52 protein-coding genes and 1 rRNA gene are annotated in these 54,084 nt (G+C 72.5%); 34 read left to right on the top strand and 19 right to left on the bottom strand.

All coding sequences use genetic code 11. The features are described 5' to 3' along the window. From rrf to EUA98_RS13065, 14 genes are all read left to right on the top strand, one after another. A 5S ribosomal RNA gene (rrf, locus tag EUA98_RS20650) occupies nt 1–70 on the top strand; the annotation flags it as partial. 1,594 nt (nt 71–1,664) lie between these two features. Next, nucleotides 1,665–2,693, top strand: coding sequence for a hypothetical protein (locus tag EUA98_RS20280; RefSeq protein ID WP_242511482.1), 1,029 nt, complete (start codon nt 1,665–1,667; stop codon nt 2,691–2,693). Beyond that, nucleotides 2,690–3,718 carry an HAD-IIA family hydrolase gene (locus EUA98_RS13115; RefSeq protein ID WP_130103134.1) on the top strand — a complete coding sequence of 343 codons (1,029 nt, stop codon included), beginning with the start codon at nt 2,690–2,692 and terminating at the stop codon, nt 3,716–3,718. Before EUA98_RS20280 ends, EUA98_RS13115 begins: the two co-directional genes overlap by 4 nt. Before the next feature lie 75 nt (nt 3,719–3,793). Then, entirely contained in the window at nt 3,794–3,961 is a 168-nt protein-coding gene (locus EUA98_RS19785) for a hypothetical protein (protein ID WP_165372831.1), read from the top strand. A 3-nt stretch (nt 3,962–3,964) separates the two neighbouring features. Then, on the top strand, nt 3,965–4,846 hold the full coding sequence (locus tag EUA98_RS13110) for a TlyA family RNA methyltransferase (RefSeq protein WP_130103133.1): 882 nt from the start codon (nt 3,965–3,967) through the stop codon (nt 4,844–4,846). Beyond that, nucleotides 4,843–5,730: an NAD kinase gene (locus tag EUA98_RS13105; RefSeq protein WP_130103132.1), complete on the top strand. Its 888-nt coding sequence runs from the start codon at nt 4,843–4,845 to the stop codon at nt 5,728–5,730. The genes EUA98_RS13110 and EUA98_RS13105 overlap by 4 nt, the downstream gene beginning before the upstream one ends. Nucleotides 5,731–5,733: 3 nt before the next feature. Next, complete coding sequence (recN, locus tag EUA98_RS13100) at nt 5,734–7,449, top strand: DNA repair protein RecN (RefSeq protein WP_130103131.1); 1,716 nt, start codon at nt 5,734–5,736, stop codon at nt 7,447–7,449. Nucleotides 7,450–7,455: 6 nt separating this feature from the next. Beyond that, nucleotides 7,456–8,640 carry a putative cytokinetic ring protein SteA gene (gene steA / locus EUA98_RS13095; protein WP_130103130.1) on the top strand — a complete coding sequence of 395 codons (1,185 nt, stop codon included), beginning with the start codon at nt 7,456–7,458 and terminating at the stop codon, nt 8,638–8,640. A gap of 52 nt (nt 8,641–8,692) precedes the next feature. Beyond that, complete coding sequence (locus EUA98_RS13090; protein ID WP_130103129.1) at nt 8,693–9,712, top strand: copper transporter; 1,020 nt, start codon at nt 8,693–8,695, stop codon at nt 9,710–9,712. Then, entirely contained in the window at nt 9,709–10,605 is an 897-nt protein-coding gene (locus tag EUA98_RS13085) for a hypothetical protein (RefSeq protein ID WP_130103128.1), read from the top strand. The genes EUA98_RS13090 and EUA98_RS13085 overlap by 4 nt, the downstream gene beginning before the upstream one ends. After that, entirely contained in the window at nt 10,602–12,305 is a 1,704-nt protein-coding gene (murJ, locus tag EUA98_RS13080) for a murein biosynthesis integral membrane protein MurJ (protein WP_130103127.1), read from the top strand. The genes EUA98_RS13085 and murJ overlap by 4 nt, the downstream gene beginning before the upstream one ends. Beyond that, a complete protein-coding gene (locus EUA98_RS13075; RefSeq protein ID WP_207219084.1) occupies nt 12,298–13,467 on the top strand; it encodes a glycosyltransferase family 4 protein in 1,170 nt (389 codons plus the stop codon). Before murJ ends, EUA98_RS13075 begins: the two co-directional genes overlap by 8 nt. A gap of 86 nt (nt 13,468–13,553) precedes the next feature. Next, the gene (gene pyrG / locus EUA98_RS13070; protein WP_305038286.1) at nt 13,554–15,266 is read left to right on the top strand and encodes a CTP synthase; all 1,713 of its coding nucleotides are present in this window, start codon (nt 13,554–13,556) and stop codon (nt 15,264–15,266) included. A gap of 4 nt (nt 15,267–15,270) precedes the next feature. After that, on the top strand, nt 15,271–15,915 hold the full coding sequence (locus EUA98_RS13065) for an NUDIX domain-containing protein (RefSeq protein WP_130103126.1): 645 nt from the start codon (nt 15,271–15,273) through the stop codon (nt 15,913–15,915). Nucleotides 15,916–15,965: 50 nt separating this feature from the next. Here EUA98_RS13065 and EUA98_RS13060 read toward each other — a convergent pair whose 3' ends face one another. The 6 genes from EUA98_RS13060 to EUA98_RS13035 are packed head-to-tail and all read right to left on the bottom strand — an operon-like array spanning nt 15,966 to nt 21,219. Beyond that, a complete protein-coding gene (locus tag EUA98_RS13060) occupies nt 15,966–16,784 on the bottom strand; it encodes an ABC transporter permease (RefSeq protein ID WP_165372830.1) in 819 nt (272 codons plus the stop codon). After that, the gene (locus tag EUA98_RS13055; protein ID WP_130103125.1) at nt 16,781–17,770 is read right to left on the bottom strand and encodes an ATP-binding cassette domain-containing protein; all 990 of its coding nucleotides are present in this window, start codon (nt 17,768–17,770) and stop codon (nt 16,781–16,783) included. The genes EUA98_RS13060 and EUA98_RS13055 overlap by 4 nt, the downstream gene beginning before the upstream one ends. Nucleotides 17,771–17,780: 10 nt before the next feature. After that, the gene (locus tag EUA98_RS13050; protein WP_242511481.1) at nt 17,781–18,449 is read right to left on the bottom strand and encodes a GNAT family N-acetyltransferase; all 669 of its coding nucleotides are present in this window, start codon (nt 18,447–18,449) and stop codon (nt 17,781–17,783) included. 35 nt (nt 18,450–18,484) lie between these two features. Then, the gene (locus EUA98_RS13045; protein ID WP_350339502.1) at nt 18,485–19,456 is read right to left on the bottom strand and encodes a COX15/CtaA family protein; all 972 of its coding nucleotides are present in this window, start codon (nt 19,454–19,456) and stop codon (nt 18,485–18,487) included. 57 nt (nt 19,457–19,513) lie between these two features. After that, a complete protein-coding gene (locus EUA98_RS13040) occupies nt 19,514–20,278 on the bottom strand; it encodes an ABC transporter permease (protein WP_130103123.1) in 765 nt (254 codons plus the stop codon). Beyond that, nucleotides 20,275–21,219: an ABC transporter ATP-binding protein gene (locus EUA98_RS13035; RefSeq protein ID WP_130103122.1), complete on the bottom strand. Its 945-nt coding sequence runs from the start codon at nt 21,217–21,219 to the stop codon at nt 20,275–20,277. The genes EUA98_RS13040 and EUA98_RS13035 overlap by 4 nt, the downstream gene beginning before the upstream one ends. Nucleotides 21,220–21,439: 220 nt before the next feature. Between EUA98_RS13035 and EUA98_RS13030 the strand changes: the two genes are divergently transcribed. The 8 genes from EUA98_RS13030 to EUA98_RS12995 are packed head-to-tail and all read left to right on the top strand — an operon-like array spanning nt 21,440 to nt 28,201. Further along, nucleotides 21,440–22,210 (top strand): helix-turn-helix transcriptional regulator, encoded by a 771-nt coding sequence (locus EUA98_RS13030; RefSeq protein WP_130103121.1) that lies wholly within the window; start codon nt 21,440–21,442, stop codon nt 22,208–22,210. After that, nucleotides 22,207–23,652 carry a Fe-S cluster assembly protein SufB gene (gene sufB / locus EUA98_RS13025; protein WP_130103120.1) on the top strand — a complete coding sequence of 482 codons (1,446 nt, stop codon included), beginning with the start codon at nt 22,207–22,209 and terminating at the stop codon, nt 23,650–23,652. Before EUA98_RS13030 ends, sufB begins: the two co-directional genes overlap by 4 nt. Further along, nucleotides 23,652–24,920, top strand: a complete 1,269-nt coding sequence (gene sufD, locus EUA98_RS13020; RefSeq protein ID WP_130103119.1) for a Fe-S cluster assembly protein SufD — start codon at nt 23,652–23,654, stop codon at nt 24,918–24,920. Before sufB ends, sufD begins: the two co-directional genes overlap by 1 nt. Then, nucleotides 24,917–25,267: a non-heme iron oxygenase ferredoxin subunit gene (locus EUA98_RS13015; RefSeq protein ID WP_130103118.1), complete on the top strand. Its 351-nt coding sequence runs from the start codon at nt 24,917–24,919 to the stop codon at nt 25,265–25,267. The genes sufD and EUA98_RS13015 overlap by 4 nt, the downstream gene beginning before the upstream one ends. Next, nucleotides 25,268–26,032, top strand: a complete 765-nt coding sequence (gene sufC / locus EUA98_RS13010) for a Fe-S cluster assembly ATPase SufC (RefSeq protein ID WP_130103117.1) — start codon at nt 25,268–25,270, stop codon at nt 26,030–26,032. It abuts the gene before it with no gap. Between the two features lie 14 nt (nt 26,033–26,046). Next, nucleotides 26,047–27,360 (top strand): SufS family cysteine desulfurase, encoded by a 1,314-nt coding sequence (locus EUA98_RS13005; RefSeq protein ID WP_130103116.1) that lies wholly within the window; start codon nt 26,047–26,049, stop codon nt 27,358–27,360. Continuing rightward, nucleotides 27,357–27,866 (top strand): Fe-S cluster assembly sulfur transfer protein SufU, encoded by a 510-nt coding sequence (sufU, locus tag EUA98_RS13000; RefSeq protein ID WP_130103115.1) that lies wholly within the window; start codon nt 27,357–27,359, stop codon nt 27,864–27,866. Before EUA98_RS13005 ends, sufU begins: the two co-directional genes overlap by 4 nt. Beyond that, nucleotides 27,863–28,201 carry a metal-sulfur cluster assembly factor gene (locus tag EUA98_RS12995; protein WP_130103114.1) on the top strand — a complete coding sequence of 113 codons (339 nt, stop codon included), beginning with the start codon at nt 27,863–27,865 and terminating at the stop codon, nt 28,199–28,201. Before sufU ends, EUA98_RS12995 begins: the two co-directional genes overlap by 4 nt. Nucleotides 28,202–28,243: 42 nt before the next feature. Here the strand turns inward: EUA98_RS12995 and ypfJ are convergent, their stop codons facing one another. From ypfJ to EUA98_RS12975, 4 genes are read right to left on the bottom strand one after another with little or no spacing between them, the layout of a single operon-like run. Continuing rightward, complete coding sequence (gene ypfJ, locus EUA98_RS12990; RefSeq protein ID WP_130103113.1) at nt 28,244–29,122, bottom strand: KPN_02809 family neutral zinc metallopeptidase; 879 nt, start codon at nt 29,120–29,122, stop codon at nt 28,244–28,246. Nucleotides 29,123–29,131: 9 nt separating this feature from the next. Continuing rightward, nucleotides 29,132–29,761, bottom strand: a complete 630-nt coding sequence (locus EUA98_RS12985) for an energy-coupling factor transporter transmembrane component T family protein (protein ID WP_130103112.1) — start codon at nt 29,759–29,761, stop codon at nt 29,132–29,134. A 47-nt stretch (nt 29,762–29,808) separates the two neighbouring features. Continuing rightward, complete coding sequence (locus tag EUA98_RS12980) at nt 29,809–30,507, bottom strand: energy-coupling factor ABC transporter ATP-binding protein (RefSeq protein ID WP_130103111.1); 699 nt, start codon at nt 30,505–30,507, stop codon at nt 29,809–29,811. A 6-nt stretch (nt 30,508–30,513) separates the two neighbouring features. After that, complete coding sequence (locus EUA98_RS12975; RefSeq protein ID WP_130103110.1) at nt 30,514–31,170, bottom strand: biotin transporter BioY; 657 nt, start codon at nt 31,168–31,170, stop codon at nt 30,514–30,516. A 117-nt stretch (nt 31,171–31,287) separates the two neighbouring features. Here EUA98_RS12975 and EUA98_RS12970 point away from each other — a divergent pair, with 117 nt between their 5' ends. Then, nucleotides 31,288–32,886 (top strand): ABC-F family ATP-binding cassette domain-containing protein, encoded by a 1,599-nt coding sequence (locus EUA98_RS12970; RefSeq protein ID WP_130103109.1) that lies wholly within the window; start codon nt 31,288–31,290, stop codon nt 32,884–32,886. On the opposite strand, the gene EUA98_RS12965 is transcribed toward EUA98_RS12970, so the two are convergent. Genes EUA98_RS12965 through EUA98_RS12955 form a run of 3 tightly spaced genes read right to left on the bottom strand, consistent with a single transcriptional unit; the run spans nt 32,887 to nt 34,407 of the window. Then, a complete protein-coding gene (locus EUA98_RS12965) occupies nt 32,887–33,765 on the bottom strand; it encodes an SURF1 family cytochrome oxidase biogenesis protein (RefSeq protein WP_130103108.1) in 879 nt (292 codons plus the stop codon). Then, complete coding sequence (locus EUA98_RS12960; protein WP_350339501.1) at nt 33,762–34,079, bottom strand: hypothetical protein; 318 nt, start codon at nt 34,077–34,079, stop codon at nt 33,762–33,764. Before EUA98_RS12960 ends, EUA98_RS12965 begins: the two co-directional genes overlap by 4 nt. Further along, entirely contained in the window at nt 34,072–34,407 is a 336-nt protein-coding gene (locus tag EUA98_RS12955) for a DUF3099 domain-containing protein (protein WP_242511478.1), read from the bottom strand. The genes EUA98_RS12960 and EUA98_RS12955 overlap by 8 nt, the downstream gene beginning before the upstream one ends. 238 nt (nt 34,408–34,645) lie before the next feature. Here EUA98_RS12955 and fabG point away from each other — a divergent pair, with 238 nt between their 5' ends. The 3 genes from fabG (at nt 34,646) to EUA98_RS12940 (ending at nt 36,734) form a co-directional block, all read left to right on the top strand. After that, the gene (fabG, locus tag EUA98_RS12950; protein WP_130103107.1) at nt 34,646–35,356 is read left to right on the top strand and encodes a 3-oxoacyl-ACP reductase FabG; all 711 of its coding nucleotides are present in this window, start codon (nt 34,646–34,648) and stop codon (nt 35,354–35,356) included. Between the two features lie 73 nt (nt 35,357–35,429). Continuing rightward, nucleotides 35,430–36,197, top strand: coding sequence for an enoyl-ACP reductase FabI (gene fabI / locus EUA98_RS12945; protein ID WP_130103106.1), 768 nt, complete (start codon nt 35,430–35,432; stop codon nt 36,195–36,197). Nucleotides 36,198–36,203: 6 nt separating this feature from the next. Beyond that, nucleotides 36,204–36,734 (top strand): SixA phosphatase family protein, encoded by a 531-nt coding sequence (locus tag EUA98_RS12940; protein ID WP_130103105.1) that lies wholly within the window; start codon nt 36,204–36,206, stop codon nt 36,732–36,734. Nucleotides 36,735–36,775: 41 nt separating this feature from the next. Here EUA98_RS12940 and serB read toward each other — a convergent pair whose 3' ends face one another. After that, nucleotides 36,776–37,450, bottom strand: coding sequence for a phosphoserine phosphatase SerB (serB, locus tag EUA98_RS12935; protein ID WP_130103104.1), 675 nt, complete (start codon nt 37,448–37,450; stop codon nt 36,776–36,778). A gap of 62 nt (nt 37,451–37,512) precedes the next feature. Continuing rightward, a complete protein-coding gene (locus EUA98_RS12930; protein ID WP_130103103.1) occupies nt 37,513–38,754 on the bottom strand; it encodes a glucose-1-phosphate adenylyltransferase in 1,242 nt (413 codons plus the stop codon). Nucleotides 38,755–38,837: 83 nt separating this feature from the next. Between EUA98_RS12930 and glgA the strand changes: the two genes are divergently transcribed. Continuing rightward, entirely contained in the window at nt 38,838–40,055 is a 1,218-nt protein-coding gene (gene glgA / locus EUA98_RS12925) for a glycogen synthase (RefSeq protein WP_130103102.1), read from the top strand. 43 nt (nt 40,056–40,098) lie between these two features. Here the strand turns inward: glgA and EUA98_RS12920 are convergent, their stop codons facing one another. Then, complete coding sequence (locus EUA98_RS12920) at nt 40,099–40,893, bottom strand: Rv1486c family protein (RefSeq protein WP_165372829.1); 795 nt, start codon at nt 40,891–40,893, stop codon at nt 40,099–40,101. Between the two features lie 41 nt (nt 40,894–40,934). Here EUA98_RS12920 and EUA98_RS12915 point away from each other — a divergent pair, with 41 nt between their 5' ends. From EUA98_RS12915 to EUA98_RS12885, 7 genes are all read left to right on the top strand, one after another. Then, nucleotides 40,935–41,720, top strand: a complete 786-nt coding sequence (locus tag EUA98_RS12915) for an ABC transporter ATP-binding protein (RefSeq protein WP_130103101.1) — start codon at nt 40,935–40,937, stop codon at nt 41,718–41,720. 96 nt (nt 41,721–41,816) lie between these two features. Next, nucleotides 41,817–42,308 (top strand): NfeD family protein, encoded by a 492-nt coding sequence (locus EUA98_RS12910; protein ID WP_130103100.1) that lies wholly within the window; start codon nt 41,817–41,819, stop codon nt 42,306–42,308. After that, nucleotides 42,305–43,411, top strand: coding sequence for an SPFH domain-containing protein (locus EUA98_RS12905; protein ID WP_130103099.1), 1,107 nt, complete (start codon nt 42,305–42,307; stop codon nt 43,409–43,411). Before EUA98_RS12910 ends, EUA98_RS12905 begins: the two co-directional genes overlap by 4 nt. A 132-nt stretch (nt 43,412–43,543) precedes the next feature. Beyond that, entirely contained in the window at nt 43,544–45,295 is a 1,752-nt protein-coding gene (locus EUA98_RS12900; RefSeq protein WP_165372828.1) for an ABC transporter ATP-binding protein, read from the top strand. A gap of 107 nt (nt 45,296–45,402) precedes the next feature. Further along, on the top strand, nt 45,403–47,295 hold the full coding sequence (locus EUA98_RS12895; protein WP_130103136.1) for an ABC transporter ATP-binding protein: 1,893 nt from the start codon (nt 45,403–45,405) through the stop codon (nt 47,293–47,295). An 82-nt stretch (nt 47,296–47,377) separates the two neighbouring features. Next, a complete protein-coding gene (locus tag EUA98_RS12890; RefSeq protein ID WP_242511477.1) occupies nt 47,378–48,196 on the top strand; it encodes a TrmH family RNA methyltransferase in 819 nt (272 codons plus the stop codon). A 219-nt stretch (nt 48,197–48,415) separates the two neighbouring features. Beyond that, entirely contained in the window at nt 48,416–49,876 is a 1,461-nt protein-coding gene (locus EUA98_RS12885) for a nitronate monooxygenase (protein WP_242511475.1), read from the top strand. Nucleotides 49,877–49,888: 12 nt separating this feature from the next. Here the strand turns inward: EUA98_RS12885 and EUA98_RS12880 are convergent, their stop codons facing one another. The 3 genes from EUA98_RS12880 to EUA98_RS12870 form a co-directional block, all read right to left on the bottom strand. Continuing rightward, nucleotides 49,889–50,515 carry a TetR/AcrR family transcriptional regulator gene (locus EUA98_RS12880; RefSeq protein WP_130103097.1) on the bottom strand — a complete coding sequence of 209 codons (627 nt, stop codon included), beginning with the start codon at nt 50,513–50,515 and terminating at the stop codon, nt 49,889–49,891. 13 nt (nt 50,516–50,528) lie between these two features. Beyond that, nucleotides 50,529–52,664, bottom strand: coding sequence for a YhgE/Pip domain-containing protein (locus tag EUA98_RS12875; protein WP_130103096.1), 2,136 nt, complete (start codon nt 52,662–52,664; stop codon nt 50,529–50,531). A gap of 118 nt (nt 52,665–52,782) precedes the next feature. After that, on the bottom strand, nt 52,783–53,646 hold the full coding sequence (locus EUA98_RS12870) for a P-loop NTPase family protein (protein WP_165372827.1): 864 nt from the start codon (nt 53,644–53,646) through the stop codon (nt 52,783–52,785). Nucleotides 53,647–54,084: the final 438 nt, after the last annotated feature.

Raw genomic sequence — 54,084 nt, 5'->3', positions numbered from 1 at the left:
GGAAGCTAAGCCCCTCTGCGCCGATGGTACTGCACGGGAGACTGTGTGGGAGAGTAGGTCGCCGCCGGACAACCATTACAGAAGGAGCCACCCCAATGGGGTGGCTCTTTCTATTTCTCTTGTGCTTCATTGCGCGAGATCGTGTGGCCCGCGGGGCGCAGCAGCGCCCGGCCGGGGCCAGTGCTCCTTCGGCGCGACGGATGTGACCGGCGCCAGCAGTGAATGAGATCATGGATCGACGCAGGACGATGAGGGGAAGACACGTGAACAACGACGCCGGCAACGCGAGCGGTTCGAGAGGTTCCGACGAGCGCGGCCGAGGCGGCCCTCGCGGCGGCAGCGCATCGGGCGGAGGCAACCGCTCGTCCAGCGGCGGTGCCGGTCGGGGCGGTGCGTCCGGAGCTTCGCGTGGGGGCGATCGTCCGTACCGTCCCGCTGGTGAGCGGTCCGATCGGCCGTCGAGCGGTGCACGTCCGCCGTTCCGGTCGAGCGACGACCGCCCCGCCAAGTCGAGCCGCTGGGAGAACAAGACCGAGAGCCGCGGGTCCGAGCGTCCTGCGCGTCCGGCCGGCGACCGTCCGTACCGTCCCGCCGGCGAGCGCGGCGAACGTCCGTTCCGCCCCGCGGGCGACCGGCCGAACCGTCCGACGACGGGCTCGCGTCCGCCGTTCCGGTCGAACGACGACCGTCCGGCCCGCTCCCCGCGCTGGGAAGACCGGAGCGACAGCCGCGGATCGGACCGTCCTGCGCGTCCGGCCGGCGACCGTCCGTACCGTCCCGCCGGCGAGCGCACCGAGCGCCCGTTCCGTCCGGCCGGCGAGCGCGGCGAACGTCCGTTCCGCCCCGCGGGCGACCGGCCGAACCGTCCGACGACGGGCTCGCGTCCGCCGTTCCGGTCGAACGACGACCGTCCGGCCCGCTCCCCGCGCTGGGAAGACCGGAGCGACAGCCGCGGATCGGACCGTCCCGCGCGTCCCGCCGGCGACCGTCCGTCCCGTCCCGCCGGCGAGCGCACCGAACGTCCGACCACGGGCTCTCGTCCGCCGTACCGGTCCAACGACGACCGTCCGGCCCGGCCCACCCGCTGGGAGGATCGCACCGAGTCCCGGGGCAGCGATCGTCCGGACACGCGTGGCGGCGACCGCCCGTACCGGCCCTCGAGCGACCGGCCCGACCGGTCCTCCACCGGTGCGCGCCCGCCGTACCGGTCGAACGACGAGCGTCCGACGCGCACGCGCGACGAGCGCGACGAGCGTTTCGGCAGGTCGAGCACCGAGCGTCCGGCGTATCGTCCGCAGACCCCGGACCGGCGTGACCGCAGCGACTACCGCGGTGGTGAGTACCGGGGGAGCGACAACCGAAGTGCGTCCCGTCCGCCGCGCGCCGAGCAGGAACGTCCGGCGAGCGACCGTCCCGCGTACAACGAGCGGCCGGCCACGGATCGTCCGGCCCGTTCCTACGAGGAGCGTCCGGCCCGGTCTTCCGAGCGTCCCGCGACCTCGCGTCCGGCGCGTTCGTACGAGGAGCGCCCGGCGACCGAGCGTCCCGCCCGTTCCTACGACGACCGTCCGGCGCAGGAGCGTCCGGCGCGGTCGTACGACGATCGCCCGGAACGGTCGTCAGACGACCGCCCCTCGAGCGAGCGCCCGGCGACCGAGCGCCCGATGACGCAGCGGCCGCCGACCCAGGACCGTCGCGAGCGCACCCCCTACAGCGGTAGCAGGGACACCCGTGGCGGGGACCGCCCGCAGCGCTCCTCCGCACCCCAGCGCTCCTCCGCACCGCAGCGCCCGGAGCGCCCGGACCGCCCGGCGCGCTTTGGCGAGAGCAACGACCGGCGCGATCGCGGCGAGAGCTCCTCGCGGGGCTACTCCGCCGCACCGGCCCGTGAGCCGAACCCCGACGATCACCGCCTGTCCCGGCCCGAGACCGAGCGGTTCGTGCCGCCGGAGATCCCCGAGGATGTGCAGTACTCGGATCTCGATCGCGCGGTTCGCGCCCGGTTGCGCACGCTGAGCAAGGACAACGCCGAAGGCGTCGGACAGCACCTGATCATGGCTGGGCGCCTGCTCGACACGTTCCCGGAGCTGTCGTACGAGCACGCCCAGGCGGCTGTCCGGCGCGCCGGTCGGGTCGACGTCGTGCGGGAGGCCGCGGGACTCGCGGCCTACCGCACCGGTCGGTATGCCGAGGCGCTGCGCGAGCTGCGCACGGTCCGCCGGCTCAACGGCTCCTCGGAGCACCTGGCGATCATGGCCGACTGCGAGCGGGGCCTCGGACGGCCGGAGCGGGCGATCGCCCTGGCTGCCTCCGACGAGGCAGAGGGCCTCGAGCCCGCCGCTGCCATCGAGCTCGCCATCGTGGTCAGCGGTGCGCGCCTGGACCTCGGTGAGCCCGAGGCGGCGTACGCGGCTCTTGCCGAGAGCGCGATCGCGAAGCTCGGCGGGGCGACCGGTGTCGTGGCCGTCCGGGTCGCGCAGGCTCGTGCAGCCGCCCTCGAGGCACTCGGTCGCTCGGACGAGGCGACGGCATCGCTCGCCGGCTTCTCCGCAGCTGAGCTGGCCGAGGCCGGCGGCGCGGATGACGACGAGGACGAGGACGACGTCGTCGTGTTCGACCTCGAGTCCGAGGACGAGGACGATTCCGTGGACGAGTCGGGCGACTCGGGCGTTCCGACGGACGGCAACGCGTGAGTGGCTTGATCTCGTGTGACGTCCCGCTGGCCGAGCGCTACGACTTGGCCCTCGTCGACCTCGACGGTGTCGCCTACAAGGGACATGAGCCGATCGAGGGTGCGGCCGAGGGGCTCGCCGGTGCCAGGGCCCTCGGCATGCGCCTGGTCTTCGTCACGAACAACGCCTCGCGGGAGCCGGAGTCGGTGGCCGCGCAGCTCACCGGGCTCGGCATCCCCGCCGAGCCGGACGACGTCATGTCGGCGGCGCAGGCTGCCGCCGGGGTCCTCGCGACCCGGCTCGCGCCGGGGGCGAAGGTGCTGGTGATCGGCGGGGCCGGACTGGTCACCGCGGTACGGGCGGCCGGCTTCGTCGTGGTCACCTCGGCGGACGACGAGCCCGCGGCGGTGGCCCAGGGCTTCGCCCCGGAGCTCGGCTGGACGCAGCTCGCCGAGGCGGCCTACGCGATCGAGCGGGGCGCCTGGCACGTGGCGAGCAACCTCGACCTCAGTCTGCCGACCGCCCGGGGTTTCGCTCCGGGCAACGGGTCGCTGGTCGGTGCGGTCCAGGCCGCCACCGGCGTGGTTCCCGACAGTGCAGGCAAGCCGGCTCCCACGATGTACCGGCTGGCCGTGTCCCGGGCGGGCTCCGAGCGACCCCTGGTCGTCGGGGACCGTCTCGACACGGATCTCGCGGGGGCGCGCGCGGCGGACTACCCCGGGCTGCATGTCTTGACCGGGGTGAACTCGGGTCGCGACGCCGTGCTCGCGCACCCGCGCGAGCGCCCGGACTTCCTCGGCGCCGACCTCGGCAGCCTGCTCGTCGCCCACGTGGCGCCGACGCGGTCGGCCGACGGCTGGTGGGCCACCCGCGGCGCGGCGTCGCGGGTCGTCGACGGCCGGCTCGAGCTGCACCGCACGGCGGACGGCGACGGCGAGTGGCTCGACCTGTGCCGGACGGCCTGCGCCGCGGCGTGGGCCTGGGTCGACGAGGGGCACGAGCTGGCCAGCGACTCGGTCCCGGAGTTCACCGTGGACAACGCTTGATCGCCACACCTGCCCGGTAGCGTGGGCGGCTGCACCATCACCGATCCGAGCGCGGATCACGGACGAGGAGCATGCGTGCACGACGACGTCCAGAACGTCACCGGCGAGACGGGTGACGCCGCGGTCGACCAGGCGCTCACGCGACTCGGTGATCTCGGCGACCGTCCGGTGGCCGACCATGTTGCCGCGTTCGAGGCCGTGCACACGGCTCTGCAGGATCGCCTCGCGGACACCGAGGAATAGCGCGTGGTCGAGCGCGTACGGTTGGACAGCGCACTGGTCCGCCAGGGGCTGGCACGCTCACGTCGGCACGCCAGTGAGCTGCTCACCGCGGGCCGGGTGAGCGTCGACGGCGCGCGCACGGTCAAGAGCTCGACCCCGGTCGGGCCCGGGCAGGTCCTCACGGTCGCGGAGCGGCCCGACGCGGGCCCGGACTACGCCTCCCGGGCAGGGCACAAGCTGGCCGGCGCGCTGGACGTGCTCGGCGTCGACGGACCCCGGGTGCACGGGCGGATCTGCCTCGACGCGGGCGCCTCGACGGGCGGGTTCACCGACGTGCTGCTGCGACGAGGGGCGACCCACGTCCTCGCGGTCGACGTCGGGCATGACCAGCTGGTGCCCTGGCTGCGCGCCGACCCGCGGGTCACGGTGCGGGAGGGCGTCAACGTGCGGAACCTGCACGCCGGCGCGTTCGATCCCGCGCCGGAGCTCGTCGTCGGCGACCTCTCCTTCATCTCTCTCACCCTCGTGCTGCCGGCGCTCGTCGCCGCCGCGGCCCCCGGCGCGGACCTGCTGCTGCTCGTCAAGCCGCAGTTCGAGGTCGGTCGGGAGCGGCTCGGCACCGGCGGTGTCGTCCGGTCCCCGCAGCTGCGCGCCGAGTCCGTGCTCGCGGTCGCCCGATCGGCGGGCCCACTCGGCCTGCGCACGCAGGCGGTCGTGGCCAGCGCGTTGCCCGGCCCGAGCGGCAACGTCGAATACTTCGTCTGGTTGGTCGCAGCTGCGGGGACGACCGTCCCCGCAGCTGCCGCCGCGACGCCGGACGCCGATCTGATCGCCCTCGTCGACCGCGCCGTCGCCGCGGGTCCCACCGGTGAGGGCACCAGCTGGACCAGCGGAGGCGACCAATGACCAGGCGAGCGCTCGTCGTGACCCATCGCAATCGGGAAGAGGCGGTCGCGGCGACGAACGAGGCCGTCCGCGAGCTCGAGCGGGCGGGGTTCGACGTGGTCAGCGACGAGGACGGCGTCGACCTGACCGGGGTCGAGATCGCCGTCGTGCTCGGCGGCGACGGGACGATCCTGCGCGCGGCGGAGGTGACCCGTGGCACCGACATCCCGCTGCTGGGCTTCAACCTCGGGCACGTGGGCTTCCTCGCCGAGAGCGAGCGGGAGGACATCGGTGAGGCCGTGCGGCGGCTCGCAGCCCGGGACTACGTGGTCGAGGAGCGCGACACGCTCGACGTCATGGTGCTCGTGCCCGGGGCCACCGGACCGTTGACCGGCTGGGCGCTGAACGAGGCCACGGTCGAGAAGGCGGACCGGGCCCGGATGATCGAGGTCCTCATCGAGGTCGACGGTCGCCCGCTCGAGACGTTCGGGTGCGACGGCGTGGTGATGGCGACCGCGACCGGGTCCACCGCGCACGCGTTCTCCGGCGGCGGTCCGGTCGTGTGGCCCGAGGTCGACGCCATGCTGCTCGTTCCCATCTCGGCGCACGCGTTGTTCGCCCGCCCGCTCGTCGTGGGCCCGGCGAGCGTGCTCGCGCTCGAGATCCTGCCCCGGTCGGGTTCGGTCGGGGTGCTGAGCTGCGACGGTCGGCGCACCATGGACCTCCCGGTCGGGACGCGGGTGGAGGTGCGCCGCAGCCCGGTCCCGGTCCGCCTGGCGCGCCTGAGCCCGGCGCCGTTCACCGACCGGCTGGTGAGCAAGTTCGCGCTCCCGGTCGAGGGGTGGCGCGGGGCGACGACGCTGCCGGGTTCCGATCAACCCATCGAGTCCGTCCAGGGGGACTGAGCCATGTTCGAGGAGATCCGGATCGAGAACCTCGGGGTGATCTCGGCCGCACGGGTCGTGCTCGGGCCGGGGCTGACGGTGCTGACCGGGGAGACCGGCGCGGGCAAGACGATGGTCCTCACCGGCCTCGACCTCCTGCTGGGTGGCAAGGCCGACGCCGGCACGGTCCGGATCGGGCAGGACCGCGCCGTCGTGGAGGGGCGGGTGACGGTCGGGCCCGACTCGCCGGTGCGCGCCCGGGCCGAGGAGGCGGGCGGCGAGCTGGACGACGACGGCTCCCTCGTGCTGCTGCGGACGGTTGCCGCCGAGGGTCGCTCGCGGGCGCACCTGGGCGGACGCAGCGTGCCGCAGGGGGTGCTCGCCGACCTCGCCGACGACCTCGTGACCGTGCACGGGCAGGCCGACCAGGCCCGACTGCGCTCGCCCGCCCGGCAGCGTGAGGCGCTCGACGCCTTCGCCGGGGCGAAGCATGCGGCGAACCTCACCGCGTATCGCGCGGACTGGGCCGAGCGGAGCCGGCTGGACGCCGAGATCGAGGAGCTCCGGGAGCGCGGCCAGGACCGGGCTCGTGAGGCTGAGCTGTTGCGGCTCGGGCTCGGCGAGGTCGAACGGGTGTCCCCGCAGCCGGGGGAGGACCTCGAGCTCGCCGCCGAGGCCGACCGTCTGGGCCACGCCGAGGACCTGCGCACCGCGGCAGCCATGGCGCACGACTCGCTCGCCGGAGAGGGCGATACCACGGACGACGCCGCGGCGACCATCGTCGTCGACCGGGCGCGCCGTGCGCTCGAGCAGGCGGGCGACCACGACCCGCAGCTGGCCGGACTGGCCACCCGGCTCGCCGACCTCGGCTACCTGCTCGCCGACATCGCGCTGGAGCTGTCCGGGTACCTCGAGGATCTCGACGCCGATCCGCTGCGGCTGGAGTCGGTGCAGCAACGGCGTGCGGAGCTCGGCCAGCTCACCCGAAGCTATGGCGAAGACATCGACCGTGTCCTGGCCTGGGCTCAGACCGCGGGCCTGCGGCTGCTCGAGCTCGATGGCGGTGGTGACCGGTTGGAGACCCTCGTGGCCCAGCGCGCTGCCCTGGTCACCGCGCTCGACCGGCGCGCGCTCGCACTGACCACCGCACGCCAGAAGGCGGCCAGCACGCTCGCCGCGGCCGTGACCGGCGAGCTGGCCGGCCTCGCGATGGCCGGCGCCCGGCTCCGCGTCGAGGTCACCGATGCCGGACCGGGACCGTGGGGGAGCGACGCGGTCGAGATGCTGCTGGTGTCGCATGCCGGCGCGCCGGCCCGTCCGCTCGGCAAGGGCGCCTCCGGTGGGGAGTTGTCCCGGGTAATGCTCGCGATCGAGGTCTCGCTCGCGACGTCGCCGCAGTCGGGCGCCCGCAGGCCACCGACGTTCGTGTTCGACGAGGTGGATGCGGGCGTCGGCGGGAAGGCCGCGGTCGAGGTGGGACGGCGGCTCGCCCTCCTCGCGCGCGGGTCGCAGGTGCTCGTGGTCACCCACCTCGCCCAGGTGGCCGCGTTCGCGGACACCCACCTCGTGGTGACGAAGTCCACGTCGGCCGGGATCGACACGGTGACGGACTCGGATGTTCGCGCCGTGACCGGGCCCGACCGGGTCCGTGAGCTGGCGCGAATGCTCTCCGGTCACGATTCAGATGCGGCCCAGACGCATGCCGCTGAGCTTCTCGCGCTGTCCGACGTGGGACGATGACTGACGATGAGACTGAATTTGCGTAAACGCACACCCCTGCCCGTCGAACCTGGAACCGCCGGTCCGGTCCGTGTCGACCCCCGGACGAAGACGCTGACCAAGCGCCTCAAGCCCGGTGACATCGCGGTGATCGACCACCTGGACATCGACCGGGTCTCGGCGGAGGCGTTGGTCTCCTGCCGCCCGGCCGCGGTGCTGAACGCCGCGCGCTCCACGTCCGGCCGGTACCCGAACCTCGGCCCCGAGATCCTGGTCGGCGCCGGGATCCCGCTGGTGGACGACCTCGGCCCCGACATCATGACGCTGACCGACGGTCGCACCGTGCGGGTGCTCGGCGGCGTCGTGCACGAGGGGGACAAGGTGCTCGCCGAGGGCATCGAGCAGACGCCCGAGACCATCGCGGTGAACCTCGAGGCCGCGCGCGAGGGACTCTCCGAGCAGCTCGAGTCGTTCGCGGCGAACACCATGGACTTCCTGCGCCGGGAGCGGGACCTCCTGCTCGACGGCGTCGGCGTGCCGGACATCGACACGGTGATCGACGGGCGGCACGTCCTCATCGTCGTGCGCGGCTATCACTACAAGGCCGACCTCGCCACGCTTCGCCCGTACATCGTGGAGTACCGACCGGTCCTCATCGGGGTCGACGGCGGCGCGGACGCGATCCTCGAGGCCGGCTGGACGCCGCAGCTCATCGTCGGCGACATGGACTCGGTGTCCGACAAGGCGCTCAGGTGCGGGGCGGAGGTCGTGGTGCACGCGTACCGCGACGGCCGGGCCCCCGGGCTCGAACGCGTCGAGAACCTCGGCGTCAAGCACGTGGTCTTCCCGGCGACCGGCACGAGCGAGGACGTCGCGATGCTGCTCGCCGACGACAAGGGCGCCGAGCTCATCGTCGCCGTCGGGACGCACGCCACGCTCGTCGAGTTCCTGGACAAGGGCCGGTCCGGGATGGCGAGCACGTTCCTCACCCGGCTCCGGGTCGGCAGCAAGCTCGTCGACGCCAAGGGCGTCTCGCGGCTCTACCGCGCGCGGATCTCGAACGTCCAGCTCGGCCTGCTCGTCCTCGCCGGGCTGTTCGCCCTCGGGGTCGCCCTGGCCTCGACCGCGGCCGGGCAGACCCTGATCGGTCTCGCCGGAGCCCGCTTCGACGACTTGTTCTCTTGGGTCGGTTCGCTGTTCGGCGGTGCCTGATGCGCACCGGTGACCGGACCGCCCGACCCACCCCCGACGGAAAGACCGCCCTGTGATCGACTTTCGGTACCACATCGTCTCCCTGATCTCCGTGTTCCTCGCGCTCGCCGTCGGCATCGCGCTGGGCGCCGGGCCGCTGAAGGAGACGATCGGGGACAGCCTGACGGGACAGGTCGAGCAGCTCCGGCAGGACCGGGACGCGCTGCGGTCCGACCTCGACGCCACCGAGCAGACGCAGGCCGACCAGAAGGCGTACCTCGAGGCCGCCGCCCCGCGGCTGCTCTCCGGTGCCCTGACCGACCGCCGGGTGGCCATCGTCACCATCGGTGCGGTCGACGACGACTCCGTCGCGGCGGTCACGTCCCAGCTCGACTCCGCCGGCGCCACGGTGAGCGCGCAGGTCGAGGTCACCGACAGCTGGACCGACCCGTCGTTGCGCAGCTTCCGGCAGGCGCTCGCGGGCAACCTCGTCACCTATCTGGAGCCGGCTCCGGCCGAGAGCGCCGGGCCCGACGTCGAGCTGGCCGAGGCCCTGATCCAGGGGCTCACCGGGGCCGACCCCGCGTCGCCGAACGAGCTCTCCGAGTCCGCGAGCCTGATCCTCGAGCTGCTGGCGAACGACGAGAGCAAGCTCATCACCGTCGCCGAGCCGGTGTCGACGCCTGCTGACGCGGTGGTCATCCTCACGAGCTCCGACCCCGAGGAGACCGCCACCGCCGAGGGGTCCCAGGACGTCGTCGCGGCCGAGGTCGCCATCGCGTCCGCCGCCCAGGCCCGCTCGGAAGGCGCCGTGGTCGCGACCGTGCGCTCGTCCGAGGGTGACCTCGTCTCGACGATCCTGGCCGACGGCGATCTGGCCCAGGAGCTGACGACCGTCACCGGGGTCGACCAGATCACCGGGCAGATCTCGATCCCGCTGGCGCTCAACGCTCGCATCGGCACGGTCGTGGGCCACTACGGCTTCGGCGACGGCGAGACGGTCATGCCCGAGCGGGTCACGGTCACCGCGGTGGACCGCACGCCGGCCGTCGTACCCGTCGACCCGGCATCAGACGTCCAGGCGACAGGGTGAGCACGTCGGTCGGACGCCGCCTGATCGCCGCGCTGGCGGCGGCCGCGGCGACCACCGGCGCGCGGCCGGCCCTGGACCTGCTCGTCGGTGACCAGACCCGGTGGACGCGCACCAACCACCGGGGCGAGCCCGTGAGCATGCTCGAGGGGCCCGCGGCCGCCGTCGGCCTGCTCGTCGGCGGCGTCGTCGGGGCGCCGAGCGCACGCGCCGCGCTGGCGGCCACGGTGGCCACGGCCGGCGGTGTGGCCTTCGGGCTGGTCGACGACCTGACCGAGGACCGTGCCACCCGCACCAAGGGGCTGCGCGGACACCTCGGCGCGCTCGCCCACGGTGAGCTCACCACCGGGGGCCTGAAGGTCCTCGGCATCGGCGTCAGCGCCCTCGCCGCTGCGGCGATTGCGACGCGGCGCCGCAGTACCGGGGGCTGGCTGTTCGACGTGGCCACCTCCGGCGCGCTCATCGCCGCGTCGGCGAACCTCGTCAACCTGCTCGACCTCCGCCCGGGCCGAGCACTCAAGGCCACCGCCCTCGCGGCGGCGCCCCTCGCGATCACCGGTGGTCCCGCAGCCGGGCTCGCCGCCGGGGTGATCGGCGTGTGCGCCGGGGCCGCGCCCGGCGACCTCGCCGAGCGGGACATGCTCGGTGACAGCGGGGCGAACGCGCTCGGAGCCCTGCTGGGCACCGCCGTCGTGCTCGGGTCGCCCCGCAGCGTCCGGCTCGGGCTGCTCGCTGGCGCCGTCGGGCTGACGGTCGCCAGCGAGCGGGTGAGCTTCACGAAGGTCATCGCGACCACGCCGGTGCTGCGTGAGCTCGACGCGTGGGGTCGGCGTCCGGTGCCGAGCCCTGGGACCGCGGGTCCGGCAGCGGACCTGGCCGCGGACCCGACCGAATGAGCCCGGGGCTCCGTCGCGCACTGAGCGGGATGGCCGGTGCGGCCGCGATGATCGCGGTGATCACGATCATCAGCCGGCTCGTCGGATTCGCGCGGTGGTTCGCGCAGTCCAACGCTCTCGGCGCCACCCCGACGGGGACCGCCTACGCGACCGCCAACACGCTCCCGAACATCTTCTTCGAGGTCGTCGCGGGGGGCGCCCTGGCCGGCGCCGTCGTGCCGCTCCTCGCGGGCCCGCTCGCCAAGCACCTGCGGGTGGACGTCAACGCGATCTCGTCCGCGCTGCTGACCTGGGCGCTCGCCGTGCTGGTGCCGACCGGGGTGCTGCTCGCTGTCCTGGCCCGCCCGCTCGCCGGGCTGCTGGTCGACGGCGTGGTCGGCGAGGACCCCGCGGTCACCCAGGCGACCGTCGACCTCGCGAGCCAGCTGATCGTGATCTTCGCCCCCCAGGTCGTGCTGTACGGGATCGGCGTCGTGCTCTCGGGGATCCTGCAGGCGCAGCGCCGGTTCTTCTGGCCGGCCGCGGCGCCGCTCGCGTCGAGCCTCGTGGTGATCGCCAGCTATCTCGCCTTCCGGTCGATCGGGGGCGCGGACCGTACCGATCCAGCCGCGCTGTCGGCGCAGGCCGTGGCCTGGCTCGGGTGGGGGACCACCGCCGGGGTGGCGGCGATGAGCCTGCCGCTCCTGATCCCCGTGCTTCGCTCCGGGGTCCGGCTGCGGCCGACCTTCCGCTTTCCGCCCGGGGTCGCCCTGCGCGCCCGGCACCTCGCCCTCGCGGGCATCGGCGGCCTGCTCGCCCAGCAGGCCGCGGCTCTGGTCACGCTGAAGCTGGCGAACTTCTCCGGGGGACCGGGGACGTTCAACATCTATCAGTACTCGCAGGCGGTCTACTTCCTGCCGTACGCGGTGCTGGCCGTCCCGCTGGCGACGGCGGCCTTCCCGCGGCTGGCGGAGCACGCCGCCTCGGGTGACCTGAGCCGGTACAGCCGACTCGTGGCGGTCAGCACGCGGGCCGTCCTGCTGGTCAGTGCGGCCGGTGCCGCCGCGCTGATCGCCGCGTCCCCGGCCATCACACAGATGTTCGTGTCGAACGACGCGAACCCGAACGCGGCCGAGGCCCTGGCGCCGATGTCGCTGACCCTGGCGGTCCTCGCCCCGGGGCTCCTCGGCTTCGGGCTGATCTTCCAGCACTCCCGCGTGCTCTTCGCGCTCGAGCGGGGCCGCGCCGCCGTCACCGCGGTGGCGATCGGGTGGCTCGCCGTCGTGGTCGCCTCGGTCGTGGCGGTCCTGGCCCTCGCGCCGGACCGCGGCGATGCGTCCGGGACGCTGCTCGGCCTCGCGATCGGGAACACCGTCGGGATGACGGTGGCCGGGATCGTGCTCGTGATCGCCGTGCGCCGGTGCGCCGGTGCTCCCTCGCTCGCGGGCACGCCTCGCACGCTGGCCGTGGCGGTGGCGGGGGCGACGGTCGGGGCGGCCGTGGGGCGGTGGGTGGTGGATGCGGTGCTCGGGCTGCTCGAAGACAGGTTCGTGACCGCGCTGTTCGCCGGGCTCGGTGCGGCGGCCGTCAGCGTCTTCCTCGTGCTGACCGCGACCTGGTTCGCGGACCGGTCGACGATCACCGGAGCGCTCACCGCCGACCGCGCGGTGACCACGCCGGGCGCACCCCGGTTCGACTCCACGGAGAAGCCCCGTGACTGACGACGCCGGGATCGGCGACCCGCTCGAGGCGCCGGACGGACCCCGACTGCGCGTGCTGCAGGTGCTCGGGTCGAGCGCCGGGGGAGTGGCGCGGCACGTCGCCCAGATCGCCGCCGCGCTCGCCGCGCCGGTCCCGAACGGACTGGGTGCGATGGTGCGCGTGGCCGGACCGGCGGCGCTGGGCGCCGACCTCGCCCCGACCGGTGGGCCGGTGACGTTCCGCGCCGTGGCGATCACCGATCGGCCGCGCCCCGGGGACGCGGGCGTCGTGCTGCGGCTGCGGGCCCTGGCCGCGGGAGCCGACGTCGTGCACGCGCACGGTCTGCGGGCGGGCACGCTCGTGGTGCTGGCGACCCGGATGGTGCGGGCCCCTCGGCCCCGCGTCGTCGTCACGCTGCACAACCTGCCCGTCGGCGGCCGCGCGGTTCGCGGCGTGTCCGCGCTGCTCGAGCTGGTCGTCGCGCGCGGCGCCGACGTCGTGCTCGGCGTGTCCGGCGACCTCGTCGAGCGGTCCCGCGCGCGGGGTGCCCGGGGCGGCGAGCGTGCGCTGGTTCCCGCGCCGTCGCGGCCCCACCCGAACGCCGACCGGGCCGCGGTGCGCCGCGAGCTGGCGCTGACCGACGACACCGCCCTGGTCGTCACGGTCGGGCGGCTCGCCCCCCAGAAGGGCCTCGACACGTTGCTCGACGCCGCCGTCGAGCTCGGTGCGGCCGTCGAGCAGGGCGCGGCCGACCGGCACGTCCTGTGGGCGGTCGCCGGGGACGGGCCGCTCGAGGAGCACCTCGCCGAACGCAGCGCACGGCTGGCCGCACCCGTGCGGCTGCTCGGGCGCCGCGGCGACGTCCCGGACCTGTTCGCCGCGGCCGACGTCGTGGTGAGCACCGCCGTCTGGGAGGGCCAGCCGATCGGCATCCAGGAGGCGCTCCAGCTCGGCGCCCCGGTCGTCGCCACCGACGCCGGCGGGACGCGCGAGGTCACGGGCGACCGGGGGGCGGTCCTGGTCCCGGTCGGGGACGCCACCGCGATCGCGGCCGCGGTCGCTCGGCTGCTCGCCGACCCCGGCGAGCGTGCCGCGCTGGCGGCCCAGGCTCGCGCCCGGGCGGCCGAGCTGCCCGACCTGGCCGACGTCGTCGACCAGCTGCGGCGCGTCTACGCGCGCTGAACGAAGCGGGTCGTCGCGATCCGGTGGTGCGTGTCACGGCCCGGTCGGGCGTTCAGAGCCCCGGACGTCCGGTAGAATCAAAGCCCGTGGCAGACCGAGCAAAACGACTCCCCGGGCGAACCAACTTGACCCGGCACATCTTCGTCACCGGCGGCGTGGCCTCGTCCCTGGGTAAGGGGCTGACGGCTTCCAGCCTCGGTCGCCTGCTCCGGGCGCGCGGCCTGCGGGTGACCATGCAGAAGCTGGATCCGTACCTCAACGTCGATCCCGGCACGATGAACCCGTTCCAGCACGGCGAGGTCTTCGTCACCGAAGACGGCGCCGAGACGGACCTCGACATCGGGCACTACGAGCGGTTCCTCGACGTGAACCTCACCCAGATGGCGAACGTGACCACGGGGCAGGTGTACTCGACCGTCATCGCCAAGGAACGTCGCGGCGAGTTCCTCGGCGACACCGTCCAGGTCATCCCGCACATCACCGACGAGATCAAGTCGCGGATGCGGGCCCAGGCGGGCCCCGACGTCGACGTGATCATCACCGAGATCGGTGGCACCGTCGGGGACATCGAGTCCCTTCCGTTCGTCGAGGCCGCACGCCAGGTGCGCCACGATCTCGGTCGCGACAACTGCTTCTTCCTGCACGTCTCGCTGGTGCCGTACATCGGGCCGAGCGCCGAGCTCAAGACCAAGCCGACCCAGCACTCCGTGGCCATGCTGCGGTCGATCGGTATCCAGCCGGATGCGCTCGTGCTGCGCGCCGACCGGCCCCTGCCGGAGGCCATCAAGCGCAAGGTCGCGCTCATGTCGGACGTCGACGTCGAGGCGGTCATCGCCTGCGCCGACGCGGCGAGCATCTACGACATCCCGCGCGTGCTGCACTCCGAGGGGCTCGACGCGTACGTCGTGCAGCGTCTGAACCTCCCGTTCCGGGACGTCGACTGGTCCGCCTGGGAGAAGGTGACCGACCGGGTCCACAACCCCAAGCACCATGTCGAGATCGCCCTGGTCGGCAAGTACATCGACCTGCCCGACGCCTACCTGTCCGTCACCGAGGCGATGCGCGCCGGCGGCTTTTCGCAGGACGCCAAGGTCCACATCCGCTGGGTGGTGTCGGACGACTGCGACACCATCGAAGGTGCTGAGCAGGCGCTCGAGGGCGTCGACGCGATCCTCGTGCCCGGCGGCTTCGGCGTGCGGGGGATCGAGGGCAAGCTCGGCGCCCTGCGCTGGGCCCGCGAGCACAAGGTGCCCACGCTGGGCATCTGCCTCGGCCTGCAGACCATGGTCATCGAGTACGCGCGCACCGTGCTCGGGCTCGCGGACGCGTCGTCGTCCGAGTTCGACCCGGACACCACGAACCCGGTGGTGGCCACGATGGCCGAGCAGCTCGCCATCGTCGACGGTGACGGTGACCTCGGCGGAACGATGCGCCTGGGTTCCTACGCCGCGGTGCTCACGCCCGGCTCCGTGGTCGCCAAGGCCTACGGGACCGAGCAGGTGACCGAGCGTCACCGTCACCGGTACGAGGTGAACAACGCCTACCGCGCCCAGCTCGAGGAGGCCGGTCTGGTCTTCTCCGGGCTCTCGCCGGACTCGAAGCTCGTGGAGTTCGTCGAGCTCCCGGCCGACGTCCACCCGTACTACGTGGCCACGCAGGCGCACCCCGAGTTCAAGTCGCGCCCGACGCGTGCGCACCCGCTGTTCGCCGGGCTCGTGAGTGCCGCCCTCGACTACCAGGCGGACGGCAAGCCGACCGCCAAGCCCACCGGCAAGCAGAAGGCCGGCACGGTTGCCTGACGGGATGCAGGTCGTCCTGGATCAGCACGCCCCGCACCCGGTCACGGCACGCGAGGTCCTGCACGAGGGCATGATCTGGGATCTCGTGGCCGAGGACGTCGAGCTCGGCAGCGACGACGGTGCATCCGTCGTGGTTCGGCGGGAGTTCCTCGCGCACCCCGGCGCCGTCGCGATCATCGTGCTCGACGACGACGAGCGGGTCCTGCTGCAGCGGCAGTACCGGCACCCGGTGCGCCGCGAGCTGTGGGAGCCGCCCGCAGGGCTGCTCGACATCCGCGGTGAGGACGCGCGCGAGGCCGCGGCGCGCGAGCTCGCCGAGGAGGCCGACCTCGTCGCGGCCCGCTGGGACGTGCTGGTCGACTTCTACACGAGTCCCGGCGGGAGCGACGAGGCGCTGCGGATCTTCCTCGCGCGCGGCCTGACGGACGTCGCCCACGCCGACCGGTTCGAGCGCGAGGCCGAGGAACGGGACATGCCCGCACGCTGGGTCCCGCTCGCCGAGGCCGTCACGCTCGTGCTCGGTGGAGCGATCCACAACCCGTCGGCGGCGGTCGGGATCCTCGCGGCGTCGGCCGCGCGGTCCGCCGGCTGGGCCACGTTGCGCCCTGCCGACGCACCCTGGCCGGAGCGGTCTCCCGCGTCGGTGTGACCGCTCGCCGCCTGCGGTCTCGCCACCGGCTGGATCGCGTGGCGTCCGGCTCAGCGGCTGGTCGACACGCGGTACTGCGCGTTGGCCACCGGGATGAAGACGGCGAGGATCAGGACCGTCCAGATCAGCGTGTAGGCCGCGGGGTTCTGCAGCGACCACGCGTCCGAGGTGGTGGCCGGTGCGCCCGGCGGAATGTTCCCGAACAGCTCTCGGGCCGCCTGCGTGACCGACGAGACCGGATTCCACTCGGCGAACGTCCGTAGCGGCTCCGGGAGGGTCGCCAGCGGGACGAACGTGTTGGCCACGAACGTGATCGGGAAGATCACGATGAACGAGGCGTTGTTCACGACCTCGGGACTCGGCACGAGCATGCCGATCCACGCCATGATCCACGAGATCGCGTAGGCGAACACGAGCAGCAGGGCGAACCCGGCGAGCGCCTCGAGCGGCGTGCTCCGGATGCGCCAGCCGACCAGGAGCCCGGTCAGGGACATCACGATGAGCACGATGATGTTGTTGACGACGTCCGACAGCGTGCGTCCGGTCAGGACCGCCGAGGGCGCCATCGGCAGGGATCGGAACCTGTCGATGATGCCCTTCTTGACGTCCTCCGCGAGTCCCGCGCCCGTGATCGTCGCCCCGAAGATCACGGTCTGGGCGAAGATCCCGGCGATCAGGAACTCGCGGTAGGCCGCCCCCCCACCTTCCTGGTCGATGGCGCCGCCGAACACGAACGAGAACAGCAGCACGAACATGATCGGCGAGAGGGTCGTGAAGACCAGCAGGTCGGGGACGCGCTTGATCTTGATGATGTTGCGCTTCGCGACGACGTGCGCGTCCGTGATCACGTGCGGGATCGTCAGGCTCATCGAGCCACCTCCTGCTGGGGGGCGCCGCTGGGCACGTCGTCGGACTCCGCCGCGGCGTGGCCCGTGAGGATCAGGAAGACGTCGTCGAGGGTCGGCCGGCGCAGGCCGACGTCGTCGAGCCGCAGGTCGACCGAGTCGAGCCGCCGGAGGGCCTCGGTGAGCACCGACGCGCCCCCGCTGACCGGCACGAGGAGCGTGCGGTGCTGGTGGTCGAGCGTGGCGCGGCCGATCCCGAGCGGCTCGAGGAGGTCTCGGGCCTCGGTGAGCCGGTTCGTGTCTGTGACCGTGATCTCGAGCCGCTCCCCACCGACCTGGCTCTTGAGCTCGTCCGAGGTGCCCTGCGCGATGATGCGGCCGTGGTCGATCACGACGATCTTGTCCGCGAGCAGGTCGGCCTCCTCGAGGTACTGCGTGGTGAGCAGCAAGGTCGTACCGCGCGAGACGAGCGTCTGGATGACCTCCCACATCTCGGTGCGCCCCCGCGGATCGAGCCCGGTCGTCGGCTCGTCGAGGAAGAGCACCGGCGGGTCGGCGACGAGGGCCCCCGCGAGGTCGAGGCGTCGACGCATCCCGCCCGAGTACGTGCGCGCGGGTCGATCGGCGGCGTCCTCGAGGCGGAACTGCGCGAGCAGCTCACGGGAACGCTCCCGGCTCGCGCGTCGGCCGAGGTGGTAGAGCCGGCCGATCATGTCGAGGTTCTCGAACCCGGTGAGGTACTCGTCGACCGCGGCGTACTGGCCCGAGAGGCCGATCTTCCGGCGCACCCCCGCCGGATCGGCCAGGACGTCCATCCCCGCGACCTCGGCCTGGCCCTCGTCGGGGCGCAGGAGGGTCGCCAGGATGCGCACGACCGTCGTCTTGCCGGCTCCGTTGGGCCCGAGGAGGGCGAGCACCGTGCCGGTCGGCACGGTCAGGTCGACCCCGTCGAGGGCCGTGACCTTCCCGTACCGCTTCACCAGTCCCTGGGCGCTGATCGCATCAGTCATGAACAGCAGGCTAGGACGTGGGTCCCACATCGCGCGAGGGGTAGCCGTGATCTACCAGCACCCGGCCCATCGTGAACCCGTCGCCGGGGATCGGGAGGCGGACGAACCCCAGGCGACCGTAGAAGCCGATCGCGCGCACGTTGGTCGGCGAGACCTCGAGGTGGACGCCGGGCGAGCCGGCGGCGGTCAGCTCGACCAGGAGCCGGGTGAGGAGTCGGCGTCCCCAGCCCGTGCCCTGCCAGGCGGGGAGGAGGTCGATGTGCAGGTGCGACGGGAACGACCGCAGGACGGCGGTGTCCGCCACCGGCGGGTCGTGGATCAACGCGATCACCTCGGCGTCGGCGCTCCGCGGGGAACCGGTGCGGGTCCCCGTGCCGGTCGCCATCCCGATCGCGGTGCCCGTCCCGGCGCCGAGCGGGTACCGCGCGCGCAGGCCCGGCCACCACTCGCGCTCGCAGGCCCGCGCGAAGCGTGCCGTGTCCAGCGCGCCGAGCACGTACCCGCCCGCTCGACCCGAGCCGTCGTCGAGCACGAACGCCCGCTCCGGCTCGAGCGTCACGTAGGGGCCGACGTAGACGGACCCGAGCAGGCGCGGATCGCTGAAGAGCTCGCGCGCGTCGGAGCCGTCGGCGCCGGTGCGCAGGCACACGTCGTACAGCGCGTCGGCGTCGTCGGGCACGAAGCCCCGGATGGACATGGCGGCGCGCGCGGCCGTCAGCGGCGCCGGAGCGTCAGCAGCGCCCAGGTCGTGGCGACGGTCAGGAGCGCCGCGCCGAGCATGTGCAGAGCGACGAGAACCTCGGGCAGCCCGGTGAAGTACTGGACGTAGCCGATCAGTCCCTGCGCGGCCGTCGTGGCGAGCAGCACGAGCGCCGCGCGGCGGGCCCGGGCCGGTGCCCCGCCGCGGAAGAGAGCAACGAGCAGGGCGGCGAGCAGCCCGAGGAAGAGCCAGACCGACCCGGAGTGCAGCCGGGCGATCAGGATCGGGTCGACGGCGAACCGGTAGGCGACCTCGGTGTCACCCCCGTGCGGCCCCGAGCCCGTCACGACGACGCCGAGCGCGAGCACGAGCGCGGCGGCGGGTGCGAGGGCCCACGCGATCGCGGCGGTGCGCGGCGCGACCAACCGCTCCGGTCGCGCGTCGCCCTCGTCGAAGCGGGACAGCAGCACCGTCGACACCGCGACGATCGCCATCGAGAGCAGCAGGTGGAGGCCGACGACGGCGGGGTCGAGGTCCAGCAGCACCGTGACACCGCCGAGCACGGCCTGCAGGACCACCCCGATCAACGGAACCAGGCCGAGCACGCGGAAGCTGGTCGCCCGACGACGGTCGGTGAAGACCAGGACCGCCACGAGGATCGCGATCAGGCCGAGCACGCCGGTGAGGGTGCGGTTGCCGAACTCGATGAACGGGTGGATCGACGTCGCGCCGTGCAGGATCGGGGTGAACGCACCGGGTTCGCACTGGGGCCAGGTCGAACAGCCGAGACCGGAGCCGGTGAGGCGGACGGCACCACCCGTGACGATGATGGCGACCTGGGCGACCAGGTTCGCGACGAGCACCGGGCGGGTCCAGCGGGTGGCCCGGGCGAACGGGCCGGCGGGTCGTCGGCCACCGCCCCTGCCGACGTCGGCGGAGACGGGCGCAGACGGGACGATGTGGCCGGTGGGGGGGCTGCTGCTCACGGACCTACGGTAGCCGTCGCGCCCTCGCCGCGAGGTCGACGGCGAGTGTGGCGTGTCTCAGCTCCAGCGGAACAGCTTGCCCGCGCCCAGGGCGAGCGCGATCGTCCAGGCGAGCAGGACGAGGGCCGAGCCGACCGGGAGTCCCGAGTCGAGCAGCGCGCCGCGCAGGGCGTCACCGAGAGCGCCGGAGGGGAGGAGCGGTGCGAGGGTGGCCAGCGGGCCGGGGAGCATCGTCGCGGGGACGACCGCGCCGCCCGCGACCGTGAGCAGCACCAGCAGCAGGTTCGCGACAGCGAGCACAGCCTCCGCCCGCAGCGTCCCCGCCAGGAGCAGGGCGAGCGACGTGAAGGCGGCTGTCCCGAGCCCGATCGCCACCAGCGCGGGGACGAGTCCCGCGATCGGCGGTTCCCAGCCGAGCGCGAGCGCCACCCCGCCGAGCACGACGACCTGCACCGCCTCGACCGCGAGCACGGCGCAGACCTTGCCCGCGAGCAGCCCCCCGCGACCGAGCGGGGTCGTCGCGAGCAGGCGCAGCACGCCGTTGCGGCGGTCGAAGCTGGTCGTGATGGCCTGCGAGGTGAACGCGGTGGACATCACGGCCAGGGCGAGGATGCCCGGGGTGACGAAGTCGATCCGGCGTGCGCCGCCGGTGTCCAGCTCGAGCAGGTCGGGCTGGGCGAGCGCGATCAGCAGCAGGACCGGCAGGATCAACGTGACGAGCAGCTGTTCGCCGTTGCGCAGGATGAGCCGGGTCTCGAAGGTCGCCTGGGACAGCACCCGGCGCCAGGCCGGTGCGGCGAGGCCGGGGGGAGCGGCGGTCATCGCAGGTTCCGTCCCGTCAGGTCGAGAAAGACATCCTCGAGCGTGCGTCGCCCGACGGAGATCCGGCTCGCGAGCAGGTCGCGAGCGGCGCACCAGGCCGTCAGGGCGGCGAGCACCCGGGGGTCGACCGCGCCGGTCACGAGGTACTCCCCGGGAGTGGTCTCGTGCACGGCCGCGAGCGAACCGTCGGCGGGTCCGGCCGCCGTCAGGACCCCGGCCAGGTCGACGGCGTCGAGGCCGGGCTCCGTACGGAACCGGAGCGTGCGGTCGTCGCCGGCCGCGACGAGGTCGGCCACCGACCCGCGGGCGATGACGGCGCCGTGATCGACGATGACGACGTGGTCGGCCAGATCCTCCGCCTCGTCCATCAGGTGGGTGGTGAGGACGACCCCGACCCCCTCGGTGCGCAGCTCGCGGACGAGCTCCCAGACGGCGTTGCGCGACTGCGGGTCCATCCCGGCGCTCGGCTCGTCGAGGAAGACCACCTCGGGCCGGCCCACCAGGGCGGCCGCGAGGGCCAGCCGCTGCCGCTGCCCGCCGGAGAGCCGACGCACCGAGGTGGTGGCGAACGAGTCGATCCCGAGGCGTTCGGACAGCTCGCTGACCTCGCGCGGACGCGCGTACATGGACGAGATGTGGCGCAGCATCTCGATCGCGCGCACCCCGGTGGGGAGCCCGCCGTCCTGGAGCATCACGCCGACGCGGGGTCGCAGCGCGGCGGCCTGCTGGAGCGGATCGAGGCCGAGCACCCGCACGCGGCCGTCGTCGGGCCGGCGCAGCCCCTCGCAGCACTCGATGGTCGTCGTCTTGCCGGCGCCGTTCGGGCCGAGGACCGCGGTGACCTGGCCCCGCGCGGCGACCAGGTCGAGGCCGTCGACCACGGCCCGACCGCCGTACCGCTTCACCAGCTGGGTGATCTCGACGGCGGGGGAGTTGGACACGCGGTCGAGTCTAGGTCGGGGCTCCCGGTGCCAGGACCCGGTGGGGGTGCGGTCGGAGGGCGCTCCAGATGTAAGGGTGTCCTTGCTTGCGGGAATGGAATTCGACAACAAGTATGTTGGCAATATCAGCGGGCCTTGCGGCCCGGCTGCCCGGGGCTGTCCACGTCCAGTCGGGCATCGAGCTCAACCCAGACCTGCGGAGGTGACGATGAGGACGACCATGCTCGATACCAGTACGCCGGTGTCGGTCGCCCGCGCCGTCGAACCGCCGGCCGTCGAACCGCCGGCCGTCGAGACCGAAGCCGATTCCACCACCCGGCAGCGCGTGCTCCAGCTCGTCGCGTCGGCCGGTCCCGTCACGACGGCCGACCTCGCGTCGACCCTGCACCTCACCCCGGCGGGCATCCGCCGCCACCTCGGGGTCCTCGAGGCCGACGGGCAGATCGTGGTGCACGAAGGGGCCGGACCCGGTCGGGCCCGGCGCGGTCGACCCGCGCGGCACTATGTCGTGACCAACCACGGCCAGGCGGCCCTGTCCAACACCTACTCCGAGCTCGCGGCGCAGGCACTGCGCTTCCTCGCGGACGTCGCCGGACCGAGCGCGGTCCAGTCGTTCGCCGAGGCGCGGGTCCACGGCATCGAGGAGCGGTACCTCGCCCTGGTGGGCGACGGGGCCGGCCTCGAGGCACGCGTGGACGCCCTTGCCCGCGTGCTGGCGACGGACGGCTTCGCCGCGAGCACCCGGGCGGTGCCCGGCCTGAGTGCCATCCAGCTCTGCCAGGGCCACTGCCCGGTGCAGCAGATCGCCGCCGAGTTCCCGCAGCTGTGCGAAGCCGAGACCCAGGCGTTCTCCCGCTTGCTCGGTGTCCATGTCCAGCGGCTCGCCACCCTGGCGAGCGGCGGGCACGTGTGCACCACCAACATCCCGACCGCGACGACTTCGACCGGTTCCAGCCCGGCCGTGAGACCAGAGGAAGGCAGGACGTCATGAGCGCCCCCACCCAGAGCGCAGCCACGGCTGCTCCGATGACGCAGGACGAGGCCATCGCCTCGATCGGCTCCTACACCTTCGGGTGGCACGACTCCGACGAGGCCGGCCGTCTCGCGCGCCGCGGCGTCGACGAGGAGGTCGTGCGCAACATCTCGGCCCTCAAGGACGAGCCGGAGTGGATGCTCAAGCTGCGCCTGAAGTCGCTGAGGCTGTTCGACAAGAAGCCGATGCCGACGTTCGGCTCGGACCTGTCGGGGATCGACTTCGACAACATCAAGTACTTCGTGCGCTCGACCGAGAAGCAGGCCACCAGCTGGGACGACCTGCCCGACGACATCAAGATGACGTACGACCGCCTCGGCATCCCCGAGGCCGAGAAGCAGCGCCTGGTGGGTGGGGTGGCCGCGCAGTACGAGTCCGAGGTCGTCTACCACCAGATCCGCGAGGACCTGCAGGAGCAGGGCGTCATCTTCGTCGACACCGACACCGGCCTGCGCGAGTACCCCGAGATCTTCGAGCAGTACTTCGGCTCGATCATCCCGCCGGGTGACAACAAGTTCGCGGCGCTCAACAGCGCGGTGTGGTCGGGCGGCTCGTTCGTCTACGTCCCGCCGGGCGTGCACGTCGACATCCCGCTGCAGGCGTACTTCCGGATCAACACCGAGAACATGGGCCAGTTCGAGCGGACGCTGATCATCGCGGACGAGGGCTCGTACGTGCACTACGTCGAGGGCTGCACGGCGCCGATCTACTCCAGCGACTCGCTGCACTCCGCGGTCGTCGAGATCATCGTCAAGAAGAACGCCCGGGTGCGGTACACGACCATCCAGAACTGGTCGAACAACGTCTACAACCTCGTGACCAAGCGGGCGACCGCGGCCGAGGGCGCCACGATGGAGTGGGTCGACGGCAACATCGGCTCCAAGGTCACCATGAAGTACCCGGCGATCTACCTCATGGGTGAGCACGCCCGCGGCGAGACGCTGTCGATCGCGTTCGCCGGCGAGGGCCAGCACCAGGACGCGGGCGCCAAGATGGTGCACGCCGCCCCGCACACGTCGTCGTCCATCGTGTCCAAGTCGGTGGCTCGCGGTGGCGGTCGCAGCTCGTACCGCGGTCTCGTGCAGATCCTCGAGGGTGCGCACGGGTCGGCGTCGAACGTCCTGTGCGACGCGCTCCTGGTCGACCAGATCTCCCGCTCGGACACCTACCCGTACGTCGACGTCCGCGAGGACGACGTGTCCATGGGGCACGAGGCGACGGTGTCCCGCGTGAGCGAGGACCAGCTCTTCTATCTCATGTCCCGTGGCATGAAGGAGACCGAGGCCATGGCCATGATCGTGCGCGGCTTCGTCGAGCCGATCGCGCGGGAGCTGCCGATGGAGTACGCCCTCGAGCTGAACCGCCTCATCGAGCTGCAGATGGAAGGGTCCGTCGGTTGATGTCCAGCGCCACCAGAACTGATCTAGAAGCGACCGACCGCGAGACGCCCGTGGGTCTGACGACCGACCACACGCGCGCCGTGGCCGACGGCCAGCACACGCACGGGACCGGGGGGACGCCGCAGGGCTCGCGGGCCGAGCGCAAGACGTCGTTCGACGTCGCCGACTTCCCGCTTCCGCACGGTCGCGAGGAGGAGTGGCGCTTTGCTCCCGTGGACCGGATCGCCCCGCTGTTCGCGGCGGAGCTGACCGGCCACGGCATCCTGACCACGGTCGTCGAGGCGCCTGAGGTCGTCGTCGAGATCGTCGACCGCGACGACCCGCGGCTCGGCCGGGCGGGCCGGCCCGGCGACCGCACCGCGGCCGCCGCGTGGGCCTCGTTCCACCGCGCGACGATCGTGACCGTGCCGGCCCAGGCCGTCGCCTCGGCCGTGACCTCGATCCGAGTCGAGGGGGTCGAGGGTGCGGCGCGGGACGCCACGGCCTCGCACGTGCTGGTGCACGCCAAGGAGCTGTCCGAGTCCGTCATCGTCCTGGACCACCAGGGCGACGCGACGCTGTCCGAGACGGTCGAGATCGTCGTGGACGACGGCGCGAAGCTGACGATCGTGTCGGTCCAGGACTGGGCCCCCGGCGCGGTGCACATGGCCTCGCACCGCATCACGATGGGTCGCGACGCCCGCGTCAAGCACGTCGTGGTCACGCTCGGCGGCGACGTCGTGCGCGTGACGCCCGATGCGGAGTTCACCGGCGAGGGTGGCGAGCTGGAGATGCTCGGCCTGTACTTCGCCGATGCCGGCCAGCACCAGGAGCACCGGCTGTTCGTGGACCACGCGGTGCCGCGGTGTCGCTCGCGCGTCACGTACAAGGGCGCACTCCAGGGTGCCGGAGCGCACACCGTCTGGGTCGGCGACGTGCTGATCCAGGCCACGGCCGAGGGCACCGACACCTACGAGCTCAACCGCAACCTCGTCCTGTCGGACGGCGCGCGGGCCGACTCGGTGCCGAACCTCGAGATCGAGACCGGCCTCATCGAGGGTGCGGGCCACGCGTCCGCGACCGGGCGGTTCGACGACGAGCAGCTGTTCTACCTGTGCTCGCGCGGCATCCCCGAGGAGGACGCCCGTCGGCTCGTCGTGCGCGGGTTCTTCGCGGACGTCGTGCACCAGATCGGCGTCCCGGGGATCGAGGACCGCCTCCTGCAGTCGATCGAGGCCGAGCTCGAGCGCAGCCGGACCGCCCTCGACATCGAGCAGGCCGACGCATGAGCGCTCAGCTCGCGTGCCTGACCGCGGACGTACCCGTGTGCGGGACGTTCCGGGTCGAGCTCGAGGCCGAGACCGGAACGGTCGAGGTCGCCGTCGTGCGCGGCGAGGACGGTGAGCTGCACGCCATCTCGGACATCTGCTCGCACGGCGCCGTGTCGTTGTCGGAGGGCGAGGTGGAGGGCAGCACGATCGAGTGCTGGCTGCACGGCTCGCGGTTCGACCTGCGCACCGGTGTCCCGACCGGCCTGCCCGCCGTCCGTCCCGTCCCCGTCTACCCCCTGACCGTCGACGGCGAGCGAGTGCTCGTCGACGTCGACGCCCCCGTCTTGACCGGCAAGGAGAACTGAATGTCCACGCTCGAGATCCGCGACCTGCACGTCAGCGTCGAGACGAAGGAGGGTCCCAAGCAGATCCTGCGCGGGGTCGACCTGACCGTCGCCAGCGGCGAGACCCACGCCATCATGGGCCCCAACGGGTCGGGCAAGTCGACCCTGGCCTACTCGCTGGCCGGTCACCCGAAGTACCAGGTGACCGCGGGCACCGTACTGCTCGACGGCGAGGACGTCCTGGCCATGACGGTGGACGAGCGGGCGCGCGCCGGCATGTTCCTCGCGATGCAGTACCCCGTCGAGGTCCCCGGGGTGAGCGTGTCGAACTTCCTGCGCACCGCGAAGACCGCGATCGACGGCAAGGCCCCGCCGCTGCGGACCTGGGTCAAGGGCATGCGGTCCGCGATGGACGCGCTGCGGATGGATCCGGAGTTCGCCGAGCGCTCGGTCAACGAGGGATTCTCGGGTGGTGAGAAGAAGCGCCACGAGATCCTCCAGATGGAGCTCCTCAACCCGAAGTTCGCGATCCTCGACGAGACCGACTCGGGTCTGGACGTCGACGCGCTCCGCGTCGTGTCGGAGGGCGTGAACCGGGTGCGGGCCGGGGGCGAGGCCGGCATCCTGCTGATCACGCACTACACGCGCATCCTGCGGTACATCAAGCCCGACTTCGTGCACGTCTTCGTCGACGGCCGGATCGCCGAGCAGGGTGGACCCGAGCTCGCCGACCGGCTCGAGGCCGAGGGCTACGACCGCTTCCTGCCTACCGGCGCCTCTGCCTGAAAGGGCGTTCTCACATGTCCGCCCATCTCGTCACCCCCGTGCTGACCGGGGTGGAGCTCGCAGCGGTGCGCGCGGACTTCCCCCTGCTCTCGCGCACCGTGCGCGGCGGTCGGCCGCTGGTCTACCTGGACTCGGGGGCGACGTCGCAGAAGCCCGACGTCGTGCTCGACTCCGAGCAGGACTTCTACCGCCAGCGCAACGCCGCCGTGCACCGCGGCGCGCACCAGCTCGCGGAAGAGGCGACCGAGGCCTTCGAGGCCGCGCGCGCGGAGGTGGCCTCGTTCGTCGGGGTCGGCTCCGACGAGCTCGTCTGGACGTCGAACGCGACCGCGGCGATCAACCTCGTCGCGTACGCGATCGGCAACGCCACGGCGGGCCGTGGCGGGGCGGCCGCGCGCCGGTTCGCGCTCCAGCCCGGTGACCAGATCGTCGTGACCGAGTCCGAGCACCACGCCAACCTGGTGCCGTGGCAGGAGCTCGCGGCGCGCACCGGCGCGACCCTGCGCTGGATCGGGGTCGACGACGACGGCCGGCTCCGCACGGACCAGCTCGCGTCCGTGGTCACCGACCGCACCCGCGTGCTCGCCTTCACGCACGCCTCGAACGTCACGGGCGCCGTGACCGACGTCGCGCCATTCGTCGCCCGGGCTCGTGAGGTGGGTGCGCTCACCATGCTCGACGCGTGCCAGAGCGTCCCGAACCTGCCCGTCGACCTCGCCGCGCTCGGCGTCGACTTCGCGGCGTTCTCGGGTCACAAGATGCTCGGCCCGACGGGGGTCGGTGCGCTGTACGGGCGCCGCGAGCTGCTCGAGGCGCTGCCGCCGGTGATGACGGGCGGGTCGATGGTCGAGGTCGTCACGATGGAGACCGCGACCTACGCGCCCCCGCCGCAGCGGTTCGAGGCCGGTACCCAGATGATCGCGCAGGCCATCGGCATGGGGGCCGCCGCGCGGTACCTCGCCGAGCTCGGGATGCACGGCGTCGCCGCCCACGAGGCGGAGCTCACGCGCGCGCTGCTCGCGGCGGTGGCCTCGGTGCCGCACGTGCGGGTCGTGGGCCCGCTCGACGCCGCAGACCGGTTGGCGACCGTGTCGTTCGTCGTCGACGGCGTGCACGCGCACGACGTCGGCCAGGTGCTCGACGACGCGGGCGTCGCCGTCCGCGTCGGTCACCACTGCGCGCAGCCGCTGCACCGTCGCTTCGGCGTCGCCGCGACCGCGCGCGCGTCGGCGTCGGTCTACACGACGGTCGAGGAGATCGACGTCTTCCGGGAGGCGCTCGCCGGCGTCCGCGGGTTCTTCGGACTGAACGAGGTAGCGACCGCATGACGAACGCGATGGAGCAGCTCTACCAGCAGGTGATCCTGGACCACGCGAAGTTCCCGCACGGGCGTGGTCTGACCACCGACGCGGTGGCCCCCGGCCATGCGATCGGCGAGTCGCACCAGGTCAACCCGACCTGCGGCGACGAGGTCACCCTGCGGGTCGACATCGATCCCGCCGACGGGGTGCCCGTGCTGCGCACGGTGAGCTGGGAAGGGCAGGGCTGCAGCATCTCGCAGGCCTCCATCTCGGTGCTCACCGACCTGGTCACCGGTGCCGAGCTCACCGAGGTGGACCGCCTCGCCGAGACGTTCCGCCAGCTGATGCACGCTCGCGGCGCGGGGCTCGACCCCGACCAAGAGGACGCCCTCGGCGACGCCACGGCGTTCACCGGGGTCGCGAAGTACCCCGCACGGATCAAGTGCGCCCTGCTCGGCTGGGCCGCGCTGCGCGATGCCGTCGCACGATCCGGTGCGGGCCTGCCGGCCACGACCTCTCAGGAGCTGCCATGACCACGCTCACCCCCGCCGACTCGACGCCACCCACCGTGGCCGACATCGAGGAGGCCCTGCGCGACGTGATCGACCCCGAGCTCGGGATCAACATCGTCGATCTCGGCCTGGTCTACGGCCTCACCGTGGACCAGAGCAACAACGTCGTCATCGACATGACGCTCACCTCGGCGGCCTGCCCGCTCACCGACGTCATCGAGGACCAGACGGCGACCAGCCTCGAGGGGATGGTCGCCACGTTCCGGATCAACTGGGTCTGGATGCCGCCGTGGGGTCCCGAGAAGATCACGCCCGACGGTCGCGACCAGATGCGGGCCCTCGGCTTCAACATGTGAGGTCGACGGCGGCCGTTGGCCTCGGCTGGCGGGACGCCGCGGCTAGAGGGTCGCAGCCTCGAGCGCGTTGCACTCCTGCACGCTGGCGCCGTCGTACCCGGCGCTGAACCAGCGCTGGCGCTGCTCGCTCGAGCCGTGCGTCCAGGACTCGGGGTCGACGGTCCCGGTCGCGCTCTCCTGGATGCGGTCGTCGCCGACCGCGGATGCCGCCGAGAGCGCGTCCGCGAGCTCCGCGGCGGTGATCGGGGCGAGGAACGGCACCCCGGTCGCGGGATCGACCGTCGTAGCGGCATGACCGGTCCACATCCCGGCGAAGCAGTCGGCGGTGAGCTCGATCCGGACCGAGTCCGAGGTCGGACCGGTGCCGGACCGGTCGGCGGCGGTCAGCAGACCGGTCAGCTGCTCGATGTGGTGGCCGAACTCGTGCGCGATGACGTACTCCTCGGCGAGCGGCCCCCCGGACGCGCCGAACCGCGTCCGCAGGTCGTCGAAGAAGCCGAGGTCGACGTACACGGTCTGGTCGGGCGGGCAGTAGAACGGTCCGGTCGCGCTGGTCGCGCTGCCGCAGGCGGTGTCGGTCGCCTGCTCGAAGCTGACGACGCCGGGCTGGGTGTACGCCACACCCAGGGGGGCGAGCGCGTCGGACCAATAGGTGTCGAGCGCCCGCGCCGTGGCCGACAACCGGCAGTCGCGGGCGGCGTTCGCCTGCTCGGCCGAGCACTCGGCCACGTACTCCTCGGTCTGCTCCCCGCCGGTGTCGCCGCCGAGCCCGTCGGCGATCGGGGACAGGTCGACGTTGAAGAACAGGGCCCCGATCAGCACGATGAGGCCGCCGAGCCCGCCGCCGATCGCCACCCCACGCCCGCCGCGACGCGTGCGCACCCGGCCACCCTCGAAGCTGCCACCGTCCTGGAACGTCATGCGTGCAGGCTATTCGCCGAGCCCACGAGCGGCCAACGCCGCGCCGGTGGTGCGGGCGCGGGCGACCGTCCGCACGGCGGCGGGCACGAGCAGCGCCCGTGGGTTGCGCTCGAGGCCGCGGGCCCGGGCCGCGTCGCGGACCTCCGCGGCGGTCTGCACGAGGGCCGGCACGGTGCGCAGCATGAGGGCGACCGACAGGGCGAAGCTCTCGGGCCGCAGCCCCACGTGCCGCAGCGGTCGGGCGGCGCGTTCGAGCGCGTCGAGCATCCGGTCGGCCGGCGTGGTCGCCGTCACCACTCCCGCCGCGACCACGAGGGTGAGCAGGTCGACGCTCACCTCGATCGCGGCGGCAAGACCCTGCTGCCACCACTGGAAGGCGGCGAGGCCGGCCGCGGTCGCCAGGACGGGGACCAGGCCGGTCAGGGTCGCGCGGGCCGGCTGACGTGCGACGGCGGCCGCTGCCGCCGCGACCGCGAGGAGCGCCAGTGCCCCGACCGGGCCGCGGACCAGCACGACGGCGAGACCGAGCAGCGCCAGTGCGGTCAGCTTCGCGCCGACGGGCGCGCGATGGAGCGGGGTCGACCCCGGGGAGTACAGACCGAGCGGACCGATCCAGGGGGAGCGTCGCCGCCGGCTCACCGGACTGCCCCGTTCATCGGACTGTGCCGTTCATCGGACTGTGCCGTTCATCGGACCGCCATCCGGTCGCGGTAGGTCTCGATGGCGCCCCAGGCGTCGCCGTCGGCCACGATCCGGCCGCCGTCGACCACCAGGACGCGGTCGGCGCGCGCGGCCGCGTCGAGGTCATGGGTCACGAGCACGACCTGCTGGTCGAGGGAGTCGAGCAGCTCGTCGACCACCCGGCGCCAGCGCAGGTCCAGCAGGGTGGTCGGCTCGTCGCACACGAGGATGGCCGGCTCGGTCGCCAGCACGCCGGCGAGCGCCAACAGCTGCTTCTGCCCACCCGACAGCGCGTGCACGCTCACCTCGGCGTGCGCCGCGAGCCCGAACCGCGCCAGGACGCCATGCACGCGCTCGGCGCGCTCAGCCGCATCGAGCGTCAGGCGCCGCAGCGAGAGGGCGACGTCCTCACGGGGGGTCGGCATGACGAGCTGGGCGTCCGGGTCGGTGAAGACGAACCCGACCCGGCGCCGGATCGCGGCGCCGTCCCGCGCGGTGTCCAGGCCGTCCACGAGCACCCGGCCGTCCGTCGGCAGGACGAGCCCGTTGACCAGCCGCGCCAGCGTCGACTTGCCGGACCCGTTCGCGCCGACGACGGCGACCCGGCGCTCGACCAGGTGCAGGTCGACCCCCGCGAGGATCGTCACGTCCGGCGCCCCGGGGGTCGACTCGGCGCGCACCGCGACGGACTCGAACGTGATCATGTGAGATCAGCGACGTACGCGGAGCATGTCCGGGAAGGCGCGGAAGATCGCGGCCGCGACGACGGCCACGAGCATGTTCTTGATCACGTCTCCGGGCACGAACGTCGCCCCGAGCGCGATCGCGGCACCCGGGTCGAGATCCAGCCGCCAGCCCATCACGGCGATGCCGATCGGGTGGATGAAGACGAGGCTGCCGCTCATCGCCGCGCCGAAGAGGACGAACGGCCGCAGGGCGGGGCGCACCCGCCGGGCGAGCGAGGCGACGTACCCGGCCAGGGCGGCGGCCAGCGGGAAGGCGATGAGGTACCCGAAGGACGGCTTGGCCACGACCGCGAGACCGCCTGTGGCCTGCGCAAACACCGGCATTCCGGCCAGCCCGACGGCGAGGTACAGACCGACGGCGGCCGCGCCGCGGCGCGGGCCCAGGACCACCCCTGCGAGCAGCACACCGAACGTCTGGAGCGTGATGGGCACGGGGATCCCGGCGACCGGGATCGACGGCAGGAGCGCGCACACGGCGATGAAGGCAGCAAAGGTCGCCACCAGGGCGACGTCGGTCGTGGTCCCGGATCGGGCTCTGCCGCGGGCGCCGACGGAGGGCAGCGCGACCGCTCCCGAGGGTGTCGGCGAGGTGCGGGGCTCGTTCTGGGGCGCGGTCGACATGGGTCTCCTCGGTGGTCGGGGGGTGGTCGGGGGCGGCTTCCCACGCTAGCCGGTCGTAGACTCGTGTGCGTTTGTGCCCGCATCCAACGCTCGCGGGCCGCGTTCGAAGGAAACCTCTTGATCACTGCCCATGCCGTCGAGCTGCGCTTCGGCGCACGCGTCCTGCTCGAGGCGGCGAGCTTCCGGATCGCTGCGGGGGACCGCATCGGCCTGGTCGGCCGTAACGGCGCCGGTAAGACGACGCTCACCAAGACCCTCGCGGGGGAGAGCCAGCCGTCTGCCGGTCAGATCACCCGCACCGGCGAGGTCGGCTACCTGCCGCAGGACTCGCGCACCGGCGACCACACCATGCTCGCGATGGACCGGGTGCTGTCGGCCCGCGGCCTCGACGAGATCGTGCGGGGCCTGCGCGAGACCGAGGTCGCGATGGCGAGCGTCGTCGACGAGACGCGCGACGCCGCGATGGAGCGGTACACCCGCCTCGAGGCGCGGTTCACGGCGGCCGGCGGGTACGCGGCCGAGAGCGAGGCGGAGCGGATCGCGTCCAACCTCGGCCTCGACGACCGCGTGCTCGAGCAGGAGTGCGGCACGCTCTCCGGTGGCCAGCGCCGCCGGGTCGAGCTCGCCCGGATCCTGTTCTCGGGCGTGGACACGCTGCTGCTCGACGAGCCCACCAACCACCTCGACGCCGACTCGATCGTCTGGCTGCGCGACTACCTCAAGGCGTACCCGGGTGGCCTGATCGTCATCAGCCACGACAACGACCTGCTGCGCGCGGTGGCCAACAAGGTGTTCCACCTGGACGCCAACCGCGGCGAGCTCGACCAGTACAACCTCAAGTGGGACGCCTACCTGCACCAGCGCGAGACCGACGAGAAGCGGCGCAAGCGCGAGCGGGCGAACACCGAGAAGAAGGCGTCGGTCCTGCTGCTGCAGGCGGACAAGATGCGGGCCAAGGCCACCAAGGCCGTCGCCGCGCAGAACATGGCCCGCCGGGCCGAGCGGATGCTCGCGGGGCTCGAGGCGGTCCGTGCGTCGGACAAGATCGCGCACATCCGGTTCCCCACCCCGTCGCCGTGCGGCAAGACGCCGCTGACGGCGGAGGGCCTGAGCAAGACGTACGGCTCGCTCGAGGTCTTCACCGACGTCAGCCTCGCGATCGACCGGGGCAGCCGGGTCGTCATCGTCGGGCTCAACGGTGCGGGCAAGACGACCCTGCTGCGGATGCTCGCGGGCGTCGACAAGCCGGACACCGGCTCGGTCAAGGCCGGGCACGGGCTCAAGCTCGGGTACTACGCGCAGGAGCACGAGACCCTCGACGACACCCGCTCGGTCGTGGAGAACATGCGCTCGGCCGCGCCGGACATGACCGACACCCAGGTGCGCAACGTGCTCGGCTCGTTCCTGTTCTCCGGGGACGACGCCGACAAGCCCGTCAAGGTGCTCTCCGGTGGTGAGAAGACCCGGCTCGCGCTCGCGGCCCTGGTCGTGTCGTCGGCCAACGTGCTGCTGCTGGACGAACCGACGAACAACCTCGACCCGGCCAGCCGTGGCGAGATCCTGCGCGCGCTGCACAACTACGAGGGCGCTGTCGTGCTCGTCTCGCACGACGAGGGCGCGGTCGAGGCGCTCAACCCCGAACGGGTCGTCCTGCTGCCCGACGGGGTCGAGGACCTCTGGGGCCCGGACTACGCGGACCTGATCTCCCTGGCGTAGCTAGCCCAGCTGGGAGTCGATGAGCGCGTCCTCGATCTCCTCGGCGCTCGGGCCCTTGCCCCGGCGTCCGGTGGGCCGCGCGGGTCGTCCGGTCGGATCACCGGCGGACGCCTCGTGCAGCTCGCGGCGGGCGAGGATGGAGAACCCGATCAGCGATCCGAGCGCGAAGGTCCACCACTGGAACGCGTAGGACAGGTGGGACCCGGGGTCCGTGCTCGGCTTGGGGAGCACCCCGATGTCGTCCGGGACGGCCGACTCCTCCGTGGCCAGCGCGCCGTAGGCGGCATAGGCGTCGACGTCTGCGGGGTCGCGGCCACCGGCGGCCAGCACCTGGTCGATCGAGATGGCCTGGACCTCGCCGTCGGGGGCGTCCCGGGCGGAGGGCGGCTCGTCGGCCCGCAGCCGGACCGTGATCTCGACCGTCCCGCTGGGCGCCGCCGGCAGGGTGTCCGGGCGTTCCGAGCTCTCCCCGGTCGGGATCCAACCGCGGTCGACCACGAGCACGGCGGGCCGGTCGCCCGCCTCGAGGGGCGCGGATCCGGCCTGGGCGGGGTCGGTCACGACGAACGGCACCAGGACGTGGAAGCCGGCCTGGCTGTTGATCGGGCGGTTGCGCAGGAGGGCGGTCGCGCCGGCGTCGTAGTGCCCGACGACGGTGACCGGGCGCCAGACCTCGTCGCCCGCGAGGGCATCGCCCGGCGAGTCGAGCACGTCCGCGAGCGGGACCGGGTCGGCGCCGTAGCCGGCCTCGATCACCGCGATGACGGCGTCGCGGGCGAGGTGCCGGTTCCACTGCCAGCGGCCCAGCAGTCCGCACGTCACGGCGAGCACCACCGCGAGCAGGACGAGTCCCGCGGCGCGCCGGGCGGCCGGGCTCACGGTCGGTCTCGCAGCGCTCCGAGGATGCCGCCGAGACGCGGCTCGTCGCCGGCGGTCGGCGACCCGGCGTCCGGCAGGTCGGCGACCGGCAGCTCGGTGACCGGCACGGTGCCGCGCAGGAGCCCGCGCGTGCCGAGGTACTCCTCGAGGTGGGCCCGGTGGTCGGCGCAGGCGAGCCACACCTTGCGGCGGTCCGGCGTGTGCAGCTTGGGGTTGTTCCAGAGCAGGCCCCACTGGGCCGGCGCGCCGCAGCCACGAGCCCGGCACACGGCTTCGTGGATGGAGTCCGGGACGGGGTTCAGGGGGTCAGTCACGCCGACCATCCTCGCCGGTCCGATCGCCGTCGGCCCCGCTGCCCAGGGCCCGGGGAGTCATCAGCGGGACGGCGTCGTCCGGGCGTTCGCGGCCGGCGTTGGCCAGGATCACCGCGATGTACGGCAGCACGACCGCGCCGGCGATGAGGAGCCAGGAGATCCAGCCGGGGACGCGACCCCAGGTCGCGACCGCGCCGATGAAGCACACGATCCGGATGCCCATCTGGATCAGATACCGACGGGTCCGCCGCGCGACCTCGTCGCTCAGCGGTTCGGGGACGGAGGTGATCCGGGGCACCTCGGGGGTTCCGGAGCGTGGCTTGCTCACCGGGTGAGTTTACGCGGTCGGGTCCGCCGTGGCCCGCCGGATCGGGTCCCGCGGCAGGGCGTTCTTGTGGGCTTCATACAACGCTCCGGCCCGATCGTGTCCGACGCAAGGCTCACCACCGCCGCGGAAGGTCAGATACCGTCAGTCCCCGTGACCGCGAGCGAGCGCGGCGATCCGCCGTTCAGACCTCGCCACACCGGTCTGTCGGACGCAGTGCCCTGGGAAAGAGAGATGACGCGTGAGTGAACCCCGTAGCGTGCTGGTGACCGGAGCGAACCGGGGCATCGGTCGGGCGATCGCCGAGCGGTTCGTCGCCGCGGGGGACAAGGTCGCGACGATCTACCGCACCGGTGAGCTGCCGGAGGGCGTGCTCGGGGTCGTCGGTGACGTCCGCGACACGGCGTCGATCGATGCCGCCTTCACCGCCATCGAGGCCGCGCACGGGCCGGTCGAGGTGCTGGTGGCGAACGCGGGGGTGACCCGTGACCAGCTGCTGCTGCGGATGACCGACGAGGACTTCGAGCAGGTGCTGGACGTCAACGTCACCGGCTCGTTCCGGTGCGTGCGTCGCGCGTCCAAGGGCATGATCCGGCTGCGTCGCGGACGCATCATCTTCATCTCCTCGGTCGTCGGGCTGTACGGCTCGCCCGGCCAGGTCAACTACGCGGCGTCGAAGTCCGCGCTCGTGGGCATGGCCCGGTCGATCACCCGCGAGCTGGGCGGGCGGGGGATCACCGCGAACGTCGTCGCCCCCGGGTTCGTCGACACCGCGATGACCGCCGAGCTGCCCGCCGAGCGCCAGGCCGCCTACCGCGCCGCGATCCCGGCGGGCCGGTTCGCCCAGCCCGACGAGGTGGCCGGCGTCGTGCTGTTCCTGGCCTCCGAGGACGCGGCCTACGTCAACGGGGCCGTCATCCCCGTCGACGGTGGCCTCGGCATGGGCCACTGACCGTCCGCTCGCCCCGCACCGCCTGCACCCCCACCCGCACTTAGCCCCACCCGAACCGAACGGAAGTCAGCTCATGGGTCTGCTCGACGGCAAGAAGCTCCTGATCACCGGTGTCCTCACCGACGGCTCGATCGCCTTCCACGTGGCGCGCCTCGCGCAGGAGCAGGGCGCCGAGGTCGTGCTGACCTCCTTCGGCCGCCAGTTCCGGCTCACCCAGGCGATCTCCCGGCGGCTGCCGTTGCCCGCGCCCGTCATCCAGCTGGACGTGACGTCCGACGAGGACCTCGCGGCGCTCGCCGATCGGGTCCGTGAGCACACCGACCACCTCGACGGCGTCGTGCACTCGATCGGGTTCGCCCCGCAGTCCGTCATGGGCGGCAACTTCCTGGCCGCCGAGTGGAAGGACGTCTCGACCGCCATCGAGGTCTCGGCCTACTCGTTGAAGTCCCTCGCCGTGGCCGCCAAGCCGCTGCTCGGTCGCGGCTCGTCGATCGTCGGACTCACCTTCGACGGCCGCTTCTCCTGGCCGGTCTACGACTGGATGGGCGTGGCCAAGGCTGCGCTCGAGGGAACGTCGCGCTACCTCGCCCGGGACCTCGGCCCGGAGGGCATCCGCGTGAACCTCGTGTCCGCCGGTCCGATCCGCACCACGGCCGCGAAGTCGATCCCCGGCGTGTCCCGGCTCGAGGAAGGCTGGCCCGAGCGGGCGCCGCTCGGCTGGGACATCGAGGACCCGGAGCCGACGGCCCGCGCGGTCGCCGCCCTGCTCTCGGACTGGTTCCCGGCGACCACGGGCGAGATGGTGCACGTCGACGGCGGTCTGCACGCGACCGGGGCCTAGGCCGCGATGCCCAGCGCGACGGACCACCCGCGGCGGCTCGTGCTGCTGCGGCACGCGAAGGCGGAGCCCGGCGGCCGCGAGGCTGACGCGCTGCGTTCCCTCGCCCTGGCCGGCCGCCGGCAGTGCCTGCGGGTCGGTGGGGCCCTGATCGAACGCGACCTGGTCCCGGACCTCGTGCTGTGCTCCGCCGCGGTGCGCACGCGACAGACCTGGGACCTGGTCCGCGGCGCGCTCGGCGGTGCCGAGCCGGTCGTCGAGATCAGCGACCTGCTCTACGAGGCCGGGGTGGCCGAGATGGTCGGGCAGGTGCGGGGGATCGGCGACGGCGTGCGCACCGTGCTCGTCGTCGGGCACGAGCCGACCGTGTCGGCCGTCGCCGCCACGCTCGCCGGCGCGCACTCGGACAAGTCAGCCGTGGCCCACGTGCGGGCCGGGATGTCGACCGGGACGTTCTGTGTGCTCGACGTCGCCGGGCCGTGGAGCGAGCTCGAGCGCGGGGCGGCCCGGCTGCGGGCGGTCGTCGCACCGACCGGATGACCGGCTGACCGCTCGACGGCGAGCCCGGGCGCTGCGTCCGGTCAGTCCCGGTGGTCGATCAGGGCGAGAACGGCGTCCAGCCGGCCGTCGACCGCGGCGTGTGCGGCGGCGCGCACCAGGGGCTTGGCGTTGAAGGCCACGCTGAAGCCGGCGACCGCGAGCATCCCGAGGTCGTTCGCGCCGTCGCCGATGGCGATCGTGTCGGCCATCGCGATGCCCTCGGCCTGCGCGTACTCGGTCAGGGCGGCCGCCTTCGCCGCGCGGTCGATCACGGCGCCGCGCACGCGCCCGGTGAGCAGACCATCGGCGACCTCGAGCCGGTTGGCCCGGGTCCGGGAGATGCCGAGCGAGGCGGCGAGCGGCTCGACGACCTCGGCGAAACCGCCGGACACGAGCCCGACCGGCCAGCCGCGGGCGGAGAGCTCGGCGAGCAGCTCACGGGCTCCGGGGGTGAGCTCGACCTCGGCCCGGACGTCGTCGAGCACCTGGACCGGGAGCCCGGCCAGCGTGGCGACCCGCTCGTGCAGCGACGTGGCGAAGTCGATCTCGCCGCGCATCGCCCGGTCGGTGATGGCGACGACCTGGCTGCGCGAGCCGGCATGGGCCGCGAGCAGCTCGATCACCTCGGCGGTGATCAGGGTCGAGTCCACATCCATGACCACCAGGCGGCGGGTGCGCGGGCGGGCGGCGGGCGGGCTGACGGTCGGGTGGTTCATCACCCGGGCAGGGTAACGGCGTGGGCAGGTACCGCGTTGTGCCTGCCCACGCCGGCGGTGCGTCAGACCTCGACGACGGTGCCCTTCGGGACGACCGTGATCCCCGAGTCCGTGACGGTGAAACCGCGCTCGAGGTCGTGCTTGCGGTCGAGCCCGATCCGGGCCCGCTCGGGCACGACGACGTTCTTGTCCAGGATCGACCGGTGCACCTGCGCGTGCCGGTGCACCTGGACGCCGTCCATCAGGACGCTGTCGGACACTGCCGACCAGGAGTGCAGGTACACGCCCGGGGACAGGACCGAACCCGACACCCCGGCACCGGAGACGATCACACCCGGCGACACGAGCGAGTCGGCCGCGTAGCCGATCCGGTCCGGCCCGGCGTGCACGAACTTCGCCGGCGGCAGGCCGGTGTAGCCCGTGTGCAGCGGCCAGTCGAAGTTGTAGACGTTGAAGACCGGCTCGATCGAGATCAGGTCGCGGTTCGCGTCGAAGTACGAGTCGATGGTGCCCACGTCGCGCCAGTAGTCGCGGTCGCGATCCGTGGACCCGGGCACGTCGTTGCGGATGAAGTCGTAGACGCCCGCCTCTCCACGCTCGACGAAGGCCGGGACGAGGTCGCCACCCATGTCGTGGCGTGAGGTCGGGTTCTCGGCATCGGCGGTGACGGCACGCACCAGCGCATCGGCGTTGATGACGTAGTTGCCCATCGACGCGAGGATCTCGCCGGGGGAGTCCGCGAGCGGGATCGGGTCGGACGGCTTCTCCCGGAACGCGGAGATCCGGGTCGGGTCGCTCGGGTCGGTCTCGATGACGCCGAACTCGGTCGACATCGCGATCGGCTGGCGGATGGCCGCCACGGTGATCTCGGCGCCGGACTCGATGTGGGCGTCCACCATCTGGGAGAAGTCCATGCGGTAGACGTGGTCGGCGCCGACCACGACGACGATGTCGGGGCGCTCGTCGTCGATGATGTTCAGGCACTGGAAGATCGCGTCGGCGCTGCCGAGGTACCAGTGCTTGCCGACCCGCTGCTGTGCGGGGACGGGGGCGACGTAGTTGCCCAGCAGCGAGGACATGCGCCAGGTCTTGGCGATGTGGCGGTCCAGGCTGTGCGACTTGTACTGCGTCAGCACGACGACTTTGAGGTAGCCCGAGTTGATGACGTTGGAGAGCGCGAAGTCGACAAGTCGATAGATGCCGCCGAACGGCACAGCCGGCTTGGCTCGGTGGGAGGTGAGCGGCATGAGCCGCTTCCCCTCCCCACCCGCGAGGACAATTGCAAGGATGCGCGGCGTTGCCATGGGTTGACCCTAGGCCCGCAAGCGGGCGAGCCGCCAACCATCGCTGTCAGCAGCACGGTTCGTGTCGCGCTAGCGTGTCGCGCGTGAGAGTAGATCTGTTGACACGTGAGTACCCGCCCTTCGTCTACGGCGGGGCCGGTGTGCACGTCGCCGAGCTGTCGGCCGTCCTGCGACGCAGCATCGACGTGCGCGTCCGCTGCTTCGACGGGCCCCGCGGGCCCGAGGCCGAGGCGGGGGTGACCGGGTACGCGGTCCCGGCCGAGCTCGCCTCGGCCAACGCGGCCCTCGCGACCTTCGGCGTCGACCTGGCGATGGCCAACGACGTGGCGGGCGCCGACCTGGTGCACTCCCACACCTGGTACGCGAACCTCGCCGGCCACCTCGCGAGCCTCCTGCACGGCGTGCCGCACATCCTGTCCGCGCACAGCCTCGAGCCGTTGCGGCCGTGGAAGGCCGAGCAGCTGGGCGGCGGGTACGCGTTGTCCGGCTGGGCCGAGCGGACCGCCTACGAGGGTGCCGCCGGCATCATCGCGGTGAGCGCGGGCATGCGCGCCGACATCTTGCGGTGCTACCCCCAGGTCGACCCCGCCCGGGTGCACGTGGTGCACAACGGCATCGACCTGGCTGGCTGGAAGCGTCCCGCGGACGACGAGGCGCTGGCCGCCGCCGACGCGATCGTGCGCGGCCTCGGGATCGACCCTGACCGTCCGGCGGTCGTGTTCGTCGGCCGGATCACGCGCCAGAAGGGGCTGCCCTACTTCCTGCGGGCGGCCGAGCGGCTGCCCGCCGACGTCCAGGTCATCCTGTGCGCGGGCGCCCCGGACACCCCGGAGATCGCGGCCGAGGTCGAGGGCCTCGTGGCGGCGCTCGCGGCCAAGCGTGACGGCGTCGTGTGGATCTCCCAGATGCTGCCGCGCCACGAGCTCGTGGCGGTGCTCGCCAGCGCGACCGTGTTCGCGTGCCCGTCCATCTATGAACCGCTCGGCATCGTCAACCTCGAGGCCATGGCCGTCGGCCTGCCGGTCGTGGGCACCGCGACCGGCGGCATCCCGGAGGTCGTCGCGGACGGCGTGACCGGCCTGCTGGTGCCGATCGCGCAGGCCCAGGACGGGACGGGCACACCGCTCGACCCCGAGGCGTTCGTGGCCGACCTCGCGGCGTCCCTGACGGAGCTCGCCGGGGATCCGGTCCGGGCGGCAGCCATGGGCGTCGCCGCGCGCACCCGGGTCGAGGACCACTTCGCGTGGGATGCCATCGCGGAGCGCACGCTGGCCGTCTACCGCACGGTGCTCGCCGGATAGGACGGTGCTCGCTGGTCAGTGAGCTCGCCGGAGAGGGAGCTCGTCAGGCCCCTCGGTCGACCTGCGTCGTGGCCGCGCACATCGCGCGGCGCGCGGCGCGGTCGACCTCGCGCAGCGCCGTGGACCGCTGGTCGGCCTGCCACAGGTTGACCGCGCCGCCGTCGTCGGCCGTCGCAAGATCGACGATCGCCCGCAGGCGGGCCGCCGAGACCAGGACCCGTAGCCGCCGTCCGTCGAGCCCCGGCGGAACGAGCCAGCCCGGATCGGCGTCGGCGCGCAGGGCGGCGATGGCGTTGGCAGCGTCGGGGCGCCAGCGCGCCACGTCGAGGGAGGCGAGCGCCTCGGTCGCCGCCACGAGGGCTCCCCGCAGGTCGCGCTCCGAGTCGGCCAGGGAGCCGACCGTGCCGAGGAGCGCGGTGCGCCACTCGGGGATGCGCCGGACCTCCCAGGACACCAGATGCCCCGGCTCGAGCGCGCTCCCGAACTCCTCGATCTGCGGGACTGCCGCGAAGGCGCCCTCCCGTGTGCGGACCAGGACGCACTCGCCCGCCTCGACGGCCAGCGCGCTGATCGCGGCCGGGACCCCGGCCAGGTCGCCCGGCGCCGGCAGCAGGGCGGCCACCTCGCGCGGACCGCTCGCCCAGGACGCGAACAGGTCCGCGAGCCGGTCGCCCGGCACGGTGACGTCGTCGGCGGGTTCGATCGTGTGGGGCTCGTCGTCACCCTGGACGGCGTCGACGGCCTGCTGCAGCGGGGCGGAACCCACGGGCACGTGCTGGACCCAGAGCGCGAGCAGCACGGATCGGGGCAGGTCGAACAGCGGTGCCGATTCCTCCACGCCGTCCAACCTACGTGCTGCGCAGGCTAGGGTCGCTCACCATGAACGTGGTGCTCGACCTGCAGGACGTGTCCATCCGTCGGGGGACCAAGACGATCCTCGACTCGGTGAGCTGGCAGGTCCGGGAGGGTGAACGCTGGGTCGTGCTCGGCCGCAACGGCGCGGGCAAGACGACGCTCCTGCAGATCGCGGCCGGCCGGATGCACCCGTCGTCCGGCGTCGCGGAGCTGCTCGGCGAGCGGCTGGGCCGGGTCGACGTGTTCGAGCTCCGGCCGCGCATCGGGCTGGCGAGCTCGGCGCTCGCGGACCGCATCCCCGCGTCGGAGACCGTGCGGGACGTCGTGCTCACCGCCGCCTACGGCGTGACCGGTCGGTGGCGGGAGAGCTACGAGGACCTCGACCAGGCGCGTGCCCACGACCTGATGTCGGCCTTCGGGGTGGACGGGCTCGCGGATCGCTCGTTCGGCACCCTCAGTGAGGGCGAGCGCAAGCGGGCGCAGATCGCGCGGGCCCTCATGACCGATCCGGAGCTGCTGCTCCTGGACGAGCCCGCCGCGGGCCTCGACCTGGGCGGACGCGAGGAGCTGGTGGCCGCTCTCGCCGAGCTCGCGCGGGATCGACGCTCGCCCGTCCTGGTGCTCGTCACCCATCACGTCGAGGAGATCCCGCCGGGGTTCACGCACGTGCTGCTGCTCACCGACGGGCACGTGCACGCGGCCGGCCCCATCGCGGAGGTCCTCACCGCCCAGAACCTGACCGGTGCCTTCGGGCTCGACCTCGTGGTGGAGCAGTCCGCGGATCGCTGGTCGGCGCGCGCGACGAGATAGGTCACGCCCGCCGGACAGGCACCTAGGATTGGTACGTAAGGCCTCGTCAGAGGGTATTTGTCGGTTCCGCGGTTGGTCCAGCGAGGGGAGTTCGTGATGGACGTGCTTTGGTGGGTCGGCGCCGCGCTGCTGTTCATCGTGGTCGAGGTCGTCTCGGTGAACCTGGTGCTCGTCATGTTCGCGGGCGGGGCGCTCGCGGCCGCGCTCGCCAACGCGCTCGGGGCACCGGTCGGCGTGCAGTTCGTCACCTTCGCCGTCGTGTCCGGGCTGCTGCTGTTCGCCCTGCGCCCCTGGCTGCTGCGCCGGCTGCGGGGCCGCATGCCCCTCGTCGAGACCAACGCCGCAGCCCAGGTCGGACGGGTCGCCACGGTGGTGGCCGACGTCGGCCCGGCCGGTGGGCGCATCAAGCTCACAGGCGAGGTCTGGTCCGCCCGGACCGCCCGCGACGGGCTCGCCTTCCCCGTGGGCGCCGAGGTGCGGGTCGTCCGCCTCGACGGTGCCACCGCCATCGTGGACGGCTCCGTGCCGCCGATGCACCTCGCGCCACCCGCAGAACCCGGCTTTCCTGAGCACAAGGAGAACGCATGAATGACAGTCCGGTCGACCTCGGGACCATTGCCGGCTATCTCGTCCTGGGTCTGTTCCTCATCTTCGTGTTCGTCGCGATCGTCCGGGCCGTCCGGATCGTGCCGCAGGCGACCGCGCTCGTCATCGAGCGGCTCGGTCGGTACTCGCGCACGCTCGAGCCGGGGCTGCACCTGCTGATCCCGTTCGTCGACCGGGTGCGGGCCGGGGTCGACCTGCGCGAGCAGGTCGTCTCGTTCCCCCCGCAGCCCGTGATCACCTCCGACAACCTCGTGGTGAGCATCGACACGGTGATCTACTTCCAGGTCATCGACCCCAAGTCCGCGGTCTACGAGATCGCCAACTACCTCCTCGGCATCGAGCAGATCACCGTCACCACCTTGCGTAACGTGATCGGGTCCATGGACCTCGAGCAGACCCTGACCAGCCGCGACCAGATCAACGGTCAGCTGCGCGGGGTGCTCGACGAGGCGACCGGACGATGGGGGATCCGCGTGAACCGCGTCGAGCTCAAGTCCATCGATCCGCCGCAGAGCATCCAGGGTTCGATGGAGATGCAGATGCGCGCCGAGCGCGACCGGCGCGCCGCGATCCTCACGGCCGAAGGGGTCAAGCAGTCCCAGATCCTCACGGCCGAGGGGGACAAGCAGGGGGCGATCCTGCGGGCCGAGGGCTCCGCCCAGGCGGCGATCCTCACGGCCGAGGGCGAGGCCCGCGCGATCCTCCAGGTCTTCGACGCCGTGCACCGTGGCGACCCCGACCCCAAGCTGCTCGCGTACCAGTACCTGCAGATGCTGCCGAAGATCGCGAACAGCCAGGCCAACAAGGTCTGGATCATCCCGTCCGAGCTCACCGGCGCACTCAGCCAGTTCACCAAGGGGTTCGCGGGCGCGATGGAGGCACCGGCCGAAGGTGCCGAGCCCGTCCGTCCGCCCGGCTGGTCCCCGCTCGCGGGCGAGCTGCCGCCGACCGCGCTGACCGACCCCGCCGTGGCTCTCGCCGAGGCGCGCCGGGAGTCCCAGGCCGCGACGGCCGACGCCACGAGCGCCGGGACGCTCAGCGGGTTCCCGTTCGACCCGGACGCCGAGGCGGGGCAGAAGCCCTAGCCCGGAACCCCGCACGACGCATCTCGCCCTGAGGAAAGCCCAGGGCGAGATGCGCTGCCTGCCGCCGGGTGGTGGCAGGCTGCATCGTGTTCGCGCACCCTTCCCGTCACTGCGCGACCCTCGGGAGATTTCGTGCTGATCCGGTTGCTGCGCGGATACCTGCGCCCCTACACCGCGCCCATCGCAGCGGTTCTCGTGCTGCAGCTCATCCAGACGCTCGCGACGCTCTATCTGCCCAGCCTCAACGCGAACATCGTCGACCAGGGCATCGCGGTGGGCGACACGGGGTACATCCTGCGCACCGGCAGCTGGATGCTCGCGGTCAGCCTGCTGCAGGTCCTGACCGCGATCGCGGCGGTGTACTTCGGGGCCAAGGTCGCGATGGCGTTCGGGCGGGACGTGCGCGAGGGCCTGTTCACCCGCGTCCAGGACTTCTCCGCCCAGGAGGTCGGCCACTTCGGGGCGCCGTCGCTGATCACCCGCACCACGAACGACGTCCAGCAGGTGCAGATGGTCGTGCTGCTGACGTTCACGATGATGGTGATGGCGCCGATCATGCTGGTCGGTGGCGTCGTGATGGCGCTGCGCGAGGACGTCGCGCTGTCCCGGCTGCTCCTGGTCGTCGTCCCGGTGCTCGGCATCGCCGTCGGCCTGATCGTGAGCCGGATGATCCCGTACTTCCGGGCCATGCAGAAGCGGATCGACAAGATCAACGCGGTGCTGCGCGAGCAGATCACCGGGATCCGGGTGATCCGCTCGTTCGTGCGCGAGCGGCGCGAGTCCGAGCGGTTCGGAGTGGCCAACTCGGCGCTGTACGACACCTCGGTGCGGGTCGGCAAGCTGATGGCGCTCATGTTCCCGACCGTGATGCTCGTGATGAACGCGTCCAGCGTGGCCGTGATGTGGTTCGGCGGCCAGCGCATCGACACCGGTCAGATGACGATCGGGGCGCTCACGGCCTTCCTCATGTACATCATGTACATCCTCATGGCCGTGATGATCGCCACGATGATGTTCGTGATGGTGCCCCGCGCCGTGGTCTCCGCCGAACGGATCGTCGAGGTGCTCGACACCGAGCCGACCGTGCGCCGCCCGGCCCACCCGGTGCCGGCGGAGTCGCTGCCCGGCCCGGGCGAGCCGCGCGGACAGCTCGAGCTGCGCAGCGCCGAGTTCCGCTACCCGGGCGCGCAGTCGCCGGTGCTGCGCGACCTGAGCCTCACGGCCCGGCCGGGGCAGACCACGGCGATCATCGGGTCGACGGGGTCCGGCAAGACGACGCTGCTCAGCCTCGTGCCACGCCTTTTCGACGTCACGGGTGGCACCGTGCTCGTCGACGGCATCGACGTGCGCGACCTCGAGCCGGACGACCTGTGGGCGCTGATCGGGCTGGTGCCGCAGAAGCCGTTCCTGTTCAGCGGGACCGTCGCGTCGAACCTGCGCTACGGCAAACCCGACGCGACCGACGCCGAGCTGTGGCACGCGCTCGACGTCGCGCAGGCGCGGGAGTTCGTCGAGGCCATGCCCGACGGCCTCGACGGGCGCATCTCGCAGGGCGGCGCGAACGTGTCCGGCGGGCAGCGTCAGCGCCTGGCCATCGCCCGGGCGCTCGTGAAACGACCATCGATCTACCTGTTCGACGACTCGTTCTCCGCCCTCGACTTCGCCACGGACGCCGCGCTGCGGGCCGCGCTCGTCCCCGAGACGCGGGACGCCACCGTCGTGATCGTCGCCCAACGGGTCTCGACGATCCGCCAGGCCGACCAGATCATCGTGCTCGACGACGGCGCCGTCGTCGGCGTCGGGACGCATCCCGAGCTGATGGCCACGTCCGCGACCTATCGCGAGATCGTCCTGTCCCAGGTGACCGAGGAGGAGGCGGCGTGAGCGACGAGCGCACGGACGCAGACGTGAGCGACGTCCACGACGACGACACCGAACCGGCTCCACGGCCACCGCGCGGGATGCGGCACGGTCCGATGATGGGCGGCGGCATGCCGGCCGAGAAGTCGATGGACTTCCGGGCGTCGGGTCGCCGGCTCCTCGGGGCGCTGCGCCCCGAGCGGCTCCAGATCGCCGTCGTCATGAGCCTCGCGGTCGCCTCGGTCGCCCTCGTCGTGCTCGGGCCGAAGATCCTCGGCACGGCGACGAACATCATCTTCGAGGGTGTGATCGGCCGGCAGCTGCCGGCCGGGATCACCCAGCAGGAGGCGATCGACGCCGCCCGCGCGCAGGGCCAGGACACGTTCGCGGACCTGCTCGGCGGGATGGACGTGGTTCCCGGGGCCGGGATCGACTTCGACCGCCTCGGCCGGGTGCTGCTCGCCGTGCTGGCGATCTACGTGGGGTCGTTCCTGTTCGGCTGGCTCCAGGGCCGGTTCACGACCGGTGTCGTGCAGCGCACCACCTTCCGGCTGCGCGCCGACGTCGAGGCCAAGCTGTCGCGCGTGCCGCTGCGGTACTTCGACCGTCAGCAGCGCGGGGAGGTGCTCTCCCGGGTCACGAACGACATCGACAACATCGCCCAGACGATGCAGCAGACGCTCTCGCAGCTCATCACCGCCGTCCTGACGGTGATCGGGGTGATCGTGATGATGTTCTGGATCTCGCCGGTGCTGGCCCTCGTCGCGCTGGTGACGGTGCCGCTGTCGATCGTCATCACGGTCGCCATCGCCAAGCGCTCCCAGCCGCAGTTCGTCGCGCAGTGGTCGTGGACCGGCAAGCTGAACGCCCACATCGAGGAGATGTACACCGGGCACGCGCTGGTCAAGGTCTTCGGCCGGCAGAAGCAGGCCATCGCCACGTTCCACGAGCGCAACGGCGAGCTGTACGCCGCGAGCTTCAAGGCGCAGTTCATCTCGGGCATCATCCAGCCGGCGATGGGGTTCGTCGCCAACCTCAACTACGTGATCGTGGCCGTCGTCGGCGGGCTGAAGGTGGCCTCCGGGACGATGACCCTCGGCGACGTGCAGGCCTTCATCCAGTACTCGCGGCAGTTCACGCAGCCGATCACCCAGATCGCCTCGATGATGAACCTGCTCCAGTCGGGGGTCGCCTCGGCCGAGCGGGTCTTCGAGCTGCTGGACGCGACCGAGCAGAGCCCGGACCCCGAGGTGCCGGCGATCCTGCCGGTGCCCGTCCGCGGGCGGGTCGCGTTCGAGGACGTCTCGTTCCGCTACGAGCAGGACCGCCCCCTGATCGATCACCTCTCGCTGGTCGCGGAGCCGGGGCAGACGGTCGCCATCGTCGGCCCGACCGGTGCCGGCAAGACCACCCTGGTCAACCTGCTGATGCGGTTCTACGAGGTGGACGCGGGCCGGATCACCCTCGACGGCATCGACGTCGCCACCCTCACCCGCGACGCGCTGCGCTCGAAGATCGGCATGGTGCTCCAGGACACCTGGCTGTTCGGCGGCACGATCGAGGAGAACATCACCTACGGCGCGACCGACGCGACCCGCGAGCAGATGCTCGCCGCGGCGCACGCCACGCACGTCGACCGCCTGGTGAGCACGCTGCCGGACGGGTACGCGACCGTGCTCGACGACGAGGGCGCGAACGTGAGCGCGGGGGAGAAGCAGCTGCTCACCATCGCGCGGGCGTTCCTGGCGGACCCGGCGATCCTCGTCCTGGACGAGGCCACGAGCTCGGTCGACACGCGCACCGAGGTGCTGGTCCAGCAGGCCATGGCCGCGCTGCGCGCCGGACGGACGTCGTTCGTCATCGCGCACCGCCTGTCCACGATCCGCGACGCGGACGTGATCCTCGTGATGGAGCACGGCGCGATCGTCGAGCAGGGCACGCATGCGGACCTGCTCGCGGCGAACGGGGCCTACGCCGCGCTGTACGCCAGCCAGTTCGCGCTCGCGGCGGCCCCGATCGACTGACCGGGCGGCTCGCCGGGCAGTGCGGGGCGGCACCCGGGCCGCCCCGGGGAGAACCCCGCAGCGCAGGTGGCAGGATCGGCGCGTGCCGATCATCCAGGTCACCGATCCCGGTGACGAGCGACTGCAGGACTACTTCCACCTCACGGACGTGGCCCTGCGCTCGCGGGACGAGCCCGGCAAGGGCCTGTACATGGCAGAGAGCTCGAAGGTCATCGAACGGGCGATCCGGGCCGGGCACCGCCCGCGGTCGTTCCTCATGACCGAGCGATGGCTCGGTGACCTCGCCGGCGTCCTGCGCGTGGTCGCGGAGCGCGACGGCGACGTGCCGGTCTACGTCGGCACCCCCGGGGTCGTCGAGGCGATCACCGGCTTCAACCTGCACCGCGGTGCCCTGGCGGCCATGCACCGCCCGGCGCCGATCGCGCTCGACGACCTGCTCTCGGGGGCGCGGCGGATCGCCGTCCTCGAGGACATCGTCGACCACACGAATGTCGGGGCTGTCCTGCGCAGCGCTGCCGCGCTGGGGGTCGACGGCGTCGTGGTCTCGCCGCGCTGCGCGGATCCGCTCTACCGCCGGTCGGTGCGGGTCTCGATGGGCGCCGCGATCTCGCTGCCGCACCACCGGATCGCCGCCTGGCCGGGCGGGCTGGCCGAGCTCCGGGACGCAGGCTTCACCCTCGTCGCGCTCGCACTGAGCGACGACGCCGTCTCGCTCGACGACTTCGAGCGCGCGCTCCCCGGCAAGATCGCGTGGCTGCTCGGCACGGAGGGCAGCGGGCTCTCCCCGGCGGCGATCGCCGCGGCGGACGTCGTGGTCAAGATCCCGATGATGGCGGGCGTCGACTCGCTCAACGTGGCCGCCGCCAGCGCCGTGGCGTTCTGGGCGTCGCGGCCCCGCTGACCTGCCCCGCTGACCTGGCCGGTTCAGCGACGGGTGGCCGGCGTGAAGTACAACGGGCCGACGGCGTCGTGTACCCATGGGGGCTGCGTTGTTTCCCCTGCACACGGCGCTTTTCGGGGGCGGGATGTCCCAGACTTCGGTTGGCGGAACTGGCCGGGCAAAAACTTACGCTAGCGTAAGTTACGACCCCGTAAGTTAGCGCTGCTGGAGGAACTGATCATGGCCCAGATGACCACGACCGGCGTCGACGGCTCTGGCCGTCTTGACGGCCAGGTGCTTCCGACCGTGATCCAGGGTGGCATGGGGGTCGCCGTGTCCTCCTGGCAGCTCGCCAAGGCGGTCGCGCGCACCGGCCAGCTCGGGGTGGTGTCCGGAACGGCGCTCGACGTCGTGGTGGCCCGGCGGCTCCAGGACGGCGACCTCGACGGCGACATCCGGCGCGCGCTGGCGGACTTCCCGATCCCGTCGATCGCGCACCACGTCCTGCGCAAGTACTTCATCGAGGGCGGCAAGGCGCCGGACAAGCCGTACGCACCCGTGCCCAAGCTCGGGCTCAAGGCGACGGTCAAGTCGCTCGAGCTCTCGGTCATCGCCAACTACGCCGAGGTGTGGCTGGCGAAGGAGGGCCACGACGGCCTGGTGGGCATCAACTTCCTGGAGAAGATCCAGATGGCGACGCCGAGCGCCGCGTACGGCGCGATGCTCGCCGGCGTCGACTACGTCCTCATGGGCGCCGGGATCCCGTCCGAGATCCCGCGGATGCTGACCGAGCTCGCCCGCCACGACTACTCGGAGATCGGCCTCCACGTGATCGGCGGCACCGAGAACTACGCCGTCGGGCTGGACCCGGTCGAGCTGACCGGCGGCGGCCTGGCGCCGCTGCGGCGGCCCCACTTCCTCGCGATCGTGTCCTCGCACGTGCTGTCCGCGTATCTCGCCAAGGACGAGGCGACCCGGCCCGACGGGTTCGTCGTGGAGGGGCCGCCGGCCGGTGGGCACAACGCGCCGCCTCGCGGCCGCATGGTCCTGGACGACGACGGCCAGCCGATCTTCGGGCCCCGCGACGACGCGGACCTGGTCAAGGTCGCCGACGTCGGGCTGCCGTTCTGGCTGGCCGGCGGGTACGGCACCCCCGACAAGGTCGCCGAGGCGCTCTCCGCCGGCGCCGCGGGGGTCCAGGTCGGCACGTTGTTCTCGCTGTCCGAGGAGTCCGGCGTGGAGAACTCGCTCCGCCTGGACATGCTCAGCGGTCTGGCCGACGGCACGCTCGAGGTCCGCACCGACCCGCGCGCCTCGCCGACAGGTTTCCCGTTCAAGGTCGCGACCCTGGCCGGTACGCAGTCCGACCAGGCGATGTACGAGGCCCGGCCGCGGTTGTGCGACGTCGGCCACCTGAGGGTCGCGTTCGAGAAGGAGCCGGGCACGGTCGGCTATCGCTGCCCGTCCGAGCCGGTGCACATGTTCCTGAAGAAGGGCGGGACCCTCGAGGAGACCGTCGGGCGCAAGTGCCTGTGCAACGCCCTGCTCACCAACGTCTCGCTCGGGCAGACCCGCAAGGACGGGTACCGCGAGGAGGCCCTGGTCACCCTGGGCGCCGATCTCGCCGGTGTCACCGATCTGCTCGCGACCTACCCCGACGGCTGGACCGCCACCGAGGCTGTCGCCTTCCTCGTCGGGTAGCGCCCGTCCGCCTCAGGCCGCCAGCATCCCGCCCGTGGTCACCAGCACCGCGGCGCGGAGCTCCGCGAACGTGCGCTCGGGCGAGAAGACCAGCCATTCGAGCCCCGCCACGAGCGTCGCGCCGAAGACCGCCGCGCCCACGAGCTTGGCGTCCAGATCGGGACGCGACCGGTGCACGACGTCGGCGAACGCGCCCATCGAGTCGTCCCGCACGAGCCGCACGGACTCCTGCCAGTGGCGTCCGGTGCGGAAGATCTCGGCGGTGATCAGCTTGGCGAAATCGGGGTGCTCGTGCACCTGCGTCAGGAGCTCGGTGATGAGGGCCTCGAGGGCACGTTGACCCTCGAGTCCGGCGCTCGCCGCGCGCAGGGCCGTGCTCAGGCGGGTGACCCCCTCGGTGAGGATGGTCGTGAACAGCTCCTCCTTGGACCCGAAGTTGTAGTACACGCTGCCCTTGGCCACCCCCGCCGCCGCGGCGATCTCCTCCACGGACGTCGCGGAGAACCCCTGGTCGGAGATCAGGGCGATCGCGGCCGCCATGATCTGCTGGCGGGTGTCCCCGCGGCGTTCGGGGGTCGCCTGCCGTTCGGGGGTCGCGGGGGCGGCCTTGACAGTCGCGGTGGCCGGTTCGAGGTCCATGAGCGCCAGCCTGTCAGATCGCGAGCACGGGGTGGAGCCGGCTCAGGCTCCAGGTCCGCATCCGCCCGGCCCGCCAGGCGGTGATCGTGAGGGAGACCACGAGGAGCGCCCCGAGGTAGGCCACGGACGTCCACAGCCGAGCGTCGATCCCGCCGGTGATGACCTCGCGCAGGCCGCTGACGGCATAGCTCATCGGGAGCAGCGGGTGGATGACCCGGAAGAACAGCGGGGTCGTCTCGACCGGATAGGTCCCGCCCGACGACGCGAGCTGGAGCATGAGCAGGGCGAGGATCGCGACCTTGCCCGCCGCCGGGCCGAACACCGCGTTCAGCGTCTGCTGCAGGGCGAGGAACGCCGCCACGATCAGCAGGGTGAAGGTGACCGTGCCGGCCACGCTCGAGTACTCCAGCCCCACCCCGTAGTGGATGACGGCGAGCATGATCACGACCTGCCCGACGCCGATCGCGAGCGCCGGCAGGAAGCCGGCGAGCGCGGCCCGCCAGCCCGAGGCGGGGGTCGCCAGGGCGCGCGGGGGGACCGGGCGCAGGAGCAGCCAGGTGATGAGGGCCCCGACGAACAGGGCGAGCGGGATGAAGAAGGGCGCGAAGCCCTCGCCGAAGCCCTCCGCCTCGGCGGTGTCGGTCGAGCCGATCGACACCGGTGAGCTGATCACCTTCGCGCGCTGGGCCCGGAGCGCGGCCGAGTCGGCGGGCAGCCGGGCGGCGCCGTCGGTCAGCGCGTCGCTGAGGGTCTGGGTCCCGTCGCCGAGCAGTCCGGCGCCGTCGGCCACGCGGCTCACGCCGTCGGCCAGGTCCGCCGACCCGACGGAAAGGGTGTCGGTGCCGGTCGCGAGCTGTCCCGCCCCGTCGGACAGCTTGTTCGCCCCGTCCGCCAGGGCGCCCGTGCCGGTGGCGAGCCGGCCGGCGCCGTCGGACAGCGTGCGGGTGCCGGTGGCGAGCTGCGTGACCCCGCCGGAGACCTGGTTCGCGCCGTCGGCCAGGGTGACCAGACCGGTGTCCAACGTCGTCGCACCGGTCGCCACGGCGTGGGCGCCCGTGTCGAGGGCAGCGAGGTCGGCCTGCATGGCGGTGAGCTCGGCCTCGCCCGGAAGGGAGGCGGTGAGCGTCTGGAGGCCGGCGAGCAGCTGCTGGGCGTCGACATCACCGGTCCTGGCCTGCGTCGCGAGGTAGGACCCGATCGGAGTCAGGCCGGCGCTGAGCCCCGGGAGCTGCCCGGCAAGGGACCCGACCTTCGCCGCGGCGGCATCGACGCCGGTCGCCACCTGCGCGGCACCGGCCGCCAGGGTCTCGCCGGACGACGCCGCGGCGGTGGCGCCGTCAGCGACGGCAGTGGCGCCGGGTGCCAGGGTCGAGGCACCGAGGGCGGCGTCGGCGGCACCGGTCGCGAGGGCGGTGGCGCCGGTGGCTGCGTCGGTGGCGCCGGTCGCGAGCTCTGCGGCCCCGGCCGCGACGGTGGCGGACGCCTGGGCAGCGGTAGCCGCCCCCGTGGCGAGGGATGCCGCTCCGTCGGCGCCCTGGGTCGCGCCCTCGGCGAGCTGGCCGCTCGCGGCCCGGAGCGTGACCGCGCCGTCGGAGGCCTGAGCGAACCCGTCGTGCGCGGAGCCGAGGCCCACCAGGACCGACTCGACGGCCTGCTCGCCGACGGTGTCGGAGACCGCGGTGCGGACCTGGGACATGGCCTGCCGGCCCAGGGTCGTGGCCAGGAACGAGTTCGCGTCGTTGTAGGTCACCTCCAGCTCGGCGGCGGTCGGGTCGTCCCCGCCGGCGGAGGCGATCCGTTCGGAGAAGTCCGCGGGGATCGTCAGGGCGAAGTAGTAGGTGCCGTCCGAGACGCCGTCGGCGGCCTCGTCGGCGTCGGCCACGACCCAGTCGAGGTCCTTCGAGTCGAGCAGCCTCGCCGCGACGTCCGACCCGGCGTCCAGGGTCGTGCCGCCGACCTGCGCCGGGGTGTCCGCGTTCACGAGGGCGACCGGCAGGTTGTCGAGGTTGCCGGTCGGGTCCCAGAACGCCCAGAGGTACAGCGCCCCGTAGAGCAGCGGGATGAGCAGCATGGCGCCGACGGCGATCTTGGGCAGGGTGCCGTGGCGGAACCTGCGCAGCTCGGTGCCGGTGGAGAGGAGGGAGATCACGATGGTCCGATCGGTAGTGCGGGGCGCGGCACGGTGGGGTGCTGCGGGTGCGGCGGGTGCGACGGGGTGCCGCTCGCAGGCGGCGGAGTGCCGGTGGGGGCGGCGGAGCGGGTGACGGTCAGGCGGCTGCGAGATCGTGCGTGGCGGTGCTCAGATGGAACTGCTGCGGCCGGATCGTCCACGACATCGCGGCGGCCTCGCCGAGGGACGAGACGGAGGCGATGACCGTGGTGCCCGCCGCTGCGACCGCCTCGAGGCACGACCACACGACCTGTCGGCGCACGCTGTCGCGCACCTGGTCGACGTCGTCCACGACGAGCAGGTCGGGCTTCTGGGTCATGGCCAGGGCGATGCGCAGCAGCATCAGGTCGACCTCGTCGAGGTCCCAGATCTTGGCCGTGACGCGGGGGAGCGGCCGGTCGCCCCAGAGCGGATCGACCAGATCGGCAAAGCCGCGCTGGGTGATCCGCGGCACCCGCCGGTACCACGGGGTGAGCCAGGCCATGCGCTCGCGGACGACGTCGGACACCCGGACCGACTCGTCCAGGTCGTCGATCCCCGCGAAGCCCGCGACGGCGACGTGGCGTTGGACCTGGTTGCGCGCATGGGGGAGCGCGTACCCGAGCACCGTGAGGCTGGATGCTTTGTCGGGCACCATCCGACCGGCGAGCGTGAGCAGCAGGCTCGATCGGCCCGATCCCTGGATCCCTTGGATGATCAGCATCGTGCCGACCTCCTGGGTGAGGTCGACGGGGCCGTACACGAGCCCGCGTTTGCCGTGCAGGCTCAGTCCCTCCGCGACGACGGCGCGCGGCGGCTGCCGAGAGGGGGTGGTGTCGGCAGCGGGCGTCTGGCTGGCAGAGGTGGGCGGCGCTGGCGTGGCGAGCGGGGCAGTCGGGGTGAGCGCTGTGGCCCCTGCGGGGGTGACGGTCGCGGTGGTCGCGGTGGGCGCGGTGCGGGGCGCAGGCAGATGGCGTGACATGGCGAGAACCTCTGGGGTCGTGGTGCGACGGGGACTTCTCGACGCATCTCTTAAACTGACCGGTCAGTACAAAGAGTAAGCGTAGCCCCGATCGGGCCTGGTTGCACTTCTGGAGGGGGCCGGGGTGCCGCGGTGTGATCGAGGACACGTGGGTCGGCTGCGGTGGCGGGGTGGCTGCGGTGGCGGGGCGCGGCTTGGCCGGAGCCCGAGGGCACAGTCGGCTGCTGGCACCTGTGCAAAGTCGTGCTGACGGTGTTCTGGGTCGATCTATTTCTGTCCGTCACCCGTCCCCAGGCGCCTGTTTCGTCGTTCTTTCCACAGATTCCTGCTGCTCTCGGCGACCCGTTGTGGATATCTTTCGGCGGGCGCGGGGAATGTCAGTGGCCCCGGTTAGGGTTTGTCGTATCGCAATTCGCGGACCGACGAGCGCAGGGGCGG

This window comes from Pengzhenrongella frigida (genome assembly GCF_004168625.1).
GTDB lineage: Bacteria > Actinomycetota > Actinomycetes > Actinomycetales > Cellulomonadaceae > Pengzhenrongella > Pengzhenrongella frigida.
This window is presented reverse-complemented; position numbering and strand designations above follow the sequence as displayed.

Coding starts and splice junctions, on each gene's coding strand:
- EUA98_RS20280 (WP_242511482.1), top strand. CDS start 1,665: ATGACGCAGCGGCCGCCGACCCAGGACCGTCGCGAGCGCACCCCCTAC.
- EUA98_RS13105 (WP_130103132.1), top strand. CDS start 4,843: ATGACCAGGCGAGCGCTCGTCGTGACCCATCGCAATCGGGAAGAGGCG.
- recN (WP_130103131.1), top strand. CDS start 5,734: ATGTTCGAGGAGATCCGGATCGAGAACCTCGGGGTGATCTCGGCCGCA.
- steA (WP_130103130.1), top strand. CDS start 7,456: ATGAGACTGAATTTGCGTAAACGCACACCCCTGCCCGTCGAACCTGGA.
- murJ (WP_130103127.1), top strand. CDS start 10,602: ATGAGCCCGGGGCTCCGTCGCGCACTGAGCGGGATGGCCGGTGCGGCC.
- EUA98_RS13065 (WP_130103126.1), top strand. CDS start 15,271: ATGCAGGTCGTCCTGGATCAGCACGCCCCGCACCCGGTCACGGCACGC.
- EUA98_RS13060 (WP_165372830.1), bottom strand. CDS start 16,784: ATGAGCCTGACGATCCCGCACGTGATCACGGACGCGCACGTCGTCGCG.
- EUA98_RS13055 (WP_130103125.1), bottom strand. CDS start 17,770: ATGACTGATGCGATCAGCGCCCAGGGACTGGTGAAGCGGTACGGGAAG.
- EUA98_RS13040 (WP_130103123.1), bottom strand. CDS start 20,278: ATGACCGCCGCTCCCCCCGGCCTCGCCGCACCGGCCTGGCGCCGGGTG.
- EUA98_RS13030 (WP_130103121.1), top strand. CDS start 21,440: ATGCTCGATACCAGTACGCCGGTGTCGGTCGCCCGCGCCGTCGAACCG.
- sufB (WP_130103120.1), top strand. CDS start 22,207: ATGAGCGCCCCCACCCAGAGCGCAGCCACGGCTGCTCCGATGACGCAG.
- sufD (WP_130103119.1), top strand. CDS start 23,652: ATGTCCAGCGCCACCAGAACTGATCTAGAAGCGACCGACCGCGAGACG.
- EUA98_RS13015 (WP_130103118.1), top strand. CDS start 24,917: ATGAGCGCTCAGCTCGCGTGCCTGACCGCGGACGTACCCGTGTGCGGG.
- sufC (WP_130103117.1), top strand. CDS start 25,268: ATGTCCACGCTCGAGATCCGCGACCTGCACGTCAGCGTCGAGACGAAG.
- EUA98_RS13005 (WP_130103116.1), top strand. CDS start 26,047: ATGTCCGCCCATCTCGTCACCCCCGTGCTGACCGGGGTGGAGCTCGCA.
- sufU (WP_130103115.1), top strand. CDS start 27,357: ATGACGAACGCGATGGAGCAGCTCTACCAGCAGGTGATCCTGGACCAC.
- EUA98_RS12995 (WP_130103114.1), top strand. CDS start 27,863: ATGACCACGCTCACCCCCGCCGACTCGACGCCACCCACCGTGGCCGAC.
- ypfJ (WP_130103113.1), bottom strand. CDS start 29,122: ATGACGTTCCAGGACGGTGGCAGCTTCGAGGGTGGCCGGGTGCGCACG.
- EUA98_RS12980 (WP_130103111.1), bottom strand. CDS start 30,507: ATGATCACGTTCGAGTCCGTCGCGGTGCGCGCCGAGTCGACCCCCGGG.
- EUA98_RS12975 (WP_130103110.1), bottom strand. CDS start 31,170: ATGTCGACCGCGCCCCAGAACGAGCCCCGCACCTCGCCGACACCCTCG.
- fabI (WP_130103106.1), top strand. CDS start 35,430: ATGGGTCTGCTCGACGGCAAGAAGCTCCTGATCACCGGTGTCCTCACC.
- EUA98_RS12940 (WP_130103105.1), top strand. CDS start 36,204: ATGCCCAGCGCGACGGACCACCCGCGGCGGCTCGTGCTGCTGCGGCAC.
- serB (WP_130103104.1), bottom strand. CDS start 37,450: ATGAACCACCCGACCGTCAGCCCGCCCGCCGCCCGCCCGCGCACCCGC.
- EUA98_RS12930 (WP_130103103.1), bottom strand. CDS start 38,754: ATGGCAACGCCGCGCATCCTTGCAATTGTCCTCGCGGGTGGGGAGGGG.
- EUA98_RS12915 (WP_130103101.1), top strand. CDS start 40,935: ATGAACGTGGTGCTCGACCTGCAGGACGTGTCCATCCGTCGGGGGACC.
- EUA98_RS12910 (WP_130103100.1), top strand. CDS start 41,817: ATGGACGTGCTTTGGTGGGTCGGCGCCGCGCTGCTGTTCATCGTGGTC.
- EUA98_RS12905 (WP_130103099.1), top strand. CDS start 42,305: ATGAATGACAGTCCGGTCGACCTCGGGACCATTGCCGGCTATCTCGTC.
- EUA98_RS12895 (WP_130103136.1), top strand. CDS start 45,403: ATGCCGGCCGAGAAGTCGATGGACTTCCGGGCGTCGGGTCGCCGGCTC.
- EUA98_RS12885 (WP_242511475.1), top strand. CDS start 48,416: ATGGCCCAGATGACCACGACCGGCGTCGACGGCTCTGGCCGTCTTGAC.
- EUA98_RS12880 (WP_130103097.1), bottom strand. CDS start 50,515: ATGGACCTCGAACCGGCCACCGCGACTGTCAAGGCCGCCCCCGCGACC.
- EUA98_RS12870 (WP_165372827.1), bottom strand. CDS start 53,646: ATGTCACGCCATCTGCCTGCGCCCCGCACCGCGCCCACCGCGACCACC.